At 74.7% G+C, this 57,671-nt stretch carries 42 protein-coding genes and 1 tRNA gene (1 of these 43 running past the window's edge); 25 read left to right on the top strand and 18 right to left on the bottom strand.

Going from position 1 to position 57,671, the window contains the following annotated elements:
- Positions 1 to 61 precede the first annotated feature (61 nt).
- Together ABZ945_RS22720 and ABZ945_RS22725 are read right to left on the bottom strand one after the other, a co-directional pair.
- Positions 62 to 808 (bottom strand): anti-sigma factor, encoded by a 747-nt coding sequence (locus tag ABZ945_RS22720; protein WP_361272418.1) that lies wholly within the window; start codon positions 806 to 808, stop codon positions 62 to 64.
- Positions 805 to 1,389, bottom strand: coding sequence for a sigma-70 family RNA polymerase sigma factor (locus ABZ945_RS22725; protein WP_361272421.1), 585 nt, complete (start codon positions 1,387 to 1,389; stop codon positions 805 to 807). Before ABZ945_RS22725 ends, ABZ945_RS22720 begins: the two co-directional genes overlap by 4 nt.
- Before the next feature lie 485 nt (positions 1,390 to 1,874).
- On the opposite strand from ABZ945_RS22725, the gene ABZ945_RS22730 reads away from it, so the two are divergent.
- The 20 genes from ABZ945_RS22730 to ABZ945_RS22825 all read left to right on the top strand — a co-directional run bounded on the left by ABZ945_RS22730 (position 1,875) and on the right by ABZ945_RS22825 (position 29,116).
- Positions 1,875 to 2,525, top strand: a complete 651-nt coding sequence (locus ABZ945_RS22730) for a fasciclin domain-containing protein (RefSeq protein WP_361272424.1) — start codon at positions 1,875 to 1,877, stop codon at positions 2,523 to 2,525.
- A 79-nt stretch (positions 2,526 to 2,604) separates the two neighbouring features.
- Positions 2,605 to 3,126 carry an ATP-binding protein gene (locus ABZ945_RS22735; RefSeq protein WP_361272426.1) on the top strand — a complete coding sequence of 174 codons (522 nt, stop codon included), beginning with the start codon at positions 2,605 to 2,607 and terminating at the stop codon, positions 3,124 to 3,126.
- Positions 3,127 to 3,177: 51 nt separating this feature from the next.
- Complete coding sequence (locus tag ABZ945_RS22740; RefSeq protein ID WP_361272429.1) at positions 3,178 to 4,437, top strand: FAD-dependent oxidoreductase; 1,260 nt, start codon at positions 3,178 to 3,180, stop codon at positions 4,435 to 4,437.
- Positions 4,434 to 5,177 (top strand): DUF1365 domain-containing protein, encoded by a 744-nt coding sequence (locus tag ABZ945_RS22745; RefSeq protein ID WP_361272432.1) that lies wholly within the window; start codon positions 4,434 to 4,436, stop codon positions 5,175 to 5,177. Before ABZ945_RS22740 ends, ABZ945_RS22745 begins: the two co-directional genes overlap by 4 nt.
- Positions 5,174 to 6,610: a cyclopropane-fatty-acyl-phospholipid synthase family protein gene (locus ABZ945_RS22750; RefSeq protein WP_361272434.1), complete on the top strand. Its 1,437-nt coding sequence runs from the start codon at positions 5,174 to 5,176 to the stop codon at positions 6,608 to 6,610. Before ABZ945_RS22745 ends, ABZ945_RS22750 begins: the two co-directional genes overlap by 4 nt.
- Positions 6,607 to 7,893 carry a cyclopropane-fatty-acyl-phospholipid synthase family protein gene (locus tag ABZ945_RS22755; protein ID WP_361272437.1) on the top strand — a complete coding sequence of 429 codons (1,287 nt, stop codon included), beginning with the start codon at positions 6,607 to 6,609 and terminating at the stop codon, positions 7,891 to 7,893. The genes ABZ945_RS22750 and ABZ945_RS22755 overlap by 4 nt, the downstream gene beginning before the upstream one ends.
- Positions 7,890 to 8,711: a DUF1295 domain-containing protein gene (locus ABZ945_RS22760; RefSeq protein WP_361272439.1), complete on the top strand. Its 822-nt coding sequence runs from the start codon at positions 7,890 to 7,892 to the stop codon at positions 8,709 to 8,711. Before ABZ945_RS22755 ends, ABZ945_RS22760 begins: the two co-directional genes overlap by 4 nt.
- Entirely contained in the window at positions 8,708 to 9,475 is a 768-nt protein-coding gene (locus ABZ945_RS22765) for an alpha/beta fold hydrolase (protein ID WP_361272441.1), read from the top strand. The genes ABZ945_RS22760 and ABZ945_RS22765 overlap by 4 nt, the downstream gene beginning before the upstream one ends.
- Positions 9,476 to 9,651: 176 nt before the next feature.
- A complete protein-coding gene (locus ABZ945_RS22770; protein ID WP_361272444.1) occupies positions 9,652 to 11,676 on the top strand; it encodes a regulator in 2,025 nt (674 codons plus the stop codon).
- A 118-nt stretch (positions 11,677 to 11,794) separates the two neighbouring features.
- The gene (locus tag ABZ945_RS22775; RefSeq protein WP_361272447.1) at positions 11,795 to 12,166 is read left to right on the top strand and encodes a hypothetical protein; all 372 of its coding nucleotides are present in this window, start codon (positions 11,795 to 11,797) and stop codon (positions 12,164 to 12,166) included.
- A 64-nt stretch (positions 12,167 to 12,230) separates the two neighbouring features.
- A tRNA-Pro gene (locus tag ABZ945_RS22780) sits at positions 12,231 to 12,305 on the top strand.
- Between the two features lie 3 nt (positions 12,306 to 12,308).
- Entirely contained in the window at positions 12,309 to 14,678 is a 2,370-nt protein-coding gene (locus tag ABZ945_RS22785) for a hypothetical protein (protein WP_361272450.1), read from the top strand.
- A 358-nt stretch (positions 14,679 to 15,036) separates the two neighbouring features.
- Positions 15,037 to 22,299, top strand: coding sequence for an amino acid adenylation domain-containing protein (locus ABZ945_RS22790; RefSeq protein ID WP_361272453.1), 7,263 nt, complete (start codon positions 15,037 to 15,039; stop codon positions 22,297 to 22,299).
- The gene (locus ABZ945_RS22795; RefSeq protein ID WP_361272456.1) at positions 22,296 to 22,502 is read left to right on the top strand and encodes an MbtH family protein; all 207 of its coding nucleotides are present in this window, start codon (positions 22,296 to 22,298) and stop codon (positions 22,500 to 22,502) included. Before ABZ945_RS22790 ends, ABZ945_RS22795 begins: the two co-directional genes overlap by 4 nt.
- 176 nt (positions 22,503 to 22,678) lie before the next feature.
- Complete coding sequence (locus ABZ945_RS22800) at positions 22,679 to 23,107, top strand: cobalamin-dependent protein (protein ID WP_361272459.1); 429 nt, start codon at positions 22,679 to 22,681, stop codon at positions 23,105 to 23,107.
- A complete protein-coding gene (locus ABZ945_RS22805; RefSeq protein WP_361272461.1) occupies positions 23,104 to 25,392 on the top strand; it encodes an amino acid--tRNA ligase-related protein in 2,289 nt (762 codons plus the stop codon). Before ABZ945_RS22800 ends, ABZ945_RS22805 begins: the two co-directional genes overlap by 4 nt.
- The gene (locus tag ABZ945_RS22810) at positions 25,389 to 26,756 is read left to right on the top strand and encodes a glutamate synthase-related protein (protein WP_361272464.1); all 1,368 of its coding nucleotides are present in this window, start codon (positions 25,389 to 25,391) and stop codon (positions 26,754 to 26,756) included. Before ABZ945_RS22805 ends, ABZ945_RS22810 begins: the two co-directional genes overlap by 4 nt.
- Positions 26,753 to 27,067 carry a hypothetical protein gene (locus ABZ945_RS22815; protein WP_361272466.1) on the top strand — a complete coding sequence of 105 codons (315 nt, stop codon included), beginning with the start codon at positions 26,753 to 26,755 and terminating at the stop codon, positions 27,065 to 27,067. Before ABZ945_RS22810 ends, ABZ945_RS22815 begins: the two co-directional genes overlap by 4 nt.
- Positions 27,068 to 27,110: 43 nt before the next feature.
- A complete protein-coding gene (locus tag ABZ945_RS22820) occupies positions 27,111 to 28,385 on the top strand; it encodes an MFS transporter (RefSeq protein ID WP_361272468.1) in 1,275 nt (424 codons plus the stop codon).
- 11 nt (positions 28,386 to 28,396) lie between these two features.
- Positions 28,397 to 29,116 (top strand): 4'-phosphopantetheinyl transferase superfamily protein, encoded by a 720-nt coding sequence (locus ABZ945_RS22825; protein WP_361272470.1) that lies wholly within the window; start codon positions 28,397 to 28,399, stop codon positions 29,114 to 29,116.
- A 669-nt stretch (positions 29,117 to 29,785) separates the two neighbouring features.
- Here ABZ945_RS22825 and ABZ945_RS22830 read toward each other — a convergent pair.
- Together ABZ945_RS22830 and ABZ945_RS22835 are read right to left on the bottom strand one after the other, a co-directional pair.
- Complete coding sequence (locus tag ABZ945_RS22830) at positions 29,786 to 30,385, bottom strand: TerB family tellurite resistance protein (RefSeq protein WP_361272473.1); 600 nt, start codon at positions 30,383 to 30,385, stop codon at positions 29,786 to 29,788.
- Between the two features lie 428 nt (positions 30,386 to 30,813).
- Complete coding sequence (locus ABZ945_RS22835) at positions 30,814 to 33,564, bottom strand: LuxR C-terminal-related transcriptional regulator (protein ID WP_361272475.1); 2,751 nt, start codon at positions 33,562 to 33,564, stop codon at positions 30,814 to 30,816.
- 755 nt (positions 33,565 to 34,319) lie between these two features.
- Between ABZ945_RS22835 and ABZ945_RS22840 the strand changes: the two genes are divergently transcribed.
- On the top strand, positions 34,320 to 35,135 hold the full coding sequence (locus ABZ945_RS22840; protein ID WP_361272478.1) for a DeoR/GlpR family DNA-binding transcription regulator: 816 nt from the start codon (positions 34,320 to 34,322) through the stop codon (positions 35,133 to 35,135).
- 15 nt (positions 35,136 to 35,150) lie between these two features.
- Here the strand turns inward: ABZ945_RS22840 and ABZ945_RS22845 are convergent, their stop codons facing one another.
- On the bottom strand, positions 35,151 to 35,705 hold the full coding sequence (locus ABZ945_RS22845; RefSeq protein WP_361272481.1) for a TetR/AcrR family transcriptional regulator: 555 nt from the start codon (positions 35,703 to 35,705) through the stop codon (positions 35,151 to 35,153).
- Positions 35,702 to 36,064 carry a DUF1304 domain-containing protein gene (locus ABZ945_RS22850; RefSeq protein WP_361272484.1) on the bottom strand — a complete coding sequence of 121 codons (363 nt, stop codon included), beginning with the start codon at positions 36,062 to 36,064 and terminating at the stop codon, positions 35,702 to 35,704. The genes ABZ945_RS22845 and ABZ945_RS22850 overlap by 4 nt, the downstream gene beginning before the upstream one ends.
- A 158-nt stretch (positions 36,065 to 36,222) precedes the next feature.
- Here ABZ945_RS22850 and ABZ945_RS22855 point away from each other — a divergent pair, with 158 nt between their 5' ends.
- Positions 36,223 to 37,407, top strand: coding sequence for a spermidine/putrescine ABC transporter substrate-binding protein (locus ABZ945_RS22855; RefSeq protein WP_361272487.1), 1,185 nt, complete (start codon positions 36,223 to 36,225; stop codon positions 37,405 to 37,407).
- A gap of 18 nt (positions 37,408 to 37,425) precedes the next feature.
- Here the strand turns inward: ABZ945_RS22855 and ABZ945_RS22860 are convergent, their stop codons facing one another.
- The 3 genes from ABZ945_RS22860 to ABZ945_RS22870 are packed head-to-tail and all read right to left on the bottom strand — an operon-like array spanning position 37,426 to position 41,976.
- Positions 37,426 to 38,919, bottom strand: a complete 1,494-nt coding sequence (locus ABZ945_RS22860) for an APC family permease (protein ID WP_361272489.1) — start codon at positions 38,917 to 38,919, stop codon at positions 37,426 to 37,428.
- A complete protein-coding gene (locus ABZ945_RS22865; protein WP_361272492.1) occupies positions 38,916 to 40,481 on the bottom strand; it encodes a GMC oxidoreductase in 1,566 nt (521 codons plus the stop codon). The genes ABZ945_RS22860 and ABZ945_RS22865 overlap by 4 nt, the downstream gene beginning before the upstream one ends.
- 28 nt (positions 40,482 to 40,509) lie before the next feature.
- On the bottom strand, positions 40,510 to 41,976 hold the full coding sequence (locus tag ABZ945_RS22870; RefSeq protein WP_361272495.1) for an aldehyde dehydrogenase family protein: 1,467 nt from the start codon (positions 41,974 to 41,976) through the stop codon (positions 40,510 to 40,512).
- Between the two features lie 265 nt (positions 41,977 to 42,241).
- On the opposite strand from ABZ945_RS22870, the gene ABZ945_RS22875 reads away from it, so the two are divergent.
- Entirely contained in the window at positions 42,242 to 43,723 is a 1,482-nt protein-coding gene (locus ABZ945_RS22875; RefSeq protein WP_361272497.1) for a glucose-6-phosphate dehydrogenase, read from the top strand.
- Positions 43,720 to 45,714, top strand: coding sequence for a glycoside hydrolase family 15 protein (locus tag ABZ945_RS22880; RefSeq protein WP_361272499.1), 1,995 nt, complete (start codon positions 43,720 to 43,722; stop codon positions 45,712 to 45,714). Before ABZ945_RS22875 ends, ABZ945_RS22880 begins: the two co-directional genes overlap by 4 nt.
- 27 nt (positions 45,715 to 45,741) lie before the next feature.
- Here ABZ945_RS22880 and ABZ945_RS22885 read toward each other — a convergent pair whose 3' ends face one another.
- Positions 45,742 to 46,461 carry a siderophore-interacting protein gene (locus ABZ945_RS22885; RefSeq protein WP_361272502.1) on the bottom strand — a complete coding sequence of 240 codons (720 nt, stop codon included), beginning with the start codon at positions 46,459 to 46,461 and terminating at the stop codon, positions 45,742 to 45,744.
- 196 nt (positions 46,462 to 46,657) lie between these two features.
- Between ABZ945_RS22885 and ABZ945_RS22890 the strand changes: the two genes are divergently transcribed.
- The gene (locus ABZ945_RS22890; RefSeq protein ID WP_361272504.1) at positions 46,658 to 47,104 is read left to right on the top strand and encodes a response regulator; all 447 of its coding nucleotides are present in this window, start codon (positions 46,658 to 46,660) and stop codon (positions 47,102 to 47,104) included.
- A 24-nt stretch (positions 47,105 to 47,128) separates the two neighbouring features.
- Here ABZ945_RS22890 and ABZ945_RS22895 read toward each other — a convergent pair whose 3' ends face one another.
- The 8 genes from ABZ945_RS22895 to ABZ945_RS22930 all read right to left on the bottom strand — a co-directional run.
- A complete protein-coding gene (locus ABZ945_RS22895; protein ID WP_361272507.1) occupies positions 47,129 to 49,474 on the bottom strand; it encodes an AbfB domain-containing protein in 2,346 nt (781 codons plus the stop codon).
- A gap of 109 nt (positions 49,475 to 49,583) precedes the next feature.
- Positions 49,584 to 50,648 (bottom strand): ABC transporter permease, encoded by a 1,065-nt coding sequence (locus ABZ945_RS22900; protein ID WP_361272510.1) that lies wholly within the window; start codon positions 50,646 to 50,648, stop codon positions 49,584 to 49,586.
- Entirely contained in the window at positions 50,645 to 51,607 is a 963-nt protein-coding gene (locus tag ABZ945_RS22905) for an ABC transporter permease (RefSeq protein WP_361272512.1), read from the bottom strand. The genes ABZ945_RS22900 and ABZ945_RS22905 overlap by 4 nt, the downstream gene beginning before the upstream one ends.
- Positions 51,604 to 53,223: a sugar ABC transporter ATP-binding protein gene (locus ABZ945_RS22910; RefSeq protein ID WP_361272515.1), complete on the bottom strand. Its 1,620-nt coding sequence runs from the start codon at positions 53,221 to 53,223 to the stop codon at positions 51,604 to 51,606. The genes ABZ945_RS22905 and ABZ945_RS22910 overlap by 4 nt, the downstream gene beginning before the upstream one ends.
- 114 nt (positions 53,224 to 53,337) lie before the next feature.
- Positions 53,338 to 54,438: an ABC transporter substrate-binding protein gene (locus ABZ945_RS22915; protein WP_361272517.1), complete on the bottom strand. Its 1,101-nt coding sequence runs from the start codon at positions 54,436 to 54,438 to the stop codon at positions 53,338 to 53,340.
- A 191-nt stretch (positions 54,439 to 54,629) separates the two neighbouring features.
- Positions 54,630 to 55,790: an aldose epimerase family protein gene (locus ABZ945_RS22920; protein ID WP_361272520.1), complete on the bottom strand. Its 1,161-nt coding sequence runs from the start codon at positions 55,788 to 55,790 to the stop codon at positions 54,630 to 54,632.
- A 208-nt stretch (positions 55,791 to 55,998) separates the two neighbouring features.
- Positions 55,999 to 56,667 carry an SGNH/GDSL hydrolase family protein gene (locus ABZ945_RS22925; RefSeq protein ID WP_361272523.1) on the bottom strand — a complete coding sequence of 223 codons (669 nt, stop codon included), beginning with the start codon at positions 56,665 to 56,667 and terminating at the stop codon, positions 55,999 to 56,001.
- Positions 56,668 to 56,952: 285 nt separating this feature from the next.
- A protein-coding gene (locus ABZ945_RS22930; protein WP_361272526.1) for a LacI family DNA-binding transcriptional regulator crosses the window boundary here: on the bottom strand, positions 56,953 to 57,671 show its 3' portion. Its footprint extends 382 nt past the window's final position; the window shows 719 of its 1,101 coding nt (coding positions 383–1,101); its start codon lies off the right edge, out of view; it ends in the stop codon at positions 56,953 to 56,955.

The following is a 57,671-nucleotide window of genomic DNA, read 5'->3' on the forward strand; positions in this document are numbered from 1 at the left end:
GCACTCCCTATGGGGGGCGGCCCCCCCCCCCACCCCACCGCCCGCCACCGCCTCGGCCCGCTCAGGCCGGGAAGGACATCACCATCAGCGGCCCGCTGGTCGGCTCGGGGGAGCCGCCCGCCGGTTCGACGGTGACGCCGACGCCGCTGGCGCCGTCCACCCCGCCCTGCATCACCGACGCCCCGTCGCGTGCGACCAGCCCGGCCGGGCGCATCGTGCCGTGGTCGTCGAACCAGAGCTGGTAGGTCTTGCCGGCCGGCGGCTTCGGCAGCCCCGAGGCCACGAACACCGCGCTGTTGCGCTCCCGGGAGACCACCACGGTCGCCCGGGTGCCGTCCGGGGTGGCGCTGGACACCGTACGGGCGTCCGGCGCGGACAGCACGGCGGTCATCCGGTCCGTCTGCTCACGGGCCTGGCGGGCCTCCTGGCGGGCGTCGTCGGCCTGCTGGTACTGCCAGGCCGCCACCCCGCCGAAGCCCACCGCCGCCGCGACACAGGCGGCCAGCACCAGCCGGCCGATCCCCCGGGCGCGGCGGTGGGTGGCGACCGGAGCGGCCCCGTCCGGCGGGACCAGCGGCGGCAGTTGGCGCACACTGTCGATCCCCGCCAGCACCGCCGCCTTCATCCCGGGCGGCGGTGCCGCCGAGGCGGCCACACCCAGCCGGGCGGCCGTGGCGGTCAGCTCCCGCACCTCCTGGGCGCACGCCGGGCAGCTCTCCAGATGGCGTTCGAACGCCTCCCGCTCGTCCTCGGGGAGGGCGTCGAGCGCGTAGGCACCCGTGGGGGCGTGCAGGTGTTCCTCGCTCATGCGCTCACTCCCATGCAGTCGCGCAGACGGATCAGCCCGTCCCGCAGACGGGTCTTGACCGTGCCCAGGGGGGCCGACAGCGACGCGGCCACCTCCCGATAGGTGTAGCCCCGGTAGTACGCCAGTGTCACCGCCTGGCGCTGAAGGTCGGTCAGCGACCCCAGGCAGCGGCGCACCTGCTCGCTCTCCAGCCGCACCGCCACCTCCTCGCTCACCTCGTCGTAGGCGGGCATCCGCTCCCGCTGGGCGCTGCGCTGCTCGCGGTCGCTGGCGGCCTGCTCGGAGCGGACCCGGTCCACCGCCCGGCGGTGCGCCATGGTCATCACCCAGCTCATCACGGAGCCCCGGTCGGCCTGGTAGCGGGCGGCGCTGCGCCACACCTCCACCATCACCTCCTGGGCCACCTCCTCGGACTGCGCCGGATCCCGCAGCACCCGGAGCACCAGCCCGAACACGGGCCCGGCCAGGGCGTCGTACAGGGTGGAGAAGGCCTCCTTGTCCCCACCCGCGACCTGGCCCAGGACCTCGGCCAGGTCGGGCTCGCGCCGCTGCGGTCCGCCGATGTGCGCGATCTCCCTCACCGTTCACCCACTCCACCAGCGCGGCACGGTGCGTGTGCAGCGGCCATCCGGTCGCCCATGCGGCCCAACCCTCTTCCAGCGTTCGTGCAGGGCGGGGGCCGGGTGGGCGCCGCCTGCGGTCCGGTGCTTCTCGGTACTGCCTGTCGGTACTGCCTGCGTACGGGGGTACTACGCCAGTCTTTCGTAGCCACCGGGCTCGCGGATGGGTTCGGCGCCCGGCCGTCTGTGTGAGGGAGTCACCGACCGGGTCGGCGCCGCGTCCCACCGTTATCGCTCCGTTACCGAACCGGCCAATCCGCCGCGCCGTACGCACCGAATGAGCAAGTGAGAGGGCAGCCGAGGCTCCCGCCGGCGGACGGAACGCGACCGACGCCGCACCGGACCGCCCCGCCGCCCCACTCGTCGGGCGCCCCACGGCGCGACGACGCTTTCGAAGCCGTTTCCCCGACGCACGACACCCCCGAATCCCCTGAAGGAGAACGACGATGTTCACCACCCGCACCCGCCGTGTCCTGTCCGCCGCCGCCGTGGCCGCGGCCTTCCCGCTGGTCCTCACCGGCTGCGGGATGGACGACAAGGGCGACTCCGGCGCGGGCTCCGCCGCCTCCGCGAGCGCCTCCGCCCCGATGGAGGAGTCCTCCAGCGCCGCGATGCCGGGCAAGGAGCCGTTCGGACCGGCCTGTTCCTCGCTGCCCACCTCCGGTGAGGGCAGCGTCCAGGGCATGGCCGACGACCCGGTGGCCACCGCCGCCTCCAACAACCCCGCGCTCTCCACCCTGGTGGCCGCGGTGAAGAAGGCCGGCCTGGTCGACACCCTCAACAACGCCCAGAACATCACGGTGTTCGCGCCCACCAACGACGCCTTCGCCAAGATCCCGAAGGCCGACCTGGACAAGGTCCTCAACGACAAGGCGATGCTCACCAAGGTGCTCACCTACCACGTGGTGGGCCAGAAGCTGACCCCGCAGCAGCTGGAGAACGGCAGCTTCGACACCCTGGAGAAGAGCAAGCTGATGACGTCGGGCTCGGGTGAGGACTACACCGTCAACGACACCTCCAAGGTCGTCTGCGGCAACGTCCCGACCGCCAACGCCACCGTGTACATCGTCGACACCGTGCTGATGCCGAAGAGCTGACCCCGGACCCGGTCCGCCCGGCGGGGAACCGGCGGACCGGCGGGGTCGGGCGACGGCGGCGCGGGAAAGGAGCACCGTCGTGTGCCGACAGGGCCCGGTCGCGGGCCGGAAGGGATGGGGGCGCGGTAAGGGTTCGGCCGCGCCCCCCGCCTCCGGCCCGCCCGGGCCCTGCCCCGCGCCGCCTCCACCACCCCGTACCTCCTCGTGGCCCAGGGCCGCCGTCACCGCGATCCTCACCGAACTCCTCGCCAACGCTGTCCGGCACGGCACCCCGCCGCTGCGCGCCACCCTCACCGTCCGCACCCCGGCGGACGGGCGTCCGGTGCTGCGGGTGGAGGTGGCCGACCGCGGTCCCGGCCTGGACCCCGCCCGGGTACGGGCCCGTTGGCGCCACCCGTCCTACGACTTCGCCACCGGCGGACGAGGACTGGTCATCGTGGACGCCCTCGCCGCCGACTGGGGCGTCGTCCCCGGCCCCGCCGGCCACACCGTCTGGGCGGAACTCCCCCTGCCGGGCGCCGACCCGGCGCCGGCGGATCACGCGTCACGACCTGCGGATCCCGACCAATCCGGGACCGCTCCGGCTCCGAACCACCGGTGACAGGCCGCCGGAAGGCCCTTCCGGCGGTTCGGCCACTGCGGGCGGAGGACTGTGCACCAGCGGAAGATAGCCGTCGTGGGCGGCGGGGTGGCGGGGCTGACCGCCGCCTATGTGCTCGGCCGGGCCCATGACGTCGTGCTGTACGAGGCGGACCCCCGGCTCGGCGGCCACGCCCACACCCACGACCTGCCCGGACCGGGCGGGCGGATGGTCCGGGTGGACTCCGGGTTCATCGTGCACAACGAGCGCACCTACCCCCGGCTGCTGCGGCTCTTCCGCGAGCTGGGCGTCACCACCCAGGACTCCGAGATGAGTATGTCGGTGCGGTGCGACGGCTGCGGACTGGAGTACGCGGGCGCCCGCGGTCCGGCCGCGCTGTTCACCGGGCGGGCCTCGCTGCGCCCCCGCTATCTGCGGATGCTCGCCGAGGTGCCGCTCTTCCACCGCTCCGCCCGACGGCTGCTCGCCGCCGGCGCGCCCACCGGCCACACCCTGGGCCGCTTCCTGCGCGAGGGCCGCTTCTCCGCCTACTTCACCACCCACTTCCTGACCCCGCTGGTCTCCGCGGTCTGGTCCTGCGACGCCCGCACCGCCATGGACTACCCGGCGGCCTACCTCTTCCGCTTCCTGGACCACCACGGGCTGCTCTCCGTCACCGGCTCCCCGCAGTGGAAGACGGTGACCGGCGGCTCCGCCGAGTACGTGGAGCGGGCCGCCAAGCACATCGGCACCGTCCGCACCGGGGCGCCGGTCACCTCGGTCCGGCGGCACGCCGACGGCGCCGAGGTCGCCACCGCGGACGGCGACACCGCCGGATACGCGGCCGTGGTGCTGGCCACCCACCCCGACCAGGCGCTGCGGATGCTGGCCGACCCCACCGAGGACGAACGGCAGGTGCTGGGCGCGTTCCGCTACTCGCGCAACCCCACCGTGCTGCACACCGACACCTCGCTGCTGCCGCGCTCCCCGGCCGCCCGCGCCTCCTGGAACTACCACCTGCCCAGCTGCGCCGCGCCCCCCGACGCGGTCCGGGTCAGCTACGACATGAACCGGCTCCAGCGGCTGCCGGCCGGCGCCGACTACGTGGTCACCCTCAACGCCGGGGACCGCGTCGACCCGGCCGCCGTCCAGGCCCGGATGGTGTACGAGCACCCCGTCTACACCCCCGCCTCGGTCGCCGCCCAGCGCCGGCTGCCCGGCCTCAACACCGCCGTCACCGCCTACGCCGGCGCCTACCACGGCTGGGGCTTCCACGAGGACGGCTGCCGCTCCGGGGTGGACGCCGCCGCCGCGCTGGGGGTCACCTGGTGACCGCCGCACCGGCACCGGCGGCGCTCTACGAATGCGTGGTCGGCCACGCCCGTACCGCGCCGCTGCGGCACTCCTTCCGCCAGCGCACCTACCTCTGGCTGATCGACCCCGACCACCCGCCGCGCCTCCCGCGCGCCCTGCGCCCGCTGGCCCGCTTCGACCCGCGCGACCACTTCGCCGGCACCGCGCCCACCATCCGCGCCGGGCTGGCGGCCTACCTCGCGGGCCAGGGCCTGTCCCTGGACCCCGGGGCGCGGGTGCTGATGCTGGCCCACGCCCGGGTCCTCGGGTACGTGTTCAACCCGCTCACCCTCTACTGGGTCCGGGCCGCCGACGGCACCCCGCTGTGCACGGTCGCCGAGGTGCACAACACCTACGGCGAACGCCACTGCTATCTGCTGCGGCCCGACGCCGACGGACGGGCCGACGTGGACAAGGACTTCTACGTCTCCCCGTTCTTCCCGGTGGACGGCGGGTACCGGATGCGGGTCCCCGAACCGGGCGGGCGGCTGGACCTCACCGTCCAGCTGCGGCGCGGCACCGAGCGGCCGTTCACCGCCACCGTGCGCGGCACCCGCCGCCCGGCCACCGGGCGCACGCTGCTGGCGGCGGCGCTGCGCCACCCCTGGTCCACCGCCCGGGTGTCGGCCGGCATCCGGCACCACGGCATCCGGCTGTACCTGAAGGGGCTGCCCGTCCAGCCCCGGTCCCCGCACCCGACGCAAGAAGGCATGACGTGACCCTCTCCGCACCGCGGTCCACCGACCAGCCCGCCGCCCCCGGCACCCCGAGCCCGGACGGCGGCCACGGCACCCCGACCCCGGAAGGCGGCCACCCGGACGGCGGGCGGCACCCCGCCGCGTACACCCGCTACCCCGCCTCCCGGGCCACCACCGACCCGGACTCCTGGCCGGACGTGGCCCGGCTGCCGGCGCCCGCCCCGGTCCGTACCGCCATCGCCCGGACGCTGCTGAATCGGGCCTTCGCGCGGCTGCCGCTGCGGATACGGCTCGGTGACGCGCCCGCGGCCGGCACCGGCCCCGCGCTGACCGTGCACGACCCGGACGCCTTCTTCCGGCGGATCGGCACCAGCGGGCTGATCGGCTTCGGCGAGTCGTATATGGCGGGCGAGTGGGACAGCGACGACCTGCCCGGGGTGCTCACGGTGCTGGCCACCCATGTGGACGAGCTGGTGCCCGGGCCGCTGCGGACGCTGCGCGGTGCCTGGGTGCGCCGCCGCCCCGCCGCCGACCGCAACAGCGTCAGCGGCGCCCGGCAGAACATCCGGCGCCACTACGACCTGTCCAACGAGCTGTTCGCGGAGTTCCTCGACCCGACGATGACCTACTCCTCGGCGGTCTTCGGCGCCCTGCCGGCCCGCCCGGAGGAGCTGGCCGAGGCGCAGGCCCGGAAGATCGACCGGCTGCTGGACCTGGCCGCCGTCGGCGAGGGCACCCGGCTGCTGGAGATCGGCACCGGCTGGGGCGAACTGGCCCTGCGGGCCGCCGCCCGGGGGGCCCAGGTCACCACCATCACCCTCTCCGCCGAGCAGCGCGACCTCGCCGTCCGCCGGATCGCCGAGGCCGGGTACGCGGACCGGGTCACCGTGCGGCTCTGCGACTACCGCGAGGTGGAGGGCGCCTATGACGCCGTGGTCAGCGTGGAGATGATCGAGGCGGTGGGCGCCGAGTTCTGGCCGGCCTACTTCCGCACCCTGCGCGAGCGGCTCGCCCCGGGCGGCCGGGTCGCCCTCCAGGCCATCACCATGGAGCACCAGCGGATGCTGCACACCGGCCGCACCCACACCTGGATCAGCAAGTACGTCTTCCCCGGCGGGCTCATCCCCTCCCCGGAGGCCGTCACCCGCGAGGCCGCGCGCGCCGGGCTGAAGGTCACCGCCGACCACGGCTACGGCGAGCACTACGCGGAGACCCTGCGGCTGTGGCGGGAGCGCTTCGCCGAACGGGCCGAACGGGTCCGCGAACTGGGCTTCGACACCGTCTTCCAGCGGATGTGGGAGCTGTATCTCGCCTACTCCGAGGCCGGGTTCCGCGCCCGCTACCTCGACGTACGGCAGTTCCGCCTGGCCCCCGCCGCCATCCCGGCGCAGCCGGACGCCGGAGGGGAGCGGCCCGCCACCGCCGATCACCACCACCAGGGAGTCTGCCGATGACCACCGCCGACCGGCTCACCGACCTGCTCGGCCACTGGTTCTCCGGGCCGCCGCCGGTGCGGCTGCGCGCCTGGGACGGCAGCGAGTCCGGCCCCGCGGGCGCCCCCCTGGTGGCGCTGCGTTCCCCCGCCGCGCTGCGCCGGCTGCTCTGGCAGCCCGGCGAACTCGGCCTCGCCGAGGCCTACATCGCCGGTGAACTCGACATCGAGGGCGACCTGTCCGCCGCCCTCAGCCACGTCTGGAGGGCCATGCGCAGCCAGGGCACCGCCAAGCCCGGTCCTCGCGAGCTGGCGAGGGCCGCCGCCACCGCCGCCCGGCTCGGCGCGCTCGGGCCCCGGCCGCCCGCCCCGGGCGCCGCCCGCGCCAAGCTCAGCGGGCGACTGCACAGCGCCGCCCGCGACCGGGCCGCGATCAGCCACCACTACGACCTGTCCAACGACTTCTACGCCCTGCTGCTCGACGCGTCCATGGCCTACTCCTGCGGCTACTGGACCCGCCCCGACGACCCCGGCTACACCCTCGCCGACGCGCAGCGGGACAAGCTGGAGCTGATCTGCCGCAAGCTCGGACTGACCGGCGGGGCCCGGCTGCTGGACGTCGGCTGCGGTTGGGGCTCGCTCGCCCTGTACGCCGCCCGTGAGCACAAGGCGCAGGTCACCGCCGTCACCCTGGCCCAGGAGCAGCGCGACTTCGTCGCCGCCCGGGTCGCCGAGGAAGGCCTGACCGATCTGGTCGAGGTGCAGTTGCGGCACTGGCGGGACATCGAGGGCGGCGGCTTCGACGCCGTGAGCACCGTCGAGATGGGCGAGCACGTCGGCGACGCCGAGTACCCGGACTTCACCGCCAAGCTGCACGGACTGCTGCGGCCGCGCGGCCGGCTGCTGGTGCAGCAGATGTCCCGGGGCGCCCACGCCCCCGGCGGCGGCGCGTTCATCGAGAACTACATCGCCCCCGACATGCATATGCGCCCGGTCGGGCGGACCGTCGCCCTCCTGGAGGACGCCGGTCTGGAGGTCCGCTCGGTGCAGGCGCTGCGCGAGCACTACACCCGTACCATCGACGCCTGGAGCGACACCCTGGAAGGACGCTGGGAGGAGTTCACCGCGCTGGTCGGCGAGCCCACCGCCCGGGTCTGGCGGCTCTATCTGGCCGGCAGCGCCCTGGCGTTCGCCGAGCACCGGATGGGCGTCGACCAGATCCTCGCCGTCCGGCCCACCCTGGAGGGAGACTCCGGTATGCCCGGCACACCCGGATCCTGGTACGCGGGGGAGACCCGGCCATGACGAACGGCTTCGCCTGGGGCGCCTTCGCGGGCAACCTCGGCGCCGCCGCCGCGACCGCGCTGGCGGTGATGCTGGTGACCTTCGCCCTCGCCGTCAAGCGCGGACTGCACCGGATCGTGGACATCGCCTGGGGCAGCGCCTTCGCCGCCGTCGCCGCGGTCAGCGCCCTGCTGTCGGCCGGCTCGGGGGACGGCACCACCCGGCTGCTGGTGGCCCTGGCGACCGCGCTGTGGGGGCTGCGGCTGTCCGTGCACATCGCCCGGCGCGGACGCGGCCACGGCGAGGACCCCCGCTACGAGAAGATGCTGGCCCGCGCCCCCGGCAGCCGCAACGCCTACGCCCTGCGCACGGTGTACCTGCTCCAGGGCGCCCTGGTGTGGCTGGTCTCGCTGCCGGTGCAGGCCGCCATGTACGTCACGTCCCCGGCCCCGGTCTGGCTCGCCGCCGGCCTCGCCGTCTGGGCCGCCGGACTGCTCTTCGAGGCCGTCGGCGACCAGCAGCTGGCCCGCTTCAAGGCCGACCCCGCCAACAAGGGGAAGATCATGGACCGGGGCCTGTGGTCCTGGACCCGGCACCCCAACTACTTCGGCGACTTCCTGGTCTGGTGGGGGCTGTTCCTGACCGCCTGCGGCAGCTGGCAGTCCGCCGCCGCGACGCTCATCGCCCCGGTCGTGATGTCGCTGCTGCTCACCCAGGGCAGCGGAAAGCGGCTGCTGGAACGGCATATGGCCGAACGCCCCGGCTTCCGTGCGTACGCCGCCCGCACCAGCGGCTTCTTCCCCCTGCCCCCCAAGCGGACCGAGGAGGCCGCCCGATGACCGCTCCCGACACCCGCACCGCCCCCGACGGTGCCAGCGCGCTGGTGCTCCGGCACGCCCCCGGCGCCCCGCAGGCCGCGGTGCTGCTGCTGCACGGCGGCCGCGCCGACGGGCTGACCGCCCCGACCTGGCTGAACCTGCCCGGGCGCCGGATGCGGCCGTTCGCCTCCGCCGCCCTGCGGGCCGCCCGGCCGCACCCCCTGCTGGTCGCCGAGGTCCGCTACCGCCACCGCGGCTGGAACGGCCCGCGCGGGGACGCCGCCCGGGACGCCCGCCGCGCCCTGGACGAACTGCGCGACCTCACCGCGCCCGATCTGCCGGTGGTCCTGGTCGGCCACTCCATGGGCGGCCGCGCCGCGCTGCGGGTGGCCGGCGACCCCCGGGTGGCCGGGGTGGTGGCGCTCGCCCCCTGGTGCCCGGCCGGTGAACCGGTCGAGCAGCTCGAAGGCCGCACCCTGCTGGTGCTGCACGACGAGCGGGACCGGATCACCGAGGCCGGGCGCTCCTGGACGTATCTGGCACGCGCCAGGGCCGCCGGGGCGCACGGCGCCGGGATCGTGATGCCGCAGGGGCGGCACGCCATGCTCCGCGACGCCGGCGCCTGGCACCGGCTCACCGGCCTCGGCGCGGCCGCGGCCCTGGGCCTGGCCGCGCTGCCCGAGCCACTGCGTGCGGCGGCCGACGGGCCCGGCGACGGCCGCACCACGGCGGCCGAGGTACTGGCCGCCCTCGACCACCCGCGCCCCGGGCGCCTCGGCCCCTGAACCCGGGGCAGGGCCGGGGCCTTCGGACGCACCAGCACCCGGACCCCCGTACCCGCGCGCCCGAACTCCCGTACCCGCGCCCTGATCCCCGTACCGGGCGCCCGAACCCATGACCGAACACGGACGTCTGCGGACAATCACCCGCCCCGACCGGCGAAAGGCAGCAGACTGATCCCGTGCTGAGGAACATTCCCACGGAACCGCCCGGATTCGTCGGACGGGCGGACGAACCCGCGCTGATCGCCCACGCGCTCGCCACCCGGCGCCTCGTCACCCTGACCGGGCCCGGCGGCGTCGGCAAGTCGAGACTGGCCCTGCGCACCGCCCACCGCACCCCGCCCTCCGGCAGCGACGGCGTGTGCTGGGCCGACCTCTGGCCGCTGAGGGACGACCGGTTGCTCACCGCGACCGTGGCCGACGCCGTGGACCTCGCCGACCACTCCGGGGGCACCCCCGAGGAGACCCTCACCGCCTGGCTGGCCGGCCGGCGGCTGCTGCTGGTGCTCGACTCCTGCGAGCATCTGCTCGCCGCCGCCCGGGCCCTGGTCCGGCGGCTCCTCGCGCAGTGCCCCGGACTCACCGTGCTCGCCACCAGCAGGCAACCGCTCGACCTGGACGGCGAGTACGCCTACCAGGTCCGCCCGCTGCCGCCCGACTCGGACGGGCTGGCGCTCTTCGCCGACCGGGCCGCCGCGGCCGGTGCCCCGCTGCTGCTGCCCGGCGACCGGGCCGCCGCCCGCAGCCTGACCCGGCGGCTGGACGGGCTGCCGCTGGCCCTGGAACTGGCCGCCGCCCAGCTGCGCGACCTCCCCGTGGACCAGGTGGAGCGGGACCTGGTCCACCGGTTGGACCTGCCCTCCGGGGACCGCGCCATCCGCCCGGCCCGCCATCGGACGCTGCGCACCACGGTCGGCTGGAGCCATGAACTGGCCACCCCCGCCGAGCGGTTGCTCTGGGCGCGGATGTCGGTGCTGTGCGGCCCGGTGGACACCGAGACGGTCGCCGAGGTGTGCGGGGGAGGGGCGGCGCTGCCGCCCGGCGCGGTGCCGGGGGTGCTCGCCGCACTCGCCGCGAAGTCCGTCGTCATCCGGGAGCCCGGGCCCGACGGCAGGGCACGCCACCGCATGCTGGACACCGTGCGCGAGTACGGGGCGATGTGGCTCGGCGAACTCGGCGAGACCCGCACCCTCACCGAGCGGCACGCCCGCCACTTCCTCGGCCGGATCCGCCGCATCCGGCGCGAGTGGTTCGGCCCGGACCAGCTCGACGGCTACCGGACCGTCGAGCGCTCCTACGCCGACCTGTGCGCCGCCCTGGACCATCTGCTGGTGCACCGCCCGCACCAGGCACTGGAGCTCGCCGCCGGGCTGGGCTTCCACTGGGCCTGCTGCGGCCATCTGCACGACGCCGGAGCGCACCTGAGCCGCGCCCTGCGGCACGCCCCGGACGACGCGCCCGCCCGCCCGGCCGCGCTGTGGGCGCTCGGTGTGGTCCGCGCGCTCCAGGGCGACCACGAGGCCGCCGAACTGCTGGCCGGCGACTGCGGGCAGGCCGCGGCGGCCGTCGGAGACGCCGACGACCGGCTGCGCGCCGCCTATCTGGCGGGGCTGGTCCAGCTGCTGCGCGGCCGCCCGCTGGCCGCCCGCGCCGAGGCCGAGCACGCGCTGCGCCGGTCGGGCGGCGGCCTGGGCCCCCGGATGATGTGCCGACTGGTGCGGATCTTCGCGCTGACCGGACTGGGCCTGCTGGACCAGGCCCGGGCCGAGGCCGGGCGGCTGCTGCTGGTCTGCGGACGGCACGGCGAGTTCTGGACCCGCTCCTATCTGGACTACCAACTCGCCCTGATCGCCCTCCTCCAGGGCCGCCCGGCGGACGCGGCCGGCCACGCCCGCGCGATGCTGGGTGCCAAGCAGCGGATCGGCGACAGCTTCGGGATAGCGCTCGGCCTCGATCTGCTGGCCGCCTCGCTCGCCGCACACGGCGAGGGGCTGCGGGCCGCCAGGGTGTACGGGGCGGGGCTGACGTACTGGCGCGCGGTGGGCCACCCTCAGCGCGGCACCCCCGAACTGGCCCCGGTCCGGGAGCGGTGCGAGCGCACCACCCGCGCGCTGGTCGGCGACGAGCTCTACGAGAAGACGGTCGTCGGCGCCGCCGACGGCGAGCCCGCCGCCCTGCTCGCGGAGGCCCTGGAGCCCGGCTGACCGCCCTCGGCGCGGGGCCGCCGCGAGGGCGCCGCGGGCCCTGGGTGGCCCCGCTACTTACTCCCAGGTAACCTCACGGGGCCCACCCTCCGCACCACCGCGTCCCGAGGAATGACCGATGAGCACATCCTCCCGTTCACCCCTGCTGCTGGCCGCACTGCTCGCCGGGGCCGGAGTGGCCCACTTCACCCGGCCGGAGAACTTCGACACCATCGTGCCGCGGGTGCTGCCCGGCAGCGCCCGCACCTGGACCCGGGCCAGCGGGGCCGCCGAATTCGCCCTCGCGGCCGCCGTCGCCGCGCCCCGCACCCGGCGGGCCGGTGCCCGGGCCACCGCGCTGTTCTTCGCCGGGATCTTCCCCGCCCACCTCCAGATGGCGTACGACTGGCGCGACCGCTCCACCGCCGCCCGGGCCGTCGCCTACGGCCGGATGCCGCTCCAGGTGCCGCTCATCCTCTGGGCCCGCAAGGTCGCCCGCGACGCCGGCTGAGCGGCCCACCCCTCACGGAAATCCGTTGCCCCCGGTGGCGCCGGCCGCCTACCGTCCCGATCATCGACGTGTAGCTCAGCCAAGTCAGAGCACCGGGCTCGGGACCCGGAGGGCGCGGGGGCGGATCCCGCCACGTCGGCTTATGGACACTCACGCTGACCAGCAGCCCCCGACCGTATCGGACTCCTACGCCCGCGCCGAGCTGGCCCGGGCCTTCACCACCGCGCTCGGCCACCGCGACCCGGACACCCGCGCCCGGGCGGAGACCAGGGTCGAGCGCTGGCGCTCGGTGCTGTCCGGCATGGCGGACGGGCGGCTGCGGATCGGCAGCCGCACCCCCGTCGCCGGACTGCCCGCCTGGGTGACCCCGGAGGTCGTCCGCGGGGGCTTCGCCACCGGGAAGCCCGCCGCCGGCGGCCCCCTGCTCCCGTACGAGCGGGAGGCGGCCCACCGGGCCGGCATACCCGACGACCGGCTGACCCGGATCGCCCTCTTCGACCACCACCTCACCGAACCCGGCCTCACCGAACTGTGGGAGCTGCTGGACACCGGCCGCTACCAGGTGGCACTGCCCGAGGAGGCCGTACTGCTCACCGTCGCCTGGCTGGTCCGGGCCGGCGAGGTCGCCGAGGCCCTGGCCCTGGTGGAGGAGGTGCGCCCGTACGCCGACCGGCTGCGGTTCCTGCCCCGCCCCAGCGACCTTCCGGTGCCCGACGCCCGCGCCGTGCACCGGATCACCGCCGACGAGGCCGGCGCCGCCCTGTCCGGGCGCGGCCCCCACGACCGGATCGAGGCCCAGCGGGAGTCGCTGGCGGTCTGGCAGCCCTTCACCGACGAACTCCTGACCCACTGGCTCCGGGTCCGGGAGCCCGACGGCACCGCCCGCGCGGACGGTCCCACCACCGAGGACCCGGCCTGGCGCGAGCACGGCGCGGCCCTGCTGCGCCGCTACCGCGCCCTGGCCGAGGAGCATACCCGCTGCACCAAGCACCTCCGCCCCCGGGAGAACCCCGCCCTGCTGCGGGCCGCGCTGGAGGAGGCCGTGGCGGGCCGCCCCCTGGACGCCCGGCGGGCCGGACTGCTGCGGCACGCCATCGCGTCCATGGTCCGCAAGCGCGGCATGCCCGGCTCGGCCGGCCACAGCGCCCTGCGCGCCGCCCAGGCCCGGCAGGCCGCCCTGCCCGCCCACCACCGGCTGGCCCGACTGGTGGCCGCCCGGCTGTTCCTTCTCCCCGAGGGCAGCGGTGTTCCGGACACCGCCCCGCTGGTCGCCCCGGTGACCGAGGCCGAGGCCGCCTCCACCGGTCTGCCCGCCGGCGCGGAGATCCCGCCCGCGCTCCGCGCCACCGTCGAGTCCGCGCTCAGCGCGCCGCTCGCCGTGCTGGTGGACCGCCGGGTGGTGCCCTCCGCGGAGGTGCTCGCCGAGCTGGTCCCCCAACTCGTCGCCGCCACCACCGCGGACGCCTACCGGGACGGCGCGCTGCGCACCCTGATGGCCGCCGCCTACCGGGCGTTCCGCAACCGCCGCTCGCTGCTGCTGCTCAGCCTGGAGCGGCAGGTGCGGATGGACGAACTGCCCTGGGTACGGGCGGTGGCCAGCCAGCGTACGGACGGCGAGGCCGCCCGGGAGCCGGCCCGGGCCGCCCTGCGGGAGCTAGCCGAGCTGGCGGTCACGGCCTTCCCGGCGACGATCCTGCCCAACCCGCTGGTCCGCGAACTCTCCGTACTGGCCCGGCAGTCCGGTCTCGGCGCCCCACTCACCGAGGAGCTGGCGGCCGACATCTTCATGGGCGAGTTCAGCCCCAAGTTCCCCGCCGCGGCCGCCGTCGCGGGGGAACTGCTCCAGGGCACGCTCTACGAGCGGTACTACGGCATCGACTACGCCGCCGTCCGCGACCTGGCGGCCGTCGAGGCCGCCCCGGCTCCGAGCCCGGACCGCGGCGCCCGGCGCTCGCACGGTCCGCGCACCGCACCCGCCTTCGCCCGGCTGTGCGCCGAGCGGTCCGGCTCCACCCCGTACACCTCGGTCGCCGCCAACGGCACGGTGATCGAGCAGGCCCAGATCCTCACCACGCACAACCTCGCCACCCTGGTCGCCCGGGTGGGCATCGCCCCCGGGCCCGGGTTCGACGCCCTCGCCGAACGCTGCTTCGACGAGGTGTGCCGACTGGTCTCCCGGGCGCGCGGCATGGACCGCCCGCTGGCCACCCTCAAGGACGCCTCCTACGCCTGGCGGCAGCTGGTCTTCCACCTCTCCCTGTGCACCGAGACCCGCCAGGCCGAACTGGTGGCCGCCCTCCCGGCGCGGGCGGCCCGCCACCCGGCCGAGGTCGCGGCCCGCCTGGCACCGGCCCTGGCCGGCCTGCGCCTGGTCGCCGCCGGAGGCACCTTCGACCCCGACGGCACCGCCGACGACGGCCGCGCCCGCCGCCTGGTGGGCTGGACCACCGGCCGCCACTGGCTGCGAGGAGAGCCGGGCGGGAATGGCGGCCGGAACCGCGCCGGAGCCTGAGCCCGGCTCGGGGCGCGGCCTGGAGGCGGTGCCCCGGGTGGGACGAACGCGGGGCGGAGACCCGCCACCGCGACGGGGCCTGAGCCGGCTCCACAGGCCGGTGTGCGGGGGTCGGTGGGCAGGCGGTGCCGCGAGATCCCGGCCGACCGGGGCCGGGCGGGGAAGGCAACGCGCACAGCTCAGCGCACAAGCGTATGGCGGCAGTTGGCGGCGGCAGTGGCGGGCGGGCGAGCTGCCGGAGGGACTGCCCGCCGGGCCGGGTGGGCGCCCCTAGCGTGGTGGGCGGACCAGGGGCGAGGAGCGAAGCGGCCCCCGGTTCCGCCCCCTGCCACCGCCTGCCCGCCCTGGAGGCCATGCGATGCCCTCGACCGCCCCCACCGCCTCCGCCGTGCTGGACGGCGGGCCGGCGGACCACCCGGCGCCCCGGGCCCTGGCCCGGATCGACGCCCGGATCGCCGAGAGTGCCGGGCGGACCGCGCTGGTGCACGGCGACCGGCGGATGACCTACGGTCAGCTCGCCCTCGCCGTGGCGCTGCGCGCCGACGAACTGGCTGCCCAAGGCGCCGGCCCCGGCCGGCTGGTCGCCCTCCACCGCCCCCGCTCCATCGAGGCGGTCGTGGGCATGCTGGCCGCCCTGCGCACCGGCGCCGCCTGCCTCCCGCTCGACCCCGCCGCCCCGGCCGCCCGCAACGCCGCCATCCTCGCCGACTGCACCGGTCGGGAACTGGCACCGGCGGACAGCGAGACCGTGCTGCCCGGGCCGGGCGTCCCCGAGGACACCGCCTACGTCCTCTACACCTCCGGCTCCACCGGCACCCCCAACGGCGTGGTCGTCGGACAGCCGGCGCTCGCCCAGTTCCTGGCGGGCGTCACCGCCGCGTACCGCATCGGTCCCGAGGACCGGGTCCTGCAGTTCGCCCCGCTGCACTTCGACGCCAGCGTGGAGGAGGTGTTCTGCACCCTCGGCGCGGGCGCCACCCTGGTGCTGCGCGAGGACGAGATGCTGGACGTACCGGGCCTATTGGCCGGATGCGCGGCGCACGGGGTGACCGTACTGGACCTGCCCACCGCCTACTGGCACGAGTTGGCGCACGCCCTGGCCGGCGGGCTCGCCGAACTGCCCCCGGCCGTAGGCACGGTCATCATCGGCGGCGAGGCCGCCCTGCCGGAACGGCTCGCCCAGTGGCGGCGGTCCGTGGACGGCGACCGGGTGCGACTGCTCAACACCTATGGGCCCACCGAGGCCACCGTGGTCGCCACCGTGGCCGACCTCTCCCACCACGCCGGCGGACCGGTGCCCATCGGGCAGCCGCTGCCCGGGGTACGGGCCGCCGTGGTCGACGGCGAGCTGTGGCTGCTCGGCGGCGGCCTCGCCCACGGCTATCTGGGCCGCCCCGCCCTGGACGAGCGCCGCTTCACCCGGCTGGAAGGCGCCCGCGCCTACCGCACCGGGGACCTGGTGGAGGTCCTGCCGGACGGGCAACTCGCCTTTCGGGGCCGCGCCGACGACGAGGTCAAGATCAACGGCCATCGGGTGGACCCGGCCTCCGTGGAGGGCGTGCTCACCGGCTGCCCGGGCGTCCGCGAGGCGGCCGTCATCGCCCGGCGCGGCCCGGACGGCGCCAAGCACCTGGTGGCCTTCCTCGTCCCGGAGGGGGCGCAGGCGGAGGGGCCGGAGGCGGGCAGGACCGGGGCGGACAGGGCCGAGGGGGACGGGCCGGATCCCGAGGGGGCAGTCCCGGTTCCCGGCGGGTGGGCCGGTGTGCTGCGGCAGGCGGTACGGGACCGGCTGCCGGCCGCCGCCGTGCCCTCCGCGTTCCTGCTGACCGGAGCCCTGCCCCGTACGTCCTCCGGCAAGATCGACCGCAAGCGGCTGCGCACCGTGGTGGAACGGCCCGAGCAGCCCCATGGGCACGGCGCCGGGCCGGTCTTCGACGGGGCCGTGCTGCCGCCCGCCGAGCGCGTACCGCTCTCCTACGCCCAGCGGCGGCTGTGGTTCCTGGACGGCCTCGAAGGGCCCTCCGCCACCTACAACCTGCCCGTGGTGCTCCGGCTGGACGGCATACCGGACCGGGAGGCCCTGGCCGCCGCGCTCACCGATGTCACCGCCCGGCACGAGGTGCTGCGCACCGTCTACCCGCTGGCGGACGGCGAGCCGTACCAGCATGTGCTGGATCCTTTCCCGGTACCGCTGCCGGTGGTGGAGTGCGCCCCGGGGGAGACGGCGGAGCGGGTCGCGCGCTTCGGCGGCTCCACCTTCGACCTGGCAGGGCAACCGCCCCTGCGCGCCCGGCTGTTCCTGCCCGGTGACGGCACCTCCGTACTCGCCCTGCTCACCCACCACATCGCCACCGACGGCTGGTCGCTGGGCCCCCTGCTGCGCGATCTGCGCGCGGCCTACACCGCCCGGCTGGCCGGAGGGGCGGCGCCACCGTGGGAGCCGCTGCCGGTGCAGTACGCCGACTACACCCTCTGGCAGCGGGAACTGCTGGAGGACCCCGGGGCATCGGCGGAGTCCACCGAGCACTGGCGGGCCGCGCTGGCCGGGATGCCGACCGTGCTGGACCTGCCCGCCGACCGCCCCCGGCCCGCCGAGCCCACCGGACGCGGCGCCACCCTCCGGGCCGCCCTGGACCCGGCCGTCCACCGGCGGCTCACCGCCCTCGCCGCCGAGCACGGCGCCAGCACGCTCATGGTGCTCCAGCCCGCGCTGGCCCTGGCACTGCGGGCCGTCGGCGCCGGGACGGACCTGGCCCTCGGCACCCCGGTCGCCGGCCGCGCCGACGAGGCGCTGGACGAGCTGGTCGGCCTCTTCGTCAACACCCTCGTGCTGCGCACCGATGTCTCCGGCGACCGGCTCACCCCCGGCGGACTGGTCGCCCGGGCCCGGGACTCGGCCCTGGCCGCCTACGCCCACCAGGAGCTGCCCTTCGACCTGCTGGTGGACCGGCTGCGCCCGGCCCGCGACCTCTCCGCCAACCCGTTCTTCCAGGTGATGCTGGCCACCCAGGTCCAACAGGGTGAGGACATAGGCGAATTCGGCGGTGGGCTCTGCGCCCTCTTCGCCGATCCTGGCGTGGCGCAGGCCAAGTTCGATCTGGACGTCAGCTGTGTGGAGCACCCCGACGGCGGCGGGCTGGAGGTCTGGTGGAACTACGCCGAGGACCTGTTCGACGCCCCGACCGCCCGGCTGCTGCTGGATGTCTTCTTCCGCTCACTGGAGTGGTTCGCGAGTGGCCGCCCGGGACACGCCGAGGACCTGGTCACCGAGGAGGAGCGGCGCTCCTTCGACGAGCGGCGGGCCCGGCTCGCCGCCGCCCGGGCCCAGGCCGCCGACCGGCCCGCCCCGGCCGCGCCCGCCACCGCCGTACGCGCCCTGCGCGGGCTCTTCGCCGAGGTGATCGGACTGGCGGGCGGCCTGGACGCGGTCGGCCCGGAGGACGACTTCTTCACCATCGGCGGCAATTCCATGACCGGGGTCCGGCTGGTCAACCGGGTCCGCGCCACCCTGGGCCTGCCCGCCCGGGTCCGCGATCTGCTGCTCGCCCCCACCCCGGCCCGGCTCGCCGCCCGGCTCACCGGGCCCGACCGGGGCACCGGGCAGGCGGCCCCCCGGCCCGGACCCGTACCGGTCGCCGCCGCCGACCGGCCCGAGCGGATCCCCCTCTCGTACGCCCAGCGGCGGCTGTGGTTCATCGACCAGCTCCAGGGGCCGAGCGGCTCCTACAACATCCCCTTCGCCTCCCGGCTGGACCGCCCCGCCGACCCGGCCGTACTCGCCGAGGCGCTGGCCGACACCGCCGCCCGCCATGAGGTGCTGCGCACCGTCTACCCGGCGGTGGACGGCGAGCCGTACCAGCGGATTCTGCCCGGCGCCCGGCCGGTGCTGGAGCGGGTCACGGTGACGGCGGAGGGGCTGGACGCGGCGATCGCGGCGGCTGCCGCCCGCCCCTTCGATCTCGCCGCCGAAATCCCTTTCCGGGCCTGGCTGTTCGAGGCTGCCGACGGTGACGGTGACGGTGACGGTGACGGTGACGGGGGCGGTGGCGGCGGCCAGGTGCTGGTGCTGCTCGTGCACCATATCGCCGCCGACGGCTGGTCCACCGGGCCGCTGCTCGCCGATCTGACCCGCGCCTACGAGGCCCGTGGCGACGGGCACGCTCCGCGCTTCAGCCCGCTGCCGGTGCAGTACGCCGACTACACCCTCTGGGAGCGGGAGTCACTGGCCGGTCCGGCAGCCGAGAAGCATCTCGGCTGGTGGGAAAGGCAGTTGGCCGGGGCGCCGGCCGTGGTGGCGCCGGTCGCCGCCCGCCCCCGTCCCGCCGAGGCCTCGCACCGGGGTGCCGCCGTTCCGCTCGCCCTGGACGCGTCCGCCCACGTCCGGCTGACCGCGCTGGCCCGGCGCCATGGCGCCACCCCGCTGATGGTCGCCCAGGCCGCGCTGGCCGCCGTGCTCACCCGGCACGGCGCCGGCACCGACCTGCCGCTCGGCACGGTGGTGGCCGGCCGCGACGACCAGGCCCTGGACGAGCTGGTCGGCTTCTTCGTCAACACCCTGGTGCTGCGCACCGACACCTCCGGTGACCCGCGCTTCGGTGAACTGCTCGACCGGGTCCGGGACACCGATCTGGCCGCCTTCGCCCATGGGGACGTCCCCTTCGACCTGGTGGTGGAGCGGCTCAACCCGGCCCGTTCCACCGCTCACCACCCGCTGACCCAGATCATGGTGCAGGTGCAACCCGCCGAGGACGGCCCGCCACCCGGATCCCCGCTCAGCGGTACGCCGGTGGGGCCCGGTCCCGGCTCCACCAAGTTCGACCTGACGCTCGCGCTGCGCGAGCGGCGGGACGCGGCCGGGGCGCCGGGCGGGCTGGACGGTGTACTGGAGTACGCCACCGACCTCTACGACCCGGCCACCGCCCGGGTGCTCGCCGCCCATCTGACCCGCACCCTGCGGGCGGTGGCCGAGGACCCGGCGCTGCGGATCACCGAACTGCCGCTACTGGCCGACGAGGAGCGGGACCGGCTGCTCGGGACGGGGAGCGCTCGCGCGACGGAACGTCCGGAGGGGGCGCGGCTGCTGCACCGGCGGTTCACCGAACTGGCCCGCCGCGCCCCGCGCAAGACCGCCGTCGCGTATCGGGAGGAGCGGGTCGGCCGGGGCGCGCTGGACGCCCGGGCCAACGCCCTCGCCCATCGGCTGATCGAGGCCGGGGTGCGCCCGCACCAGGCCGTCGGGGTGCTGCTCGACCGCACCCCGCAGCTGCTGGTCGCCTATCTGGCCGTCCTCAAGTGCGGGGCCGCCTATGTGCCGTTGGACCCCCGGCTGCCGGAGGCCCGGGCCGCCATGATCATGGAGGACACCGGGGCCCGGGTGCTGCTCACCGAGGAGGCGTACGCCGGCTCCGCCCCGGTGGCCCGGCAGGTCGCCGCCGGGGTGCGCACCCTGGCCGTGGACACCCCGGTCACCGGGTATCCGCGCACCGATCCCGGAGTGGAGGTCGGCGAGGACGCCCTCGCCTACGTCATGTTCACCTCCGGCTCCACCGGGCGCCCCAAGGGCGTGGGCGTCACCCACCGCAACGTGCTGGCGTTGGCCGACGACCGCTGCTTCGACCCGCGCGCCCACCGCCGCACCCTGGTGCACTCGGCGACCGGCTTCGACGCCTCCACCTACGAGCTGTGGGTGCCGCTGCTCGGCGGCGGTCGGCTGGTCATCGCCCCCGGCGACGGCACCGACCTCGCCGAGCTGGACCACACCATCCGCGCACACGAGGTGACCTGCGCCTACTTCACCATGGGGCTGTTCCATGTCCTGGCCGACGAGGGGCTGGACGCCCTCAAACTGCTTCAGGAGGTGTGGACCGGCGGCGACACCGCCTCACCGGCCGCCCTGCAACGGGTGCTGACCCACTGCCCGGACACCGTGCTGGTGCACTCCTACGGCCCCACCGAGGCCACCTTCGCCTCCCACCAGCAGCGCCTGGACCTCGCCACCCGCACCCTGCCCGGGGTGTACCTCGGCCGCCCGCTGGACGGCGTACGCGGCTATGTCCTGGACGAGCGGCTGCGTCCCGCCCCGCTCGGCGTCCCCGGTGAGCTGTATCTCGCGGGCACCCAGACCGCCCGCGGCTATCTGGGCCGCCCCGGGCTGACCGCCGAGCGTTTTCTGCCCGACCCGTTCGCCGCCGACGGCGGCCGGATGTACCGCACCGGCGACCTGGTCCATCTCACCGGCGACGGCGAACTGCGCTTCCTGGGACGGGCCGACGGCCAGGTCAAGCTGCGCGGCTTCCGCATCGAGCCCGGCGAGATCGAGGAGACCCTGGCCCGCCACCCCGGCGTGGGGCAGAGCGCGGTGGCCGTCCGCGACGACGGCCCGGCCGGCAAGCGGCTGGTGGCCTACGCCGTCCCGCGCGCCGGGCACCGGCTCACCGGCGAGGAACTGCTGCGCTGGGCGGCCGGGGAACTCCCCGCCCATATGGTGCCGTCCGCCGCCGTGCTGCTCGACGCCATCCCGCTCACCGTCAACGGCAAGCCGGACCGGGCCGCCCTGCCCGCCCCGGCGCCCACCGCCGCCCCCAGCACCGGCCGCCGACCCCGTAGCCCCCGTGAGGAGATCCTCTGCCGGCTGTTCGCCGAGGTGCTGGGCGTGGAGAAGGTCTCCATCGACGACGGCTTCTTCGCCCTGGGCGGCCACTCGCTGCTCGGCGTCCGTCTGGTCAGCCGGATGCGCACCGTCCTCGGCCTGGAACGCGGCGTACGGGACCTGTTCCGCACCCCGACCGTCGCCGGGCTGCTCGGCGACGAACCCACCGGCTTCGACCCGATGGGCGTGCTGCTGCCACTCCAGACCGGGGGCTCCCGGCCCCCGCTGTTCTGCCTGCACCCCGGCACCGGCGTCGGCTGGCCCTACGCCGGCCTGGCCCGGCACCTCGGCCCCGACCAGCCGCTCTACGCCCTCCAGGCCCGCGCGCTGGCCGAACCGGGCCACTCACCGCAAAGCGTCGAGCAGATGGCCGAGGACTACCTGCCCCGCATCCGCGAGGTGCAGCCGCACGGCCCCTACCGCTTCCTCGGCTGGTCCTTCGGCGGCACCCTGGCCCACGCACTCGCCGTCCGCCTCGCCGAACTCGGCGAACACACCGACCTGCTGGCCATGATGGACGTCCATCTGCTGCCCACCGAGCCGGTACGCCGCCGGATGACCCCCGCCCAGAAGCGCGACATGCTCGTGGGCGACGCCACCGCCGAACCCGAGGACGCGCCCTTCGACGCGGACGCCCTGATCGCCCTGGTCCGGCTGAAGGACCCGGTGCTCGGCGCCCTCACCGACCAGGAGATCCGCTCGGTGATCGGCGCCTCCATCGACCACGCCGAAATCATGAACCTCTATGCCCCGCGACCCGTCCGCACCGAACTGCTCTTCTTCGCCGCCCTGGAGGACGGGCAGACAGAAGACGGCGAGACGGAAACCACACTCATCCGGAACTGGATTCCGTATGTCGACGGGGGAGCCGAGAACCATGTCATCGGAGTTCCGCACACCAGAATGGGCGAGCCGGAACCGCTCGCCAGAATCGGCCGCATCCTTTCCGAGAAACTGAGGAGCCTGTCATGACCAACCCCTTCGACGACGCCGACGGCACCTTCCATGTGGTGGTCAACCACGAGGGACAGCACGCCCTCTGGCCCGCCTTCGCCGACATCCCCGCAGGCTGGGAGGCAGTCTGGGGCGAGGGGAGCCGTGCGGACGCGCTCGCCTATGTGGAGGAGAACTGGACCGACATCCGCCCCAAGAGCCTGCTGGACCGCCTCGGCTGACACCCGCGCCCCGGAATTCCCGGCGGAAGACCGGTATGTCCAGCGGAGGGCCGCACCCCTTTTCCCGGGGTGCGGCCCTCCGCTGTTCCGGCCTCTTCCGTGAGTGACCGCACTGCCGCCGTTACTTCCCCTCCAACTGCCTCCCGGAAGCCATTCCGCTTCCTATTGTTCTTTCCATGCGACGACGGAGTCTCGATATCCTGCTGGCGGGCACCGCCTCGGATTCCCACACCTGGAACCTGGTCTACCTCCAGCTGTTCCTGGAGGAGCGGGGCCACCGGGTCGGCAACCTCGGCCCCTGCGTCCCCGACGAGCTGCTCGCCCGTGAGTGCGCCGCACGCCGGCCCCAGCTGCTGGTCCTGGCCAGCGTCAACGGCCATGGTTACCGGGACGGCCTCGGCGCCGTACGGGCCCTGCGCCGCGCCGGACACACCCTGCCGGTCGTCATCGGCGGCAAGCTCGGCACCGCCGGCGAGGCCGACCCCGCCCAGCGGGCCCTGCTGCTGGAGGCCGGCTGCGACCGGGTCTTCGACGACGGCGACACGCACGCCCTGGGTGACTATCTGGACACCCTCGTGCCCGGCGCGGTCCGAGCCGCGGCATGACCGCCGCCGCCACCCCCGCGCACCCGGGCTCCTTCGGGGCGTTCGTGGCCCGCTGCGCCGCCGCCGGGCAGCTGGTCGTCCAGCCCCGGATGGGCTTCGCCGACCCGGAGCGGATGCGGGACGGACTGCGGCGCACCAAGGCGGCGGCGGCCACCACCGCGGGCACCCTCACCATCGACAGCTACACCCGGGTCGGCGACCAGGCCGCCGCCCGTGCCGCGCTCGCCGAGGGTGCGCCGCTCAACGGCTACCCCATCGCCGCCCACCCGGCCGCCCGCACCCGGGCGCTGCTCGCGGGCGTCGCCGACACCGGCTTCCCGGTCCAGGTGCGGCACGGCTCGGCCCGCCCCGAGGCGATCATCCGGGCGCTGGGCGCCGCCGGGCTGGACGCCACCGAGGGCGGCCCGGTCTCCTACTGCCTGCCCTACGGCCGTACCCCGCTCGCCGAGTCCGTCGCCCAGTGGGCCCGCGGCTGCGAACTGCTGGCCGCCCTGGTCCCCGCACCGAGGACCGCCCATCTGGAGAGCTTCGGCGGCTGTATGCTCGGCCAACTCGCCCCGCCCGGGCTGCTGGTGGCGCTCAGCCTGCTGGAGGGGCTGTTCTTCGTCCGGCACGGCATCCGCAGCGTCTCGCTCAGCTACGCCCAGCAGACCCACCCCGGGCAGGACGCCGAGGCGTTGCGGGCGCTGCGCCGGCTGGCCGAGGAGTTCCTGCCCCCCGAGGTGGACCGCCACCTCGTCCTCTACACCTATATGGGCGTCTATCCGCGCACCGCCCACGGTGCCACCCGGCTGCTGGAGGACTCCGCCCGCCTGGCGGTACGCGCCGGGGCCGAGCGGCTGATCGTCAAGACGGCCGCCGAGGCCCACCGCATCCCCACCGTCCAGGAGAACGTCCGCGCCCTGGAGACCGCCGCCGCTGCCGCCGCCCGTACCGCACCGGAGCAGGCAGGTGACGGCGACAGCGAGGTCTACCAGGAGGCCCGCCGCTTCGTGGAGGCCGTGCTCGACCTCGGCGACGACCTCGGCCGCGCCCTGCGCACCGCGTTCGCCCGGGGCCTGCTGGACGTCCCGTACTGCCTGCACCCGGACAACGCAGGGCGCTCCCGCAGCTTCCTCGACCCCGGCGGGCGGCTGCGCTGGTCCGACACCGGCGCCATGCCGGTGGCCCCGCATGCCTCTTCCTCCCGCCGCACCCCGCTGACCGCCGACGGGCTGCTCGGCGCCCTCTTCACCACCTCCTCCCGCTACGACTCCGACCCGCCCGCACCCAAGGGAGCAGACATGGACCAGATCCCCGGCCAGGGGCACACCCCGCCGCCGCTCGGCACCCACCTCGCCTCGCCCACCCTCCGCTCGGCGATGCTGGTGCAGCAGGAAGCCCTGTACGCGGTACGGGAGTTCCTGCGCGGCCAGGGCTTCACCGAGCTGCTGCCGCCGCTGGTCGGCCCGGTCACCGACCCGGGCGGGCGCGGCGCCAAGGCGCTCGACGTGGACTACTACGGACAGCCCTACAAGCTGATGACCAGCGCCATCCTCTACAAGCAGGCCTCCCTGCGCGGCTTCCCGAGGCTGTTCTACATTGCCCCCAACGTCCGGGTGGAGCCGCCGGAGACGGCCGGCACCGGCCGCCATCTGGTGGAGTTCCACCAGATCGACGTGGAGTTGGCCGATGGCACCCGGGAGGACGCCCAGGCGGTCGCCGCCGGACTGCTGACCCATGTGGTGGAGCACGTGTGGCGTGCGGTGCCCGAGGTGCTGCGCGAACTGGGCCGCGAGGAGATGGACTTCGCCGAACTGCGCTCCGGTGGGAAGTTCGACTCCTGCACCCATGCCGAGGCGGTCGCCCGGCTCGCGGGTCACGGCCACATCCAGTCCCCGGACGCCGAGATCGACTGGACCGGGGAGAAGGTGCTCTCGCTCGCCGCCGACCGCCCCTTCTTCATCGACGACTACCCCAAGGGCTCCCGGGGCTTCTACGACCGCGAGGACCCCGAACGGCCCGGTGTGCTGCGGAACTTCGACCTGATCGCGCACGGCGGCTACGGGGAGCTGGCCAGCGGCAGCGAACGCGAGGCCGACTACGCCACCCTGGTCACCCGGATGCGGGAGAGCGGCGAGAACCCGGCCAAGTACGCCTGGTACCTGGAGCTGGCCCGCGAGGGCATCGCCCCCAGCGCCGGTTTCGGCATGGGCCTTCAGCGCCTGGTCCGCTTCCTCACCGGTCTGGACGCGCTCTGGCAGGTCAGCGCCTACCCCAAGCTGCCCGGGGTGATCGCGCCATGAGCACCGAGCGCGCACGGACGGCGGCCCGACTGTCCGCGGCCGGTTTCCCTGAGCAGGCGGTACGGGCCAGGGCCCGGCGCGGCGCCGCCGAGGCCTTCCCGCCGGTGGGGGAGTACGGCAGCCGGCTGTACGGGTCCGGGGCCGGGGCGGCGGCGGGATACGGGGCCGGGGCCCCGCCCGGGTCCGCCGCGCCTCCCACCGGCGTACCGGACGGGCCGGACGAGCTGGACCGCATCCGTCTCGTCCCACCGGTGTTCATGCCCCGCCGGCTGGGGAAGCTGATCGATCTCGGCCGCGAACCCGCCCACCGGGACGTGGAGTTGACCACCGCCGTCGGCGGCTTCACCTCCCCGCTGCCGCTGTACCTCTCGGCCGTCGGCTCCACCCGGGCCGGCGGCGGCGACCTCGGGCCCGCCCTGACCCGGCAGGCGGCCCGGCTCGGCATCCCCCTGGTCATCGGCGAGAACATGGTCCCGGTGCACGGCTACCGCACCGCCCTGCTGGCCCGGGTCGCCGCGTACGCCGAGACGGTCCCGGACGGCCTCGGCGGGGTCGTCGTCCAGCAGTCCACCGAGGACGCCGACTGCGAGGTGTGGAACCTCCTCTACAGCGACCCGGCCACCCGGGCGCTGCGCGACTCCGGACGCCTGGGCTTCGAGCTGAAGGCCGGACAGGGCGCCAAGCCGGGCCTCGGCGGAATGACCGTGGTCGACGCGGCCGAGGCCGAAGCCCTGCGCGGCCGCTTCACCCTCGGCGAGCCGCTGGAAGAGGGTCCGGACGGACGGCGGCTGCGCTGCGCAACGCCGGGCACCTTCACCCGGGAGATCATCCGCCAGCAGCTCCGCTTCATGCGGAACAACTTCCCGAAGGCCCGCACCTGGGTGAAGTTCCACCCCGGCCGGGACATCGCGGAGGCCGCCGCCACCGCCTGGGCGGCCGGCGCGGACGCGGTCACCGTGGACGGCGCCGAGGGCGGCACCGGCTGGGCGCCCCGCGCCTTCCTGGACCAGGTCGGGCTGCCGCTCGCCGAGTGCCTGCGCCGGATCGGCCCGGTCCGGCCCGACGGCGGCTGCCTGCTCGCCTCCGGCCGGATGTGGGAGGGCGCCCGCGCGGTCCGCGCCCTGGCCCTCGGCGCCCGCGCGGTGGGCCTCGGCCGGGCCGCCCTGCTCGCGGTGGACGAGGACCCGGAGGCGGGCCTGGTCCGGCTGGTGGAGGCGCTCGCCCTGGAGGCCCGGCTGCTCACCAGCGCGCTCGGCAAGTACCGCACCGCCGATCTGGCCCCCGAGGACCTCTGGCCCCACCCCGCCGACGCCTCTTCGGTTCAGGACCCGGCCCCGCCCGTTGGTATCGGCGGCCCGCGGTGACCGCCGCCCGGCCGCCGAGGCCGCGCCCGGCGTACCGAGGGTCCGCCGCCGCCGGTGGGGCGATTCGTGGCCGGTTCACCCTCACCGAACTGCCGGGGGTCACCGTGGCGGGCGGTCCCGGGCGCGGCGCGCGCCGCCGGAACCGTACCGCCGCCGCGGCCGCCGCCCGCACCCTGGCCCGGGCCGGCCGGGGCCAGTACGGCGGCCGGCTGGAGCTGCGGGTGACCGGGCCGCCGCCCCGCCCCGCCGCGGTGGTACGGGCCGCCCGGCGCGCGGTCACCGCCGCACTGCGCCACCCGCCCGCCCCCTGAACTCACCATCCCCCGTCCCCCGACCTCCCCGAGAAGGTGCACTGTGAACAGCTCCCCGCCACCCGGCGCCGAAGACTCCCCGCCGCCCGTCCAGTGGGGCCGGGTCGGCTCACTGGTCGGCGGCCAGGCCGCCGTGCAGCTCGGCAGCTTCGCCCTGCTGATCGCCATGAACTGGACCGCCGTCCAGCTCGGCGGCACCGCCGCCGTCACCGTGCTGATGCTCGCCGCCACCGTGCCCCGCGCCCTGATGCTGGTCTTCGGCGGTGCGGTCGCCGACACCCTGGGACCGCGCTTCGTGCTGCTGCGCACCACCACCGCCCGGGTGCTGCTGCTGGCCGGCGGCGCGCTGGTCACCGCCACCACCCACCAGCTGTGGCCGCTGGTCGCCATCGCGCTGGTCGAGGGGGTGCTGCTGGGCCTGGCCGGACCGGCCTCCGGAGTGCTGCTGCCGATGTTCGCCCGCGGCGACGACCTGGCCCGCGCCAACTCGCTGTACGCCATGGTGCTGCGGGTCGCCCCGATCCTCGGCGCCCCGGCCGGGGCCTGGCTGATCACCGTCGGGGACCTGTGGCTGGCGATGGCCGTCGGCGCGGTGACGGGCGCGGTCTGGCTGGGCTGCCTGCTGCACCTCACCCATGGCTTCACCCGCCCCAAGGCCGAACCGGGCAGCTCCCTGGTCCGGCGGTCCGGCGACGGCTTCCGGCTGCTGGCCCGCCACCCGCGGCTGCGCTGGATGTTCGTCGCCTCGCTCTGCCTGGACATGGCGTTCAGCTGGCCCGCCGAGGTGGCGCTGCCGCTGCTGGTCTCCGAACGCGGCTGGGGCGTGGGCGCGGTGGGGCTGGTGCTGGCCGCGTTCAGCGCCGGGGCGCTCGGCTCCAGCGCGCTGGGCGCCGTACTGGCGCACCGCATACCGGTGTTCGTCCGGCTGGTGGTCACCGGGGCCGGGCTGGCCGCTGGGATCCTCATCATGGCGCTGATGCCGTCCACGGCCTCGCTCACCGCCGTCGCCGCCGCCGTGGGACTGCTCTCCGGGCTCAATGGGCCCGCCATCGTGACCCTCTACCAGCAGGCCGCGCCGGAGAACCGGATGGGCGCGGCGATGTCCACGCTGGCCCTGGCCGGTATCGGCACCGCCCCGATCTCCATCGCCGTCTTCAGTTCCCTCTCCCTCCTCCTCGGTGTGCAGACCACCTGGCTGGTGTGCGGGGCGATCGCCTTCGTCTCGCCGGTCGCCGCCGTGCTCGCCCTGCGCCACCCGGCCCGGGCCACCGAGGAGCCCGCCCCCGCGGCCGAGACCCCCGTCCCGGCCGCCGTCTGAGGAGGACGCCCATGACGCTCGCCACCGGCCGCCTCCGCGTACCGGAGCGGCTGTCCGACCCCGGGCCGCCCCGGGCGACCGTGACGGCGGCCGCCCCCGGGCTCTGGCTGGTCGACACCACCGCGTACCGGGCGCACGCCCATCGGCACGCCCCCGGCACCCTGGACGCCCAGGAGCTGGCCCGGGCCGCCGAGTTCGTCCGGGCCGCGGACCGGGACAGCTATGTGTGCGCCCATGTGGCGCTCCGCCGGCTGCTCGGCGCGTACCTCGGGATGCCCCCGCGCCGGGTGACCGTGGAGCGGGCTCCGTGCGCGCACTGCCGGGAGCCGCACGGACGCCCCGTACTGCCGGGCGGCGCCCTGCACTTCTCGCTCTCGCACTGCACCGGGATCAGTCTGCTGGCCTTCGCCACCGCCCCGGTCGGGGTGGACGTGGAGGAGGTGGTGGCCCCCGCCGCCATCGCCGAGACCGCCGAGGTGCTCCACCCCACCGAGGCCGCCGAGTTGGCCCTCCTCCCCGCCGCCGAACGCCCGCTCGCCTTCACCCGGGTGTGGACCCGCAAGGAGGCCTACCTCAAGGGCCTCGGCGTGGGGCTCTCCGACGACCCCTCCACCGACTACGTGGGTGCCGGCCCCGAACCGGCCCAGCCGCCCGGCTGGTTCCTGAGCGACGTCCTGGTCCCCGAGGGCCACTGGGCAGCCCTCGCCATCCGCGGCGCCCCGCCCACCTGACGGGCCCGCCGGTAGAAGCCCGCGGCCGGGTGACAGGCAAGGCACCTCACCGAGCAAGGCCCCGGCCGGGCGGCCGGGAATGGGCCCGGCACGGGGCCCGATCCCCCGGCCGGGCGGCGGGCCCCCGTACCTGGGCAAGGTCCCGGTTGCGGAGCGGGCGCCGTACCTGGGCAAGGCCCCGGCCAGGCGCCCCGACCGGGCCCGTCACGGGGCCGATGCCACGGCCAGACGGCCAGACGGCCAGACGGCCAAACGGCCAGACGGCCCTGCGGCCGGGAACGGGCCCGGATCAGGGCCGCGGCCGAGGGGGGCGGCCCGACCTGACGGGCCCGCCGGAGCACTTCCCCGGCCGGGCGGCGGGCGCGGATCCTGGGCAACTCCCCGGCCGGGGGCGGGACGGAACCTGGGCAAAGCCCCGGTTGCGGAGGGGGCGCCGTACTTGGGCAAGGCCCGGGCCAGGCGCCCCGACCGGGCCCGGACCACGGTAGGGGTCGCGGGTTCCGGCTGCGGGCGGAGGCGTCCTCCGCTGCCCCGGTGTCCGGCTCGGCCGGCAGTGGGGCGGAGTCGGCGGCCCGTCGGGCCGCCTGGTCCAGCCCCTACCGCCCGTGGTCGGCTCTCCGCCGCCTCACATCCGGAGCGCCGCCGAAGGCCCCGCTCAGTTCCTGCCGCTCACAGCTGGAACTCCGCCGGGGACAGGCCCAGTTCCGCGCAGACCTCGCGCAGGACCTGCTCCTCGGCGGGCGCCACATAGCCGTCGGCTCCGGCGATCACGATGCCGATCTGGACCACCGCCCGGGCCTCGGCGGGCTTCTTGGCGGCCTTGGCCACCTCCCGCAGCACCTCCGCCCGGCCACGGGCGAAGTCGGCGGTGAGCAGGTCGACGTTCCGGCCGAAGCGCTCGCGCAGCTGCTCGGGCGGGAAGTTGCGCAGCACCTCGTCGGAGAGAACGAGCGACTCGACATGCTGCCGCTCGGCCGGGTCGACATGCCCGTCCGCCGCCGCGACCAGCGCGCACACCGCCATGCTGGCGTCCCGGAACGCGCCGCTCTTCAGCTCCGCCTTGAGCGAGCCGAGCTGCGACTTGAGCAGCCCGACGAGCTGGGCCTTGGAGCCCGAACCGGAGCCCGAACCGGAGCCCGAGCCAGTGCCAGTGCCGTGGCCGGAGGGGCCGGCCCCGGGGCGCCCGTACGCGCCCTGGCCGCCGGTCCCTCTGCCCTGCTGCTGCTGAAGGTTCTTGGCCTGGTCCTTGATGCGGTCCCACATCGCCACTACTGCCACCTCGGCTTCTCGTCCCGGTGTCGGTTCCGTCGCCACCCGGGCATGTGCGGGTGGTCGTCGTCCTGGCAACGAGCCCGCCCCACTCCGGGTTCCCGCGGACCCGGCCGCCGGGGAGGAGCGCTCACCGCGATACGCACCGTTTGACGCGATGTCATGCCCATGGACAGACTCGGCCGCGCACATGGGAGCGCTCCCCCCGGTGGCCAACGGTGCCCTGCATCTGCTCCATCCATGGGCCCAGTCTGACGGTGTTCGCGTGGACGATGCCGGTGACCGTCCCCGGATCTCCCGTCGCCGCGGCGGCGGCCGGCACCCCGGCGGCCACTCCACCGGATCGTGATGCCCGGCAGTCATGACGCCGGAACCGCCGGCATCAGCCCGAGCAGCGGGAGGGGCCGGACCGCCGGCCCCTGACCCGCTCACTCCCGTGCCCGCTCCTGCGCGCGTTCCCGCTGCACCAGGTCCCGCAGCCGGCGCCGCCCCTCGATGCCCAGCCGGGCGTAGACATTGCCCAGGTGGTACTCCACCGTCTTGGCGCTCAGATACAGCTCGTGGGCGATCTCCCGGTTGGTCCAGCCCCGGGCGACGAGCTCCGCGATGTCCCGTTCCCGCTCCGACAGGCTCCGCCACACCTCCGCCACCGGCCCGGCGGAGCCCGCGGCAGGCGCCGGCCCGTCGCCCAGCCGCGCCCGGCACCGGGCGGCGAACGGTGCGGCGCCCATCGCCGTGAACGCCGCCTCCGCCTCGCCGAGCACCGCCCGGCCCGCCCCGGTCTCGCCCCGCTCCAGCAGCAGGGTGCCGAGATCGAGGCGGACCAGGGAGCGGATCGGCAGCGGGTCGCCCCCGTCCCGGGGCGCCGACAGGGCCGTACGGTAGGCGCGCGCCGCCGACTCGCCGTCACCCCGGGCGGCCGCCACCGCCCCCCGGACCCAGCCCAGCGAGAGCGCGGCCAGCGTCCCGTACCCCTCCGCGCCCTCCAGCAGCCGCAGTACCTCCTCGGCCCGCTCCACCTCCCCGGTACGGGCGTACGCCACGCCCAGCAGCGGCAGATGGCGCGGCCCGTACACCCGGGCCCGCCCCTGGTGGGCCGCCTCCCGGTAGGCCCCGCCCAGCAGGGCCGCCACCCGCTCGTCGTCCCCGGCGCAGAACTCCCGCACCGCCCGGGACACCGCCAGATGGAAGGAGGGCCCCGCCATGTCCGCCGACAGCGCCAGCTCCGCCGCCTCGTGCAGATCGGCCGCCGCCTCCTCCGCCCGCCCGGAGAAGGAGTGCAGCATGGCGCCCAGGCAGTGCAGGGCGAAGAAGTCCACCGAGCGGCCCGCGGTCCGCGCCACATCGAAGGCCACCGACACGGTACGGGCCGCCTCACGCCACTCGCCCAGCAGGAAGTGGCACCACACCGCGTACAGCAGAGGCGCCGTCACACTGATCCGGGACATGCCCAGATGGCGTCTGCGGGCGGCCGCCGACAGATCGCCCAGCGCCCCCGTGAGGTCGCCGGCGAGCATCCGCAGCGTCCCCCGGTGGGTCAGCGCGTCGGTCTCCGTGTCCGGTACCGCCTCGGTGTCCGCCGGCAGATACCCCAGCCGCCGCAGCCCGGCGGCCGGGCCGCCGCGAAGCGCCTCGGCGTACGCCGCGTTGGCGTGCGCCATCCCGCGCACCACCTCCGAGCGGGTGTGCCGCAGCGCGAAGGCGGCGGACTCCAGCGCCTCGTCCGCCAGCCCCAGCGAGCAGGCGGCCACCCCGAACTCCGCCGCCGCACCCGCCCCCTCCGCGAGCGCGCCCCGCTCCGCATGGCCGTCCCACGCCTCCCGCAGCCGCAGCCGCGCGGCCGTGTCCCGGCCGTCCGCGAACTCCAGCAGCCCCAGCACCTCGGCCCGCGGCGGCCCGGCCGCCGTGCGCGCCACCGCCTCCCGGTGCTCCAGCGCCGCCCCGTACCGCCCGGTGACCACCAGCAGCCGCACCGCCCGCAGCAGCGCCTCCCGCCGGCCCCGGTCGTCCGGGTCGATCTGCGCGGCCGCCAGCCCGTACTCCGCGGCCAGCGCCGACTGGCCCGCCGCCTCCTCCTGCCGGGCCGCCGCCCGCAACCCGGCGGCCAGATCGCCGTCGTAGACCTCCGCGCCCGCCACCCGGTGGCGCCAGCTCGCCGGCGGCTGGAGCACCTCGGCGATCCGGCGGTGCGCCCCGGCCCGCTCCGCCTGCGGGATCGCCGCGTACAGCGCCTGCCGCTGGGCGGCGTGCAGCAGCCGCAGCGCCGGAAGGCCGCCCTCCCGCACCCACACCGCCGCGCCCCGCTGCACCAGCGGCTCGGCGTCCGCCGCCACCGTCCCCGAGCCCAGCAGCCGGCCGAGCAGCGGCACCGGGGCCGGGGCGTCCAGCACCGCCAGCAGATCCAGCACCGCCCGGCTCGCCGGAGCGAAGGTCCGCGCCCACTCGGCCACCACCTCGCCCAGCGTCGCCGGCACCCGCAGCGCCCGCGGATCGTCCGGCAGCCCACCGGGCAGCGCGCCCAGCGCCGCCTCCAGATAGAGCGGGTTGCCCTGGCTCCACTCCACCAGGGTCCGCACCCGCGACTCCGAGGGCGCCCGGCCCAGCCGCAGTCGGACATAGGCCCGCGCCTCGGAGACGCTCAGCCCGCCCAGCGGCAGCTGCTCCACCCTCGCGCCGCGCCCGCCCAGTCCCATCTCCGCGAGGGTCCGGGCCGGCCGGTCGGTGGTGACGACGGTGAGCACCCGGTCCCCGCGCATCCGCAGCAGCGCGAAACCGCAGGCCTGGAGCGACCCGGCGTCGATCCGCGGGGCGTCCTCCAGCCGCAGCAGCACCGGGGCGGCCGCCTGCGCCCGGTCCAGCGCCTCGATCAGCCGCCCGCCCACCTCCAGCACCGAGCCGCCGCCCACCTCCAGCGTGGAAGGACCGCCGCGGCCCAGCAGCCGCCCGGCGGCCGCGAACGGCAGCTCCGCCTCCCGGGGGCTGCCCTCCGTACAGAGCACCCCGAAGGTGCCGCCCACCTCGTCGGCGAACCGCTCGACCAGCGCCGTCTTGCCGACCCCCGACGGGCCGGAGACCACCACCACGACCGGGCGGCCCGCCGCCGCGTCCCGGGCCGCGCGCCGAAGCCGGTCCAGTTCCGCGGCCCGGCCGACGAACGGGCGCGACTCGCCTGTGCCCATGCCACCACCTCGCCGCACTCACGTCCACCGGCCCGCGTTCCGCGCCCGCGATCCCTCCATTCTCCCGCGCGCGGCCTCCGCAGGAGGCGCCGGGATCCGTCGTGACCCGGCCGGCCCGCGCCTCGCCCCCGCAGGACGCGCCCGGCCCGCATCCGCCGGCCACCGGTGCCGCGGCCGACTAGGGAGACTCCCTGATCCCCGGAGACCCGAAACCGGTCAGGCTGGAGGCGTCGACCCGGTGGCGGGTCCCAGCGGATTCCCCGGCATCGCGCGGCGGAACGCGGCGAATGCTCAGCCGCCATGACCACTTCACGGAAAGGCTACGGCCGTGTGAGAGGACCGACCTACAGTGACTCCGGCGATCGCCCACTTCCGCACGGTGCTGTTTCCGACGTGCGGGAATCCCGGCGGTCGGCGTCGGCGCAACGCGCGTAGCGCGGGCGCCCGGCAGACGGGAAACCGCCTCCCGTGCATTCCACCGCGTTTTCCCGGTGGACCGCACAGGAATTATCCGGCGCACAGGAATGATCCATGCTCCGGATCACCGCTCTGACCGCACGGCCTTTTCTGATTTCACGGCGGAGTAATCCGCCGGTACAGCCACACGGAAATTCCATGACCTCGGGTAACGAAATGGGACGGCCGGTCCGTCCGGGCACCTCGGGCCGCGCGGCAGCCCCCCGCCGCCTCACCGGCGGCGCCCCCGCGAGGGCGGGCGCGTGCCCGTCCACCTCCCTGCGGCGGCGGGGCGGCCGGTGAGCGACCGCAAGCGCGACGAGCGGGTGTCGGTCATCCTCAACCTGCTGGCCCAGCACCGCGAGATCAAGGTCCGCACCCTGCCCGAGCTGCTCCGGGTGTCCGGTGCCACGGTCCGGCGCGACCTCGCGGCGATGGAGGCCGAGGGCCTGGTGCACCGCTCCTACGGCAAGATCACCGCCGCCCGGCGGGGGAGCGAGCTGCCGGTCAGCCTGCGCCACTCGCAGAACGCCGAGGCCAAGCGGAGGATCGGCGCCCTCGCCTCCTCGCTGATACCGGGCCGCCCGCTGACCGTGGCGCTGGGCGGCGGCAGCACCGTGGGCTGTGTGGCGCGCAGCCTCTCCGGCCGCTCGGGGCTGACCGTGGTCACCAACGGCCTGGACACCGCCACCTCCCTGATGACCCGGCAGCAGGTGCATGTGGTCGTCACCGGCGGCAGCGTGCGGTCCCTCTCCAACGACCTGGTCGGGAAGGCCGCGGAGAAGGCGCTGCGCTCCTACCGCTTCGACTTCGCCGTGGTCGGGGTGGACGGCCTCAGCCTGGACGGCGGGCTGACCCGCCACAGCGTCAAGGGCGCGGAGATCGACCGGATCATGCTGGAGCAGGCGGAGCACCGGATCGTGGTCGCCGACAGCTCGAAGATGGGCCGCTCGCACCGGGCGAAGATCGCCGACCTCTCCTCGGTGCACACCGTGGTGACCGACTCCCATGCCAACGCGGCCATGGTCGCCCTGCTGCGCCGGATGGGTGTGCGCACCACCCTGGTCCTGATGCCCCCGCAGACCGCCGCTAGCCGCTCGGGCGCGACCCGCTGACCCGTATCCCCGCCGCTACGGGAGCGGTGCGGAGTGCAGGGCGATCAGCAGCCGCCAGGAGGCGTGCGCCATCGACTCGGCGGTGCCGTCGATCCGCCCGTGCAGCCAGTCCGCCAGCAGCGCCGCGAAGGTGGCGGCCACCGCCGAGGCGACCAGATCGGGCGCCGGGGCGCCGGCCAGTTTGCGCTCCCGGCGGCTGCGGGCCCGCAACTCCCGGTGCAGCCGGTCGCCGAGGGGGCCGCCGCCGCCCTCGCGCAGCAGCCCGCGATGGAGCTCGGCGTGTGCGCCGAGCCGCTGGAAGAACGCCGTCAGCGGCTCGGGCGGACGCGCCGGATCCGGTACGCCCCGCCAGGCGTGCAGCGCCTCCACGGCCTCGCTCACCACCTCCGCGCAGGCGTCCACGGCCAGCGCCTCCAGGTCCGGGTAGTGCAGATAGAAGGTGGCCCGTCCCACCTCGGCGCGGCGCACCACCGCCGCCACGCTGGTCTCCGCCGGCGACCGCCCCGCGCACTCCGCCAGCAGCGCCGCACGCAGCCGCGCCCGGGTGCGCTCCGCCCTCGGGTCGCTCATCCCGCCACCACCACGGCGGCCAGCGCCAGCGCGCCCGGCAGCGCCTGGGCGGCCAGGATGCGCCGGTTGGCGGTGAGTCCGCCGTAGACGCCCGCCACCACCACGCAGACCAGGAAGAACACCCGTATCGGGAAGCGCAGCGGATCGTCCGCGAGAAGCCCCCAGACCAGCCCGGCCGCCAGGAAGCCGTTGTACAGGCCCTGGTTGGCGGCGAGCGGCGCCGTCACCCTGGCCGTCTCCGCGTCGAACCCGGAGAGGGAGCGCCCGGGCCCGCGCTGCCACAGGAACATCTCCAGCACCAGCACATAGACATGCAGCGCGGCGACCAGGCCGACGAGCACCGAGGCGATGACATCCACCAGAGAACCCCCACTTCTTGAACAGCTGTCCAAGAAGTATAGACACTCATCCATGATCGCCGCTTCCGTGTTTCGGTCGACAGCCTGTCGCGCCCGGGCGGCAGCGCTCGACGCAACGCCGATTGCCGGTGCGCCGCGGGCGGCGCCATCCTGCGGACGTGACGGCGACCAGCGACCCCACCCCCTCCCGCCGGTCCCTGCTGCGCGCCCTCGGCGCGGGCGGGGCCGGGCTCGCACTGGCCGGCTGCGGTGTGCCGCCGGCCCGGGTGGCCCCGGAGGACCGGGCCCGCCCGGACCTCTCCCGGGGCGAGCGGCGGGTGGACTTCGCCAACTGGCCGCTCTACGTCGACACCGACGAGGACACCTCCCGCCGCCCCACCCTCGACGCCTTCACCCGGCGCACCGGGATCTCGGTGCGCTACCGGGAGGAGATCAACGACAACGACGAGTTCTTCGGCAAGATCAGCCCCTCGCTGATCAACCACCAGGAGACCGGCCGGGACCTGATCGTGGTCAGCGACTGGATGGCCGCCCGCTTCGTCCGGCTCGGCTGGGTCCAGGAGATGGACCGCGACCGCCAGCCGCAGGTGGAACGCCAGCTGGACCCGCTGCTGCGCAGCCCCGCGTTCGACGAGGGTCGCCGGTTCACCGTGCCGTGGCAGAGCGGCATCACCGGGATCGCCTACGACCGCCGGCGGCTGGGCCGGGAGATCCGCTCCACCAGCGACCTCTGGGCCGACGACCTGCGCGGCAAGGTGACCCTGCTGTCCGGACTGGACGAGGCCTTCGCGCTGCTCATGCAGGGCGACGGGGTCGATGTCACCCGCTGGCGGGCGGACGACTTCCATCGGATGTGCGACCGGGTGGAGCGGCTGGTGCGCGACCGGCACATCCGCCGCTTCACCGGCAACGACTACATCAAGGACCTCTCCACGGGCGATGTGCTGGCCTGCCAGGCGTACTCCGGCGATGTCATCCAGCTCCAGGCCGACAACCCGCACATCGCGTTCGTGGTGCCCGAGGAGGGCGGCGAGCTGTGGGCGGAGAGCCTGATGATCCCCAACCGGGCCCGGCACAAGGCCAACGCCGAGGCCCTGATCGACCACTACTACCGGCCCGAGGTCGCCGCCGAACTGGCCGCCTGGGTCAACTACGTCTGCCCGGTGCCCGCCGCCCGGGACATCCTCGCCTCCTCCGGCGACGAGGAGACCGCCGCCCTCGCCGAGGACCCGCTGATCTTCCCGGACGACGCCATGCGCTCGCGCCTGGCCATCGCCCGGGACATCACCGGCGACGAGCGCACCGAGTTCGCCCGCCGCTGGAACGCCCTCGCGGGACTGTGAGCACCGGGCCGTACGGGCTCACGCCCTCCCGGCCTCCTTCCGCTCCGGGATGGCGTCGCCCGCCGGGGCCTCGCCGCGGCCGTAGTGGTGGGTGGTGACCATATAGAGCACCCCGGTACCCACCACGACCGCGCCGCACAGCAGCACGATCCAGTTCTCGTACCAGGGCACGTCCGGGGTGCGGGGCCAGCAGATGTTGACGATGGCGAAGATCCCGTACGCCAGGGCCGCGGCGTTGACCCACAGGCCCCAGCGGCCCAGGGTGTACTCGCCGCTGGGGCGCCAGCCCTTGAGGCGGGCGCGCAGCGCGGCGAGCACCACCATCTGGAACGCCCCGTAGATCCCGAGGATCGCGAAGGACACGATCTTGGTGAGGGCGTCCTCGGAGATGAGGGAGCCGAAGGCGATCAGTCCGGGGACGACGGCCGACACCAGCAGCGCGTAGCCGGGCACCGCCCGGGCGTGCGAGAAGCGGCGCAGCAACTGGTGGCCGGCGATCATCTCGTCCCGGGCGTAGGAGTAGATCAGCCGCCCGGCCGCCGCTTGGAGGCTGATGGTGCAGGACAGGAACGAGATCAGCACCACCGCCATCACCAGCCGGGCCCCCACCTCGCCCATCGCGTCGAAGAGCAGGTTGACCACCGGGTCGGGGTCGCGGCCGTCGATGATCGCCTGGTAGTCGGCCACCGACAGCAGCAGCGACAGGCAGGTGAAGGTGGCCGCCGCCCCGCCGACGTAGATGGTGCGCCGCATCGCCTTGGGGATGACCTGGCCGGGGTGCTCCACCTCCTCCGCGGTGTCCCCGCACGCCTCGAAGCCGTAGTACTGGTAGAAGCCGATGATCGCGGCCGCCAGGAACACCGGCGCGTAACTGCCGCTGCCCTGGGTGCCGTAGGTGTCCACGATCACCCCGATCCCGTGGAAGCGGTGGGTGACCAGCAGATAGACGCCCACCACCAGCGCGCCGACCAGCTCCGCCGCGAAGCCGATCACCGCCGCCCAGGACAGCACCTTGGTGCCGCAGTAGTTGATCAGCACCGCGACGATGATCAGGATGACGGTGCAGATCACCGTGGTGTGCACGGAGGGGCTGAAGCCGAACAGGATGGCCACGAAGGGCCCCGCCCCGTACGCCACCGAGGTGATCGTCACCAGCAGCGCCCACATATAGACCCAGCCGGTCAGCCAGGCCCACCGCTTGCCCCACAGCCGCCGCGCCCAGGGGTAGACCCCGCCCGCGATCGGGTACTGCGCCACCACCTCGCCGAAGACCAGCGCCACCAGGAACTGCCCCAGCCCGGCCAGCAGGAACGCCCAGATCATCGGCGGGCCGCCGGTCGCCAGCGCCGTGCCGAAGAGGGTGTACGTGGAGACCACCGGCGAGAGGTAGGTGAAGCCGAGCGCGAAGTTGGCCCAGGGGCCCATCTCCTTGCGGAACTCCGACCCGGGCGCGCCCGCCCCGCCGCCGTCCCCGCCGCTGCCCGCCGCCGAGGGGGCCGCCGGGGCGCTCACCGCTCCACCCGCGCGTCCCGGCCGCGCACCAGGTCGGCCGCGCGCTCCGCCACCAGCAGCACCGTCACCATCGGGTTGATGGTCGGCATGGTCGGGAAGACCGAGGCGTCCACGATCCGCAGCCCGTCCGCGCCGCGCAGCCTCAGCTCCGGGTCGACCACCGCCGCCGGATCGTCCGCCGCGCCCATCCGGCAGGTGCCCGCCGGGTGGTAGACGGTGTGCGCGGCCCTGCGCCCGTACTCCGAGAGGTCCGCGTCGGAGACCACCGACGGGCCCGGCGCCACCTCACGGCGCAGCCAGCCCCGCAGCGGATCGGTCGCCGCCACCTCACGGGCGATCTTCAGCCCCTCCACGATGGTCCGCTCGTCATGGCCCTCCGGGTCGGTGAAGTATCGGAAGTCCAGGGCGGGATGAGCGGTGGGGTCGGCGCTGGTCAGCCACATCCGGCCGACCGAGCGGGCCCGCGGCACGTTCGGGGTCATACACACCCCGTGCTCCACCGGCGGATAGCCCAGCCGCTCGGTGTTGACGGTGAACGGCACCTGGTAGAAGTGGAACATGAGGTCCGGGCGGGGCGCCGAGGCGTCCCGGCGCAGGAACAGCCCCGCGTCCGAGTCCATCGCCGACTCCGGCGGCAGCGGCCCGCCGGTCTCCCACACGATCACCGACTCCGGGTGGTCCAGCAGGTTCCCGCCCACCCCGGGCAGGTCCAGCACCGGTTCGATGCCCAGCGAGCGCAGCTGGTCGGCCGGCCCGATCCCGGAGAGCATCAGCAGCCTCGGGGTGTCGATCGCCCCGGCGCAGAGCAGCAGTTCGCGCTCCGCCCGCAGCACCGCCTCGGTGCCGTCCGCGCCCCGCACCCGCACCCGGGTCAGCGCCCCGGCCTCGTCGGCCTCCACCCGGTGCGCCCAGGTCTCCAGCCGCAGGGTCAGATTGGGGCGGTGCAGCACCGGGTGGAGGTAGGCCACCGACGCCGAGGAGCGCAGATTGCCCTCCGGGTGGTAGGCCAGCGAGAAGAAGCCGACACCCTCCGGGAACGGCTGGGCGTTGAAGTCCTCCACCACCGGCACCCCCAGCGCCCGCCGGGCCGCCGTCACGAAGTCCCGGGCGATCGGGTTGCGGTCCTGCTCGGCCACCGGCACGATCTCGTTCTTCAGCCGCGCCCGGTACGGCAGCACCGTCTGCGGGCCCCAGCCGGCGCAGCCCGCCGCCACCCACTCGTCCAGGTCCTCGGGCAGCGGCAGGAAGCTGATCAGGGTGTTGTGCGAGGAGCAGCCGCCCAGCACCCGGGCCCGCGAGTGCAGGATGTGGGAGTTGCCGCGGGGCTGCTCGGTGGTGGTGTAGCCGTAGTCCAGCTCGGAACCGAGCAGGTTGATCCAGTTGCGGAGCTTCAGCACCCGCTCGTCGCCCACATCGCTGGGCCCGCCCTCGACCACGCAGACCCGCACCTCCGGGTCCTCGGTCAGCCGGTCGGCCAGTACGCAGCCGGCCGTCCCCCCGCCGACGATCACATAGTCGTACACCTCGTCGGCCCGGTCACCGGAACCGCTCACCTGTGTCATCTGCGCCCTCCTCGTCCGTTCCGCCCGCTCAGCCCTTGAACCAGCCGGAGACCGCCGGCCGCAGGTTCTGGTAGACGTGCTTGGCCTCCTGGTACTCCCGCAGCCCGGTCGGCCCCAGCTCCCGGCCGACCCCGGAGAGCCCGAAGCCGCCCCACTCGGCCTGCGGCACATAGGGGTGGAAGTCGTTGATCCACACCGTGCCGTGCCGCAGCCGGTTCGCCACCCGCTGGGCGCGGCTGGCGTCGGAGGTCCACACCGCGCCCGCCAGCCCGTAGCGGGTGTCGTTGGCCAGCCGGACGGCCTCCTCCTCGTCCCGGAACCGCTCCACCGTCACCACCGGCCCGAACACCTCCTCCTGGACGATCCGCATCGAGCGGTCGCAGTCGGCGAAGATGGTGGGCTCCAGGAAGAAGCCCCGGGCCAGCGCCGGATCGTCCGGCCGCTTCCCGCCGCACACCACCCGCGCCCCCTCCGCGCGGCCGATCTCCAGATACCGCTCGACCTTCTCCCGGTGCTCCGCGGAGCTCAACGGCCCGCTCTCGGTCCGCTCGTCGGTGCCGTCGCCCAGCCGGATCCGCGCCGCCCGCTCGGCCAGCCGCGCCACGAACCGGTCGTGCAGCGCGTCCTCGACCAGCAGCCGCGAACCGGCCGAGCAGACCTGCCCCGAGTGCAGGAAGGAGGCGTTCAGCGCGTTGTCCACGGCCGCCTCGAAGTCGCAGTCCGCGAAGACCACGTTCGGGTTCTTGCCGCCCAGCTCCAGGGCGATGTTCTTCGGCCCTTCGGCGGCCGCCGCCATGATCCGCCGCCCGGTGGACAGCCCCCCGGTGAACGACACCAGGTCCACCTCCGGGTGCTCCGTCATCGCCGCGCCCACCGCGGCGCCCGAGCCGAGCACCAGATTGGCCACCCCGGGCGGGGCGCCCGCCTCCTCGATCAGCCGGATCATATGGATGGTGCTCAGCGGGGTGGTCTCGCTCGGCTTCAGCACGAAGGTGTTGCCGGCCGCCAGCGCCGGCGCCACCTTCCACGAGGCCTGGAGCAGCGGATAGTTCCACGGCGCGATCAGCGCGCACACCCCGATCGGCGCGTACACCACCCGGCTCAGCACATCCGGGCCGACGTCCACCACCCGGCCGCCGTCCTTGCCGGCGATCTCCGCGAAGTAGCGGAAGGCGTTGGAGACGTCCTCCACGTCGATCCGCGCCTCGGTGAGCGTCTTGCCGGTGTCGGCGGTCTCGATCCGGGCGATCTCCTCCTGGTCCCGCAGCAGCAGCCGGCTCACCTCCAGCAGCAGATCGGAGCGGCGGCGCACCGGCGCCGAGGCCCACTCCTCCTCCTCGAACGCCCGCCGGGCCGCCCGTACCGCCCGGTCCACGTCCTCCGCCCCCGCCTCGTCGACCGTGGTCACCACCGAGGCGTCGAACGGGTTGACCACCTCCCGCCGCTCCCCGCCGGCCGCGCCCACCCAGGTCCCGTCGATATACAGGTCGCCCATCCCGCTCCTCCATCCTCCCGTCGGCGCCACCGGCGCGCCGGACCGCTCCACATGGTTCAGCGCCGGCCGGCCCGAGGGCCCGGGCGCACCGCCGGGGCGCCGGACCCGGGGGGAGAATTGACCTGGGTGGGTCAATCGGCGGGGCCCCGCGACCGGGCCGCGCGGTACGGCGTACGGGGGAGGGCCCGGCGGGGCGGGTTTGCTCCCGACCGGGCTGAGCACACGATGACGGTCGCTGCATCCGGTACGAGAGTGGGCACCCCGCATGGCATCCGACCCGGCACCCCGTACAGCCCCCGGCCAGGCCGAATCCCCTTCCGCGGACGACCGGCCGCTGCTGCTGGTGATCTTCGGGGCCACCGGCGACCTGGCGCGCCGCAAGCTCTACCCGGGGCTGCACCGGCTGCTGGCCACCGGCTCGCTCCCCGGCGGCCTGGCCGTCGTCGGCACCGGGCGCCATGAGCCGGACGGCCCGTACGGCGAGCTGGTCGCCGACGCCGTGCGCGAGTTCGGCGCCGGGGCCCCCGACGACCCGGACGACCCGGACGGGCAGGCGCTGGCCGCCCTGCGGGAGGCGGCGCGCTTTCGCACCTCCTCCGCCGAGGACGGCACCGGGCTCGCCGAGGCGGTCGAAGAGGCCCGCGTCGCGCTCGGCGGCGACTGCCGCACCCTGCTGTACCTCTCCGTACCGCCCGGCACCATGGAGGGCCTGCTGCGGATGATCGGGGACACCGGGCTCGCCGAGGACGCCTCGCTGATCCTGGAGAAGCCGTTCGGCGAGGACGCCGACAGCGCCCGGTCGCTCAACGCGGTCCTGCACCAGGTGGTCCCCGAGGAGCGGGTCTTCCGCATCGACCACTTCCTCGGCAAGGAGGCCGTACAGAACGTCCTCGTGCTGCGCTTCGCCAACGAGTGGCTCGCCGCCCTCTGGAACCGCGAGCACATCGCCTCGGTCCAGATCGACGTACCGGAGGAGATCGGCATCGAGGGCCGGGCCTCTTTCATGGAGTCCACCGGCACCTTCCGCGACATGGTCTCCACCCACCTCAGCCAGATCCTCGGCTTCGTCGCCCTGGAACCGCCCGCCACCCTGGACGCCGCCTCGCTGCGCGCCGCCAAGCTGGAGCTGTACCGCTCCCTGCGCCCCTTCGACCCCGCCGACACCGTCTTCGGCCAGTACGAGGGCTACCGGGACGAGGAGGGCGTGGCCGACGACTCCCGCTCCGAGACCTTCGTCGCGCTGCGCGCCTTCGTCGACAACGACCGCTGGCGGGATGTGCCCTTCCTGCTGCGCACCGGCAAGGCGATGGGCTCCGGCGCCCGCACCGTCACCCTCACCCTGCGGGACTGCCAGAAGGGGCCCTTCGCCGGTCTCGGCGACCGGGACGGCGAGGGCCCGCCCGCGCTGGTGCTTGAGCTGTCCGACGAGCCCTCGGTACGCCTGGGGGTACGGGCCAAGGTGCCCGGCCGGGGCCTTCAGGTCGGCCGCGCGGCACTCGACCTCCGCTTCGACGAGGCCTTCGGCGGCGCCCGGCCGCTGGAGGCGTACGAGCGGCTGCTGCTGGACGCGCTGCACGGGGACGCCACCCTCTTCACCGGCGCCGAGGAGGTCGAACGGCTCTGGGACGTCTGCGCCCCGGTGCTTCAGGACCCGCCCGAGCCGGAGCCGTACGCCCGCGGCTCCTACGGGCCGAAGGCCGCGCTGGACCTGGCCGGCCCGGACGGATGGCGGGTGCGCGAGGCATGACGCCCACCGAGCGGGACGCTGCCACCCCGGACATCGCCCCCGGCTCCGACACCGGATCGGACACCGGATCGGACACGAGGACCGGCTCCGACTGCGCGGACGGGACCGGGCCCGGGGCCGGGCACGCCGCGGCGGCGCCCGGGGCCGAGGAGCCGGCCGCCTATCTGCCGATCGCCGAGCACGGGCTGATCGGGGATCTGCGCACCGCCGCCCTGGTGGGCACGGACGGCCGGATCGACTGGTTCTGCGCCCCGCGCTTCGACTCGCCGAGCGTCTTCGGCGCCCTGCTGGACGCGGCCCAGGGCGGCTGCTGGCGGATGGACCCGGTCTGTGCGACCGCCTCCCGCCAGCAGTTCTACTTCCCCGACACCAACATCCTGGTCACCCGCATGCTCACCGAGGAGGGCATGGTCGAGGTGCAGGACTTCATGCCCGTACGGCGAAGCCATGACCCGGACCACCGCCAGCGGCTGGTCCGCCGGGTCAGCGCGGTCCGCGGCCGGATGCGGATCCGGACCGTGATCGCCCCGCGGATGAACTACGGCCGCGACCGGCACGAGCTGGATGTGCGCCCGGACGCCGCCGTGTTCACCACCAAGGCGCTGATGGTCACCGTGCACTCCGACGTCCCGCTCACCGCGGGCGGCGAGGACGGCCGGGACGCCGAGGCGGAGTTCGAGCTCCAGGAGGGCGACAGCGTCCTGTTCGTGCTGGAGACCAGCGACCCGGACACCGGCTGCCCCGGCGAGGAGGTCTCCCGGGAAGCCGCCGAGCAGCTGTTCCGCTCCACCGTCTCCTTCTGGCGGGGCTGGCTCAGCCGCTCCTCCTACACCGGCCGCTGGCGGGAGACGGTGCACCGCTCGGCGCTCACCCTGAAGCTGCTCACCCATGAACCGTCCGGCGCGGTGGTGGCCGCGCCCACCTGCGCCCTGCCCGAGGAGCTGGGCGGCAGCCGCAACTGGGACTACCGGTATGTGTGGATCCGGGACGCCGCCTTCTCGCTGTACGCGCTGCTGCGGCTGGGCTTCACCGAGGAGGCCGGCGCGTTCGTCGGCTGGCTGGCCCGCTGCCTGCGCGAGCAGCGCGGGGACGGGGAGCTGGGCCCGCTGCGGGTGATGTACTCCATCGACGGCCACGCCGATCTCCCGGAGGAGGTGCTGGACCATCTGGAGGGCTACCGCGGCTCGGCCCCGGTACGGATCGGCAACCGCGCCGCCGACCAGCTCCAGCTGGACGTCTACGGCGAACTGGTCGACTCCATCTACCTGTTCAACAAGTACGGGGACGGCATCTCCTGGGACACCTGGTCGGACCTGGTGGATGTGGTCGACTGGCTGCTGGACCACTGGGACAGCGCCGACGAGTCGATCTGGGAGACCCGGGCCGGTCGGCAGCGGCACACCTACTCGCGGGTGATGTGCTGGGTCGCGGTGGAGCGCATGGTGCGGATGGCCCGGCAGCGCGGGCTGCCCGCTGACCTGGCCCGCTGGATGTCGGTCCGGGACGCCATCTACCGCCAGGTGATGGCGGAGGGCTGGCACCCGGGGCTGGGCAGCTTCGTGCAGCGGCTCGGCAAGGACGGCGAGCCGCCGGCCGAGATCCTGGACGCCTCGCTGCTGGTGATGCCGATGGTCAAGTTCCTCTCCCCGCAGGACGAGCGGTTCCGCTCGACGCTGCGGGCCATCGGCTCCGGCCTGGTCGCCGACTCCCTGGTGTTCCGCTACGACGCCACGGTCTCCGGGGACGGACTGGACGGCACCGAGGGCACCTTCTCCATCTGCTCGTTCTGGTGGGTGGAGGCGCTGACCCGGACCGGGCAGATCGAGGACGCCCGGCTGGCGCTGGAGAAGATGTTCACCTTCGCCAACCATGTCGGCCAGTACGCCGAGCAGATCGGGATGACCGGTGACCAACTGGGCAACTTCCCGCAGGCGTTCACCCATCTCGCGCTGATCAGCGCCGCCGTCAACCTGGACCGGGCGATGGGCTGACCGCCCCCTCGGCCCCGCGCCGGAAGGTCAGGCGGCCCGCCAGTAACCGAGGGCGTGCAGGCGGTCCTTGGGCACCCCGAGCTCCTTGCGGGCGAAACCGGCGAGCGTCCGGGTGGTGGCGGTGTCGCAGGCGATCCACAGATAGGCGTTCTCGTCCCAGCGCGGGGGCAGTGCCTCGCGGACCGTCTCCACCAGATGGGCGCCGCCCTCCCGGCGCTCCACCCGGATCACCTCGCGGGCCGCGGAGCCCCCCTGCGGGGTGTGGTCGGTGTCGGCGGTGTGCGCGGTCTCGTACCAGACCGTGGCCGGGGTCGCCGGCAGGGCGGCGAGCAGCGAGTCGATGGCGGGCCGGGAGGCGGGGTCGCCGACCACCAGCAGCCGGGACGGCAGCGGCGCCGGCACGGTGAACGCCGAGCCCTGGACGGTGGCCTCGATGGTGTCGCCGGCCCGGGCGGCCCTGGCCCAGTCGCTGGCCACCCCCTCGTGCAGGATGAAGTCCATGGTGAAGGTCCCCGCCGAGGCGTCCGGCTCCACCAGGGTGTACGCGCGCTGGTGGGGCTTGGAACCGCCCGGGAACCACAGCCGCACCCACATGGTCGGGTGGACACCGGTGGCCGTGAGCATCCCGCCGTCGGTGAAGGAGAGGCGGTGCAGCCGCTCCGAGACCTGCTCCACCGAGCGCACGGTGAAGGTGAAGTCCTTGCCGCGCATCAGCTTCAGTACGGTGCCCTGCCAGCCGTGTCCCATCGCGCCACTCCCTGTCCTTGAGTTAGGTGAGCCTAACCCAACTTCTCCGGTCCGTACGGCGGGCTCCGTGGCGGCCCGACCGGCGCGGTACGGGCTGACGCGCGGACCGGCCTCCGGGCCCGCTACCGTGGACCCGGTCCATCCGCGCCCGGCCGGGCGGGCGATGGCGGAGCCGAAACAAGCCCTGGAGCGTCCTGTGCCGAGTCCCGTGGAGCCGATCACCGTCCTGCTGGTGGAGGACGACCCCGGCGACGAGCTGATGACCCGGGAGGCGTTCGAGGACAACAAGATCCAGAACGACCTGCATGTGGTGCGGGACGGCGAGGAGGCGCTGGACTTCCTCTTCCGCCGGGGCGCGCACACCGAGGCTCCCCGCCCCGACCTGATCCTGCTCGACCTCAACCTGCCCAAGTACGACGGCAGGCAGGTGCTGGAGCAGATCAAGTCGGACGAGGAGCTGGCACTCATCCCGGTCGTCGTCCTCACCACCTCCTCGGCGGAGGAGGACATCCTGCGCAGCTACGAGCTGCACGCCAACGCCTATGTGACCAAGCCGGTGGACCTCAACCAGTTCATCGCGGCGGTCCGCCGGATCGACGACTTCTTCGTCAGCGTGGTGCGCCTGCCCCGCCGCCGCTACTGACGGCCGTCACCCCACCAGGGGACGTCAGGGCGCCCAGGGGTTCTCGATCGCCCAGGTGGTGTCCTCGGCGAACAGCGCCGGGTTGTCGTGGGGCCGCGGCCCGCCCGGGGTGGCGAGCCACAGCTGCGCGTCGTAGTGGCGCAAGAGCTGATCGGGGAAGTTGTACGAGGCCAGCCGCACCCCGCCGGGTACCGCCACCGCGCACCAGGTGGCGTCCGCGCGGAACAGGGCGTCGCCGCCGCCCTCCCGGCGGACGCGGAACTCGCGGTGGCGCAGATACTCACCCGGGTAGTTGCGGGACTCGAAGGAGTAGCAGCGGTTGTCGGCGAGGCCCGGGACGATCCGCCAGGTGGCGTCGTTCTTCAGCAGGGCGCCGCTGGCGCCGTTCACCACCTCGGTGAAGGCCAGCCCGTCCTGGTGGCGGGCGTAGCGGTCGGTGTGGCCGGGGGTGGTCACCCGCAGCGACCTGTTGCCGGTGGGCAGGGCGGCCACCGAGGGGGCGGTGCGGGAGGCGTCGATCAGCGCCCGGTTGGCGTTCCGTACCCGGGCCTCGTCCACCTTGACCACCTGGCGGTCGTAGGTCAGCAGCCCGTTGACCTCGTTCTCCACATCGGTGATCTCGGTGTAGACGGAGGCGGACAGGCCCAGCGGCATCCGGGTCTGCCGGATGCCGTCGATCAGCCCGATGAAGCGGTTGTTCAGCGCGGCCGGGCTCGCCTGGTTCTCGTAGCTGAACCCGCCGCCCGGATACCACTCATGGCCGGGCACCCGGATGCCGAGCCCGCCGAACTCGCCGAGGACTGCGGCCCGGGTGGCGGTCGGGTCGGTGACTCCGGGGCCGACATAGACATGGTGGTCGACGACGTCCCCGTTGCCGCCGTCCACCGAGCCGCAGCAGTTGACCCCGCTCATGTTGTTCACCAGCCGCGACGGGTCGTAGGCCTTGACCTCGCCGGCGATCCGGGCCTGGTCGTACTGGCCCCAGCCCTCGTTCTGGTTGACCCACATCACCAGCGAGGGGGAGGAGCGGTGCTGGTCGATGATCCGGTCGTACTCGGCCTCCCACTGGACCCGGGCCGGTCCGTCGGGGGTGCGCAGATCCATCGAGGGCATGTCCTGCCACACCAGCAGCCCGAGCCGGTCGGCATGGTAAAACCAGCGCTGCGGCTCCACCTTGATGTGCTTGCGGACCATGGTGAAGCCCAGGTCCTTGTGCTTCTGGAGGTCGAAGCGGAGGGCGGCGTCGCTGGGCGCGGTGTACAGCCCGTCCGGCCAGTAGCCCTGGTCCAGGGTGCCGCTCTGGAAGACGAACCGGCCGTTGAGCAGGATCCGCTGGACGCCGTTGACCCTGCCGAGGGATATCGAGCGCATCCCGGCGTAGGAGCCGACGGTGTCCACGCTCTGCCCGCCGGAGAGCAGCTCGACCCGCACGTCGTAGAGGAAGGGGTCCTCGGGGGTCCACAGCCGGGGGTTCGGCACGGGCACCGCGAACTCCGCGCCCACCGGGCCGGTGGCCTGCCCGACCAGGGCACCGCCGGAGGAGATGGTCACCCGCGCCTGATGGCCGGAGCCGGTGCCGTTGCCGCGGACGGTGGTCTTCAGGGTGCTGTTCGCCAGGTTCGGCACCAGGTCGAGCCGGCCGATGTGCGCGGGCGCGGTGGGCTCCAGCCAGACGGTCTGCCAGATCCCGGAGGAGGCGGTGTAGAAGATCCCGCCGCCCGGTTGCGGGTCCACACCGCGGATGCGCTGCTTGCCGACCGCCTGGCCGCCGGTCTCGGTCGGGTCCCACACCGACACCACCAGGGTGTTGGAGCCGCCGGTGAGCAGTGGGGTGATGTCGTACGAGAAGGCGTCGAAACCGCCGTCGTGCACGGCCCCGGCCTGCCGGCCGTTGACCCACACCGTGGTCCGCCAGTCGCTGGCCCCGAAGTGCAGCTGGACCCGGCGCCCGTTCCAGTTCGACGGCACGGTGACGGCGCGCTTGTACCAGAGCTTGTCGTTCTGGGTGATCCGCCGCTTGATGCCGGAGAGCGCCGATTCGACGGGGAAGGGCACCCGGATCTGCTCGGGGAAGGTGCCCGGCTGTCCGGCGTCCCGGCCGGTGACCGCGAAGTCCCAGATGCCGTTGAGGTTCAGCCAGTCGGAGCGGGTGAGCTGCGGGCGCGGGTACTCGGGCAGCGGGTCGGCGACCGGGACCTGGTCGGTCCAGGGGGTGGTCATCGGGGACGGCTTGGGCGACCAGGCGGCCGCTCGGGCCTGGGCGGGGCCGCCGGTGGCGACCAGTCCGGCGAGCAGCAGCGTGCAGCCGGTGAGGGCGGCCACCAGGGCCTGCCATCGGCCGCGGTGCCCGGGGGTTGGCGAGGTGCGCATCGATCCTCCTTCGGTGACGGGGACGTGCGGGGTCGCGGGGACGGTTGAAGCCGTCCCCGTGGGTCTCGCCGACCGGCGGCGGCCGGTGGGCTCCGAAGAGAAAGAGCGGCTAGAGCACCCGGCGCCGGCGGCCCAGCCAGGTCTGCGCCACCACCACGACCGCCAGGAACGCCCCGCTGACGACCTGCTGGTACGCCGAGTCCAGCGAACCGATCTGGTTGATCACGTTCTGGATCACCTTCAGCAGCAGCACCCCCACCAGGGAGCCGCTGACGAAGCCCAGCCCGCCGGTGAGCAGGGTGCCGCCGATGACCACCGCCGCGATGGCCTCCAGCTCCATGCCGGCGCCCAGGATCGTCACCCCGGAGGCGAGCCAGGCCGCGTTGAGCGCCCCCGCCAGCCCCGCGAGCAGCCCGGACACCGCGTAGACCGTGATCTTGGTACGGGCCACCGGGGCGCCCATCAGCGCCGCCGCGTCCTCGTTGCCGCCGATCGCGTACACCCGCTGCCCGAACCGGGTGCGGCGCAGCACCACCGCCCCGGCCGCGAACAGCGCCACCGTGATCCACACCGGGTGGGCCACGCCCAGGGTGCTGCCCTGGCCCAGCTCCGCCAGGAACGAGCCCTCGGCGACCAGATAGGTCTCGGCACCCTCGTCGGTGAGGGTCAGCAGCAGTCCGCGGGCCGCCAGCATCGCGGCCAGGGTGACGATGAACGGCGCCAGCCGGGCCCGGGCGATCAGCAGGCCGTTCACCAGCCCGATCGTGCCGCAGACGGCCAGCGGCAGCAGCAGCGCCACCACCGTTCCGTACCGGGAGCCCCAGGCGGCCAGCACCCCGCCCAGCGCGAACAGCGAGCCCACCGACAGATCGATGCCCCCGGTGATGATGACGAAGGTCATCCCCAGCGCCACGATCGCCAGGAACGCCGAGGAGACCGCCATATTGGAGAAGTTGTCGCCGGTGGCGAAGGAGTCGAAGCCGAGGGACGCCACCGCGGTGAGCACCACCAGCACGGCCAGCGCCCCGTGCTGCTGGGCCAGCGCGCTCAGCCGTTCGCCCCGCCCGGTGCCGGGCGCCCGCGCCTCCGCGGCCGCCCCGCCCGGGGCGTCCCCGAGCAGCTCCTCGGGCGCCGGAGGCGGCGCCCCCTTCGATGTGCTGTGGATGGTCGTCATCGCCTTCCCCGTCCGCGTGCCGCGTAGACCGCGAGCACGATCACCACCGCCTGGGCCATCTGCGTCCACGAGGGCGGCAGATCGTGCTTGATGAGGGTGGCGGTGAGCAGCTGGATCAGCACCGCGCCCGCCACCGTGCCGGCGATCCGCACCTGGCCGCCGCTGAGCGGGGTGCCGCCCACCACCACCGCGGTGATCGCCGACAGCTCCATCAGATTGCCCAGCGAGGTCGGGTCGCTGGCCTGGAGCCGGGCCGTGGCCAGCACCCCCGCCACCGCGGCGAGCAGCGCGGAGCACACGTACACCACCATCAGCACCCGCTTCACCGGCAGCCCGGCCAGCTGGGCGGCCGTCCGGTTGTCGCCGATCGCCAGCAGCTGACGGCCGAAGGTGGTGCGCCGCACCGCGAACGCCACCAGCAGCGCCAGCCCGGCGGCGATCAGGATCAGATACGGCACCCCCAGCAGATCGCCCGAACCCAGCGAGGCCATCGCCGGGTTGCGGATGTCCTCCAACTGCGGCAGCAGCACCTGCGCCAGGCCCCGGCCGCCGACCATCAGCGCCAGCGTGGCCACGATCGGCTGCACCCCGACCAGCGCCACCAGCGCCCCGTTGGCCAGTCCGACGGCGGCCGCGAACAGCGCCACCACCAGCAGCGCGCCGGGCAGGCCGTAGCCCAGATAGAGGGCGGTGACCGAGGCGGAGAGCGCCATCACCGCGCCCACCGACAGATCCACCCCCTCGGTGCCGATGGCCAGCGCCATCCCGAGCGCCACGATCAGCACCGGGGCCACCTGCACCGCCTGGGTGCGGAAGTTCTCCACCGAGAGGAAGTGCGGGGTGAGGGCGATGTTCACCACCAGCAGCAGCCCCACCCCGGCGTAGACCCCGTACCGCTGGAGCCAGTGCCCGATCCGGGCCCGGTCCAGGGCCGCCGGGCGCACCGCGAGCTCGGTCATCGGCCCGCCACCTCTCCGCCGGGGGCGGTGCGGCCCGGGAACGCCGGCTCGGCACCGCCCGCGATGGTGCGCATCAGCAGGTCCTCCGTGACCTCGTCACCGCTCAACTCCCCGGCCACTCCACCGTCCTTGAGCACGACCACCCGGTCGGACCCCTCGATCAGCTCCTCCAGTTCCGAGGAGATCAGCAGCACGCCGAGACCGTCCTCGGCCAGCTCGTCGATCAGCTTCTGCACCTCGGCCTTGGCGCCGACGTCGATCCCCCGGGTCGGCTCGTCCAGCAGCAGCACCCTGGGGTTCATCGCCAGCCAGCGGGCCAGCAGCACCTTCTGCTGGTTGCCGCCGGAGAGTTCGCCGACCTTCTGGTGCGGGTCGGAGGCCTTGATCCGCAGCCGCCGCATGAACGTCTCCACCACGGAGTCGATCCGCGCCTCGGAGACCAGCCCCAGCCGGGACAGCCGGGGCAGCGCGGCCAGCGCGATGTTCTCGCGCACCGACAGACCCGGCACGATCCCCTCCGTCTTGCGGTCCTCCGGCAGCAGGCTGATCCCGGCCCGGATGGCGGCCGGGGTGGAGCCGGTACGCAGCCGAGTGCCGGCCACCGCCACCGTCCCCGAGCCGGGCGCCAGCGCGCCCGCCACCGCCTTCGCGGTCTCGGTGCGGCCCGAGCCCAGCAGCCCGCCGAGGCCGACCACCTCACCCGGCCGGATCGACAGCGACACCCCGCGCAGCCGGTGCGGCACCGTCAACCCCACGGCTTCGAGGACCGGTTGGCCCTCGGCGGCCTGGTGGGAGCCGCTGAACTCGGTGGTGCCCTTGCGCCGCACCTCGCCCAGCTCCCGGCCGAGCATGGCGGCCACCAGCGACAGCCGGTCCAGCCCGGCCAGCGGCCCGTCGTGCACCAGCCGCCCGTCCCGCAGCACCGTCACCGTGTCGCACAACTCGTACAGCTCGTCCAGCCGGTGGCTGACGTAGACCACCGCGATACCCCGCTCGCGCAGCCCCCGGACCACCCCGAACAGGGTCTCCACCTCCCGTGGTTCGAGGGAGGAGGTGGGTTCGTCCATGACGACCACCCGGGCGTCCACCGACACCGCGCGGGCCAGCGCCACCATCTGCTGGGCGCCCACCCCCAGGCTGCGCAGCGGACGGCGGACATCCGCCCGCACCCCGTAGCCGCGCAGCGTCTCGGCCGCCTCCCGGTGCATCCGGCCGAAGTCGATCAGACCGAGGCGGCCCCGCGGTTCGCGGCCCAGGAAGAGGTTGCGGGCCACGCTCATCAGCGGGATGAGGTTGACCTCCTGGTAGATCGTGGAGATCCCGGCATGCTGCGCCTCCAGCGGGGTGCCGAAGCGCACCGGCTCGCCGTGCAGCTCGATGCTCCCCGCGTCCGGCCGGTACACCCCGGTGAGCACCTTGATCAGGGTCGACTTGCCGGCGCCGTTCTCGCCGATCAGCGCCCGCACCTCGCCCGCGCGCAGCGAGAGCGAGACCCCGTCCAGGGCGCGCACCCCGGGGAAGGTCTTGGTCAGTCCGCGCAGGGCGAGGACCTCGGCGGGCGGGGTGTCCTCGACGGAAGGGTCGGGGGAGGGTTCACGGGCGGGGGGAGCAGCCACCGGATGCCTCCAGGGGGCGGGGGGTGGTGGACGGTGAGGGCGGGGAAGCGGATACGGGGACGGGCGAGCGGGGACGCGTACGGGTCGGCCGCGCCCCTACCCCGTACCGGGACGTCAGTAGGCCCGGCCGAGGTCCTGCTCGGCGTTGTCCGCGTCATAGGCCCCGTCCTCGATGACGATCTCCTGGGGCACCTCCTGGCCCTGGGTGAAGGTGTCCAGGGTCTGGAAGGCGAGCGGGCCGAAGCGCGGGTTGGACTCGATCACGCCCTGGATCCAGCCGTCCACCACGCCCTGGACCGCGTTGCGGGTGCCGTCGATGGTGATGATCTTGACGTCGCCGGGCTTCTTGCCGGCGCCCTTGAGCGCGCCCACCGCGCCGAGGCCCATCTCGTCGTTCTCGGCGTAGATGCCGTTGATGCCCGGCTGCGACTGGATCAGCTGCTCGGTGACCTGCTGGCCCTTCTCCCGGGCGAAGTCACCGGTCTGCTCGAAGACGATCTCCAGCTCGGGGGCCTTCTCGGCGATCCGGTCCTTGAAGCCCTTGGTCCGCTCGGTGGTGACGTTGTTCCCGGCCGCGCCGAGCAGGATGGCCACCTTGCCCTTGCCGCCGGTCGCCTCGATCATCTGGTCCGCCGCGCGCTTGCCCTGCTCCACGAAGTCCGAGGCGATGAAGCTGACATAGTCCTTGCAGGGGTCGGCGTTGATCTGCCGGTCGATGGTGACGATCGGCACCTTCCGCGCCGCCGCCGCGCGCAGCACCGGCTCCCAGCCGTCGGAGTTGAGCGGCGCGATGACCAGCACGTCGGCGCCCTTGGCCAGCAGGTCCTGGACATCGCTGATCTGCTTGGAGAACTGCGACTGGGCGTTGGCCGTCAGCAGCTTGACGCCCCGCTTCGCCGCCTCGTCCTTGATCGACCGGGTCTCGGCGATACGGAACGGGTTGGCCTCCTTCTCGGACTGCGAGAAGCCGACCGTCGCACCCTTCAGCTCCAGCTTGTCCCCGCCGTACGCCGCGAGGGTGCAGCCCTTGCCGCCGGGCTTGGGGGCGGCCACCTTCTGGCCCGCGTCGGCGGTGGTGGCCGGCGGCTTGGCCGAACCGTCCGCGTCGTCCTCGGACTTGGCGCAGCCGGCGGCGGTCAGCGCCACCGCCAGCGCGAGTGAGGCGGCGGCCGCCGGTCGGGCGAGCGGGTGGCGGCGGTGGGAGGTGAAGTTCATGGCTGACCCCGATCCGGTGGCGCGATGGCAGGCATGGGACAGGTGAGGCGGCGGGGGAGAGCGCCGGGCCCGGCCCTGCTCGGGGCCGGGCCGGAAGGCCGCTCCGGACATCATCCGCAGGAGGTTTTTACATCGTTGGAAGGCGACTGTAAACCCCTTGTGCGACAGCCGATCGCGCGGCCGTCCCGCCGTCACGGCCCCGTACGCGGCGCCAGATGCGGGAAGTTGAGCTCGGTACGGCTGCGCAGCACCTCGCCCGGGCGCAGCACGGCGGACGGGTAGTCCGGGCGGTTGGGCGCGTCGGGGAACGCCTGCGTCTCCAGGCACACCCCCGCGTAGCGGCCGTGCGGCCCGTCCCCGGTCAACTGGTTGCCGCTGTACACCTGGAGCCCCGGCTCCCCGGTCCACACCTCCATCACCCGCCCGCTGCCCGGGTCCTCCAGCCGCGCCGCCCGCCGCAGCACCTGCCCCCGCCCGGCCGCCCCGCCGCGCAGCGCCCAGCAGTGGTCATAGCCGCCCGCCGCGCTCAACTGGGGGTCGGGCGCGGCGATCCGCTCACCGATGGCGCGCGGCGCGGTGAAGTCGAACGGCGTCCCCGCGACCGGCACCGGCGGTCCGGCCAGCGGCACCCCGCCGTCGTCCACCGGGAGGTAGCCGTCCGCGTCCACGGTGAGCAGATGGTCCAGTACGCGGCTCCCCGGCCGGCCGGAGAGGTTGAAGTAGGCGTGCTGGGTCAGCGCCGCCACGGTGGGCCGGTCGGTGGTCGCCCGGTAGTCGACGGCCAGGGTGCCGTCCCGGTCCAGCCGGTACTCCACCGCCACCGACAGCGTGCCCGGGAAGCCCTGGTCGCCGTCCGGGCTGACCAGGCCCAACCGCACCGCCGCCGCCCCGTCCGGCCGCCGCACCGGCTCCGCCGCCCACACCCGCCGGTCGAAGCCCTCCGGGCCGCCGTGCAGCGCGTTGCCCCGGTCGTTGACCGGTATCCGGTGCGCCGTCCCGTCCAGGGTGAACGCCCCGCCCCGGATGCGGTTGGCGTACCGGCCCACCACCGCGCCCGGATAGCCGCCGTGCTCCGCGTACGCCGGGACGTCCGGCAGCCCGAGGACCACCTCGGCGGGGGCGGCCCCACCCGGGCCCGGCACCCGCAGCGACTGCAGCACCGCCCCGTAGCTGAGCACGGCGGCGCTCACCCCGCTCGGTGAGGTCAGGACGAAGCGCTCCACCGGCGCACCGTCCGGAGTGGTGCCGAAGCCGTCCCGGTGGACGGCGCACTCCGGGACGGAGGCCTCGGCGGGGGAGGAGGACTGCTGGGGTACGGGCGCGGCGGCAGGCGGGACGGCGGATGCGGACACGGGTCTCCTCGGGGCGGCGGTGGCGGCGACGGACCGGACCCCAGGACGTTACAACGATGTAATAGTGCCCCGTAAGACGAATGGCGCAAGGCGGGGGGTGGTGGTCGCACCCATGGGCGACCGGCCCGCGCACCGTAGGGGGCGGGAAGCCCTGCCGGCACGGGTGATCTGTGGGCTTCCGTGCGGGGCACCGGCAGGGGTGGGGCCGTCAGGCGACCAGGCGCAGCCAGGCCGCCGCGAGGGCGGCGTGACCGGCCGGCGTCGGGTGCACGCCGTCCGCCGCCCAGTACTCCGGCCCGGTCGTCGCGGCCAGCTCGGCGAACATGCCGTCGGCGGCGAGCAGTTGCGCGCCGTATGCGCGGGCGAGCCTGCGCACGGCCTGGATCTTCGGATCCAGGTCGGCGCGCCACTCCTTTCGCTCGTCGTCCCCGATGAGCGCGTGACCGCCACCGGCCTCGACGACTCCGCGGATGGGCAGCAGGAACGGTTCGACGAGGATCAGCTGCGTGCCCGCCTCGGCGAGCGGCGCGAGCAGACGGTCGTATCCCGCTTCGAACTCCTCCACCGTGATCACGTACCCCTCCGGGTCCAGCGTGTGCCAGCCCATGTCGTTGACTCCGACGAGGATCGACACCAGGTCCGGGCGCGAGTCGAGTACGTCTGTCTGCCAGCGGGCTTCGAGGTCCATCACCTTGTGACCCCCGACCCCGGTGTTCAGCCAGGTCACCGGCCGGTCCGGGTGCCTGAGCCCCCACTCGCCCGCGACGCGCAGCGGGTAGCCGAACCCGAGACCGTCCTCGCTCTCCCGCCGTTGGCAGTCGGTGATCGAGTCGCCGGTGAACATCACGGTGCTTCCCGGTCGGACAGTGATCGTCATATGCGCTCCTTGGACTCGGCTGGGGGAGAGGACCTCTCACAACGTGCCGGACCCCACCGACATCCGACCGACAGTCCCCGACATGCCGCCGACACGACCGCATCCGGCCGCAGCCGTACGCCGCCGAACCGGGCCCTGGCGCCGCCTCGGGCCGGGACGACCGCGGGCGGGTGCGCCGAGGGATCGGCTCCGGCATGGGCGGAGCCCGGCCCGTCGGGCCCACCGATCGCCCGCGGCGGCGAGTGCGCGGCCGTGGATCATGCCGGCCGAGCGCCTCAGCGACGGTCAGTCCGTCACCGCGCGGCCGTGGGCACCCGGCCGGTCGAGGACCCCCGGCCGGTCAAGGGCGCCCGCCCGGCCGAGGGTGCTCTCCCGCTCGATGAGCGAGAAGCCCGCGGTGAGCCGGCGCGCGGGCTGCTGCTCGCCGCCCGGGTCACCCCCGCCCCGGGGGTCGCCGCCCAGCCGGGACAGCACCGACTCCACCGCCATCCGCGCGATGGCCGCCTTGTCGGGGGAGACCGAGGTCAGCGTCACCGCGCCGTACCGGCCCTCCACCACATCGTCGAAGCCGGCCACCGCCACGTCCTCGGGGACCCGCAGCCCCCGCTCGGAGAGCACCCGCATCGCGCCGATGGCGATCAGGTCGTTGTAGGCGAAGACCGCGTCCGGCCGCCGCCCCGCGTCCAGCAGCCGCGCCATCGCCCGGGCCCCGTCCTCGTGCCCCCAGCCGTCGGTCGCGCCCACCAGCCCCTCGTCGGCGGACAGCCCGGCGGCGGCCAGCTCCTCGCGCCAGCCCCGTACCCGCAGTTCGGCGGGCTGGTTGCGGCGCGGGCGCGAGCCGAGGAACGCCACCTCCCGGCGGCCGAGGTCCAGCAGATGGCGCACCGCCGCGCGGGCCGCGGCCACGTTGTCGATGGCGATGTGGTCGTACGGCAGGTCGTAGTGGCGCTCGCCGAGCAGCACCAGCGGCACCGGCTCGGTGCGGCCCTCCAGGTCCTCGGTCT

The organism is Streptomyces sp. NPDC046887 (genome assembly GCF_040644755.1).
Lineage (GTDB): Bacteria > Actinomycetota > Actinomycetes > Streptomycetales > Streptomycetaceae > Streptomyces > Streptomyces lichenis.

Coding starts and splice junctions, on each gene's coding strand:
- ABZ945_RS22720 (WP_361272418.1), bottom strand. CDS start 808: ATGAGCGAGGAACACCTGCACGCCCCCACGGGTGCCTACGCGCTCGAC.
- ABZ945_RS22730 (WP_361272424.1), top strand. CDS start 1,875: ATGTTCACCACCCGCACCCGCCGTGTCCTGTCCGCCGCCGCCGTGGCC.
- ABZ945_RS22755 (WP_361272437.1), top strand. CDS start 6,607: ATGACCACCGCCGACCGGCTCACCGACCTGCTCGGCCACTGGTTCTCC.
- ABZ945_RS22760 (WP_361272439.1), top strand. CDS start 7,890: ATGACGAACGGCTTCGCCTGGGGCGCCTTCGCGGGCAACCTCGGCGCC.
- ABZ945_RS22765 (WP_361272441.1), top strand. CDS start 8,708: ATGACCGCTCCCGACACCCGCACCGCCCCCGACGGTGCCAGCGCGCTG.
- ABZ945_RS22775 (WP_361272447.1), top strand. CDS start 11,795: ATGAGCACATCCTCCCGTTCACCCCTGCTGCTGGCCGCACTGCTCGCC.
- ABZ945_RS22785 (WP_361272450.1), top strand. CDS start 12,309: ATGGACACTCACGCTGACCAGCAGCCCCCGACCGTATCGGACTCCTAC.
- ABZ945_RS22790 (WP_361272453.1), top strand. CDS start 15,037: ATGCCCTCGACCGCCCCCACCGCCTCCGCCGTGCTGGACGGCGGGCCG.
- ABZ945_RS22795 (WP_361272456.1), top strand. CDS start 22,296: ATGACCAACCCCTTCGACGACGCCGACGGCACCTTCCATGTGGTGGTC.
- ABZ945_RS22800 (WP_361272459.1), top strand. CDS start 22,679: ATGCGACGACGGAGTCTCGATATCCTGCTGGCGGGCACCGCCTCGGAT.
- ABZ945_RS22805 (WP_361272461.1), top strand. CDS start 23,104: ATGACCGCCGCCGCCACCCCCGCGCACCCGGGCTCCTTCGGGGCGTTC.
- ABZ945_RS22810 (WP_361272464.1), top strand. CDS start 25,389: ATGAGCACCGAGCGCGCACGGACGGCGGCCCGACTGTCCGCGGCCGGT.
- ABZ945_RS22825 (WP_361272470.1), top strand. CDS start 28,397: ATGACGCTCGCCACCGGCCGCCTCCGCGTACCGGAGCGGCTGTCCGAC.
- ABZ945_RS22835 (WP_361272475.1), bottom strand. CDS start 33,564: ATGGGCACAGGCGAGTCGCGCCCGTTCGTCGGCCGGGCCGCGGAACTG.
- ABZ945_RS22845 (WP_361272481.1), bottom strand. CDS start 35,705: ATGAGCGACCCGAGGGCGGAGCGCACCCGGGCGCGGCTGCGTGCGGCG.
- ABZ945_RS22865 (WP_361272492.1), bottom strand. CDS start 40,481: ATGACACAGGTGAGCGGTTCCGGTGACCGGGCCGACGAGGTGTACGAC.
- ABZ945_RS22870 (WP_361272495.1), bottom strand. CDS start 41,976: ATGGGCGACCTGTATATCGACGGGACCTGGGTGGGCGCGGCCGGCGGG.
- ABZ945_RS22875 (WP_361272497.1), top strand. CDS start 42,242: ATGGCATCCGACCCGGCACCCCGTACAGCCCCCGGCCAGGCCGAATCC.
- ABZ945_RS22880 (WP_361272499.1), top strand. CDS start 43,720: ATGACGCCCACCGAGCGGGACGCTGCCACCCCGGACATCGCCCCCGGC.
- ABZ945_RS22885 (WP_361272502.1), bottom strand. CDS start 46,461: ATGGGACACGGCTGGCAGGGCACCGTACTGAAGCTGATGCGCGGCAAG.
- ABZ945_RS22895 (WP_361272507.1), bottom strand. CDS start 49,474: ATGCGCACCTCGCCAACCCCCGGGCACCGCGGCCGATGGCAGGCCCTG.
- ABZ945_RS22900 (WP_361272510.1), bottom strand. CDS start 50,648: ATGACGACCATCCACAGCACATCGAAGGGGGCGCCGCCTCCGGCGCCC.
- ABZ945_RS22905 (WP_361272512.1), bottom strand. CDS start 51,607: ATGACCGAGCTCGCGGTGCGCCCGGCGGCCCTGGACCGGGCCCGGATC.
- ABZ945_RS22915 (WP_361272517.1), bottom strand. CDS start 54,438: ATGAACTTCACCTCCCACCGCCGCCACCCGCTCGCCCGACCGGCGGCC.
- ABZ945_RS22925 (WP_361272523.1), bottom strand. CDS start 56,667: ATGACGATCACTGTCCGACCGGGAAGCACCGTGATGTTCACCGGCGAC.